At 72.3% G+C, this 55527-nt stretch carries 56 protein-coding genes and 1 tRNA gene (2 of these 57 running past the window's edge); 26 read left to right on the top strand and 31 right to left on the bottom strand.

Annotated elements, in window-relative coordinates; all coding sequences use genetic code 11:
• From RH861_RS03795 to RH861_RS03780, 4 genes are all read left to right on the top strand, one after another.
• Positions 1-236, top strand: partial view of an ROK family transcriptional regulator gene (locus RH861_RS03795; protein ID WP_067950682.1) — the 3' portion only. The gene continues 943 nt to the left of window position 1, outside the view; only the last 236 of its 1179 coding nucleotides appear in the window; its start codon lies beyond the left edge, outside the window; it ends in the stop codon at positions 234-236.
• Positions 237-427: 191 nt separating this feature from the next.
• Positions 428-2494 carry a cell wall-binding repeat-containing protein gene (locus tag RH861_RS03790; protein WP_310519820.1) on the top strand — a complete coding sequence of 689 codons (2067 nt, stop codon included), beginning with the start codon at positions 428-430 and terminating at the stop codon, positions 2492-2494.
• 97 nt (positions 2495-2591) lie between these two features.
• Positions 2592-3269 (top strand): YqaJ viral recombinase family protein, encoded by a 678-nt coding sequence (locus tag RH861_RS03785; RefSeq protein WP_082847358.1) that lies wholly within the window; start codon positions 2592-2594, stop codon positions 3267-3269.
• A complete protein-coding gene (locus RH861_RS03780) occupies positions 3266-4039 on the top strand; it encodes an alpha/beta fold hydrolase (protein WP_310519819.1) in 774 nt (257 codons plus the stop codon). Before RH861_RS03785 ends, RH861_RS03780 begins: the two co-directional genes overlap by 4 nt.
• Here RH861_RS03780 and RH861_RS03775 read toward each other — a convergent pair.
• On the bottom strand, positions 4026-4718 hold the full coding sequence (locus RH861_RS03775) for a Pr6Pr family membrane protein (RefSeq protein ID WP_310519818.1): 693 nt from the start codon (positions 4716-4718) through the stop codon (positions 4026-4028). The two genes, RH861_RS03780 and RH861_RS03775, sit on opposite strands and share 14 nt — an antisense overlap.
• A 197-nt stretch (positions 4719-4915) precedes the next feature.
• On the opposite strand from RH861_RS03775, the gene RH861_RS03770 reads away from it, so the two are divergent.
• Positions 4916-6301, top strand: a complete 1386-nt coding sequence (locus tag RH861_RS03770; protein ID WP_310519817.1) for a cryptochrome/photolyase family protein — start codon at positions 4916-4918, stop codon at positions 6299-6301.
• On the opposite strand, the gene RH861_RS03765 is transcribed toward RH861_RS03770, so the two are convergent.
• Positions 6285-6920 carry a GNAT family N-acetyltransferase gene (locus RH861_RS03765; RefSeq protein WP_310519816.1) on the bottom strand — a complete coding sequence of 212 codons (636 nt, stop codon included), beginning with the start codon at positions 6918-6920 and terminating at the stop codon, positions 6285-6287. The genes RH861_RS03770 and RH861_RS03765 overlap by 17 nt on opposite strands.
• Before the next feature lie 146 nt (positions 6921-7066).
• Here RH861_RS03765 and RH861_RS03760 point away from each other — a divergent pair, with 146 nt between their 5' ends.
• The gene (locus RH861_RS03760; RefSeq protein WP_310519815.1) at positions 7067-8416 is read left to right on the top strand and encodes an ATP-binding protein; all 1350 of its coding nucleotides are present in this window, start codon (positions 7067-7069) and stop codon (positions 8414-8416) included.
• A 12-nt stretch (positions 8417-8428) separates the two neighbouring features.
• On the opposite strand, the gene RH861_RS03755 is transcribed toward RH861_RS03760, so the two are convergent.
• From RH861_RS03755 to RH861_RS03740, 4 genes are all read right to left on the bottom strand, one after another.
• Positions 8429-8947: a DUF421 domain-containing protein gene (locus tag RH861_RS03755; protein ID WP_310519814.1), complete on the bottom strand. Its 519-nt coding sequence runs from the start codon at positions 8945-8947 to the stop codon at positions 8429-8431.
• 159 nt (positions 8948-9106) lie between these two features.
• Positions 9107-10774: a malate synthase A gene (gene aceB, locus RH861_RS03750; RefSeq protein WP_310519813.1), complete on the bottom strand. Its 1668-nt coding sequence runs from the start codon at positions 10772-10774 to the stop codon at positions 9107-9109.
• A 35-nt stretch (positions 10775-10809) separates the two neighbouring features.
• Positions 10810-12132 (bottom strand): isocitrate lyase, encoded by a 1323-nt coding sequence (aceA, locus tag RH861_RS03745; protein WP_310519812.1) that lies wholly within the window; start codon positions 12130-12132, stop codon positions 10810-10812.
• A gap of 288 nt (positions 12133-12420) precedes the next feature.
• Positions 12421-13128 carry a putative endonuclease domain-containing protein gene (locus tag RH861_RS03740; protein ID WP_310519811.1) on the bottom strand — a complete coding sequence of 236 codons (708 nt, stop codon included), beginning with the start codon at positions 13126-13128 and terminating at the stop codon, positions 12421-12423.
• 680 nt (positions 13129-13808) lie between these two features.
• Here RH861_RS03740 and RH861_RS03735 point away from each other — a divergent pair.
• The 5 genes from RH861_RS03735 to RH861_RS03715 are packed head-to-tail and all read left to right on the top strand — an operon-like array spanning position 13809 to position 19752.
• On the top strand, positions 13809-14990 hold the full coding sequence (locus tag RH861_RS03735; protein WP_310519810.1) for an ABC transporter ATP-binding protein: 1182 nt from the start codon (positions 13809-13811) through the stop codon (positions 14988-14990).
• Between the two features lie 41 nt (positions 14991-15031).
• On the top strand, positions 15032-16216 hold the full coding sequence (locus tag RH861_RS03730; protein WP_310519809.1) for a polyamine ABC transporter substrate-binding protein: 1185 nt from the start codon (positions 15032-15034) through the stop codon (positions 16214-16216).
• 14 nt (positions 16217-16230) lie between these two features.
• Positions 16231-17196 (top strand): ABC transporter permease, encoded by a 966-nt coding sequence (locus tag RH861_RS03725; RefSeq protein ID WP_310519808.1) that lies wholly within the window; start codon positions 16231-16233, stop codon positions 17194-17196.
• Entirely contained in the window at positions 17193-18035 is an 843-nt protein-coding gene (locus RH861_RS03720; protein WP_310519807.1) for an ABC transporter permease, read from the top strand. Before RH861_RS03725 ends, RH861_RS03720 begins: the two co-directional genes overlap by 4 nt.
• Before the next feature lie 58 nt (positions 18036-18093).
• Entirely contained in the window at positions 18094-19752 is a 1659-nt protein-coding gene (locus RH861_RS03715) for an amidohydrolase (RefSeq protein ID WP_310519806.1), read from the top strand.
• Positions 19753-19843: 91 nt separating this feature from the next.
• On the opposite strand, the gene RH861_RS03710 is transcribed toward RH861_RS03715, so the two are convergent.
• Genes RH861_RS03710 through RH861_RS03700 form a run of 3 tightly spaced genes read right to left on the bottom strand, consistent with a single transcriptional unit; the run spans position 19844 to position 21632 of the window.
• The gene (locus tag RH861_RS03710) at positions 19844-20434 is read right to left on the bottom strand and encodes a DUF3618 domain-containing protein (protein ID WP_310519805.1); all 591 of its coding nucleotides are present in this window, start codon (positions 20432-20434) and stop codon (positions 19844-19846) included.
• Complete coding sequence (locus tag RH861_RS03705; protein ID WP_310519804.1) at positions 20431-20916, bottom strand: phage holin family protein; 486 nt, start codon at positions 20914-20916, stop codon at positions 20431-20433. The genes RH861_RS03710 and RH861_RS03705 overlap by 4 nt, the downstream gene beginning before the upstream one ends.
• On the bottom strand, positions 20916-21632 hold the full coding sequence (locus RH861_RS03700; RefSeq protein WP_310519803.1) for a hypothetical protein: 717 nt from the start codon (positions 21630-21632) through the stop codon (positions 20916-20918). Before RH861_RS03700 ends, RH861_RS03705 begins: the two co-directional genes overlap by 1 nt.
• A 306-nt stretch (positions 21633-21938) precedes the next feature.
• On the opposite strand from RH861_RS03700, the gene RH861_RS03695 reads away from it, so the two are divergent.
• Positions 21939-22898 (top strand): TIGR03557 family F420-dependent LLM class oxidoreductase, encoded by a 960-nt coding sequence (locus tag RH861_RS03695; RefSeq protein WP_310519802.1) that lies wholly within the window; start codon positions 21939-21941, stop codon positions 22896-22898.
• A gap of 58 nt (positions 22899-22956) precedes the next feature.
• On the opposite strand, the gene RH861_RS03690 is transcribed toward RH861_RS03695, so the two are convergent.
• On the bottom strand, positions 22957-23427 hold the full coding sequence (locus RH861_RS03690; RefSeq protein WP_310519801.1) for a hypothetical protein: 471 nt from the start codon (positions 23425-23427) through the stop codon (positions 22957-22959).
• A gap of 226 nt (positions 23428-23653) precedes the next feature.
• On the opposite strand from RH861_RS03690, the gene RH861_RS03685 reads away from it, so the two are divergent.
• Positions 23654-25171: a helix-turn-helix domain-containing protein gene (locus RH861_RS03685; protein WP_310519800.1), complete on the top strand. Its 1518-nt coding sequence runs from the start codon at positions 23654-23656 to the stop codon at positions 25169-25171.
• A gap of 96 nt (positions 25172-25267) precedes the next feature.
• Here the strand turns inward: RH861_RS03685 and RH861_RS03680 are convergent, their stop codons facing one another.
• Positions 25268-25819, bottom strand: coding sequence for a helix-turn-helix transcriptional regulator (locus RH861_RS03680; RefSeq protein ID WP_310519799.1), 552 nt, complete (start codon positions 25817-25819; stop codon positions 25268-25270).
• Between the two features lie 71 nt (positions 25820-25890).
• Between RH861_RS03680 and RH861_RS03675 the strand changes: the two genes are divergently transcribed.
• The gene (locus RH861_RS03675; RefSeq protein WP_310519798.1) at positions 25891-26976 is read left to right on the top strand and encodes a serine hydrolase domain-containing protein; all 1086 of its coding nucleotides are present in this window, start codon (positions 25891-25893) and stop codon (positions 26974-26976) included.
• A gap of 49 nt (positions 26977-27025) precedes the next feature.
• Here RH861_RS03675 and RH861_RS03670 read toward each other — a convergent pair whose 3' ends face one another.
• Positions 27026-27832 (bottom strand): glycoside hydrolase family 16 protein, encoded by an 807-nt coding sequence (locus tag RH861_RS03670; RefSeq protein WP_310519797.1) that lies wholly within the window; start codon positions 27830-27832, stop codon positions 27026-27028.
• Between the two features lie 118 nt (positions 27833-27950).
• Here RH861_RS03670 and RH861_RS03665 point away from each other — a divergent pair, with 118 nt between their 5' ends.
• From RH861_RS03665 to RH861_RS03655, 3 genes are all read left to right on the top strand, one after another.
• Positions 27951-29399: an NAD(P)/FAD-dependent oxidoreductase gene (locus RH861_RS03665; protein ID WP_310519796.1), complete on the top strand. Its 1449-nt coding sequence runs from the start codon at positions 27951-27953 to the stop codon at positions 29397-29399.
• Positions 29396-29785, top strand: a complete 390-nt coding sequence (locus RH861_RS03660) for a cupin domain-containing protein (protein ID WP_310519795.1) — start codon at positions 29396-29398, stop codon at positions 29783-29785. The genes RH861_RS03665 and RH861_RS03660 overlap by 4 nt, the downstream gene beginning before the upstream one ends.
• A 96-nt stretch (positions 29786-29881) precedes the next feature.
• Entirely contained in the window at positions 29882-30436 is a 555-nt protein-coding gene (locus RH861_RS03655; protein ID WP_310519794.1) for an MOSC domain-containing protein, read from the top strand.
• Positions 30437-30452: 16 nt separating this feature from the next.
• Here RH861_RS03655 and RH861_RS03650 read toward each other — a convergent pair whose 3' ends face one another.
• The 3 genes from RH861_RS03650 to RH861_RS03640 form a co-directional block, all read right to left on the bottom strand.
• On the bottom strand, positions 30453-31181 hold the full coding sequence (locus RH861_RS03650; protein ID WP_310519793.1) for a winged helix-turn-helix transcriptional regulator: 729 nt from the start codon (positions 31179-31181) through the stop codon (positions 30453-30455).
• 7 nt (positions 31182-31188) lie between these two features.
• The gene (locus RH861_RS03645; RefSeq protein WP_310519792.1) at positions 31189-31644 is read right to left on the bottom strand and encodes a VOC family protein; all 456 of its coding nucleotides are present in this window, start codon (positions 31642-31644) and stop codon (positions 31189-31191) included.
• Between the two features lie 90 nt (positions 31645-31734).
• Positions 31735-33411, bottom strand: a complete 1677-nt coding sequence (locus RH861_RS03640) for a PucR family transcriptional regulator (protein ID WP_310519791.1) — start codon at positions 33409-33411, stop codon at positions 31735-31737.
• A 112-nt stretch (positions 33412-33523) separates the two neighbouring features.
• Between RH861_RS03640 and RH861_RS03635 the strand changes: the two genes are divergently transcribed.
• The 3 genes from RH861_RS03635 to RH861_RS03625 all read left to right on the top strand — a co-directional run bounded on the left by RH861_RS03635 (position 33524) and on the right by RH861_RS03625 (position 38157).
• On the top strand, positions 33524-35077 hold the full coding sequence (locus tag RH861_RS03635) for a CoA-acylating methylmalonate-semialdehyde dehydrogenase (RefSeq protein ID WP_310519790.1): 1554 nt from the start codon (positions 33524-33526) through the stop codon (positions 35075-35077).
• Between the two features lie 96 nt (positions 35078-35173).
• Positions 35174-36604: an aspartate aminotransferase family protein gene (locus RH861_RS03630; protein WP_310519789.1), complete on the top strand. Its 1431-nt coding sequence runs from the start codon at positions 35174-35176 to the stop codon at positions 36602-36604.
• Positions 36605-36669: 65 nt separating this feature from the next.
• Positions 36670-38157, top strand: coding sequence for a flavin monoamine oxidase family protein (locus tag RH861_RS03625; protein ID WP_310519788.1), 1488 nt, complete (start codon positions 36670-36672; stop codon positions 38155-38157).
• Between the two features lie 16 nt (positions 38158-38173).
• Here the strand turns inward: RH861_RS03625 and RH861_RS03620 are convergent, their stop codons facing one another.
• From RH861_RS03620 to RH861_RS03605, 4 genes are all read right to left on the bottom strand, one after another.
• Positions 38174-38965: a Pr6Pr family membrane protein gene (locus tag RH861_RS03620; RefSeq protein ID WP_310519787.1), complete on the bottom strand. Its 792-nt coding sequence runs from the start codon at positions 38963-38965 to the stop codon at positions 38174-38176.
• A gap of 56 nt (positions 38966-39021) precedes the next feature.
• Positions 39022-39810 carry an amino acid ABC transporter ATP-binding protein gene (locus RH861_RS03615; RefSeq protein ID WP_310519786.1) on the bottom strand — a complete coding sequence of 263 codons (789 nt, stop codon included), beginning with the start codon at positions 39808-39810 and terminating at the stop codon, positions 39022-39024.
• Positions 39797-40462, bottom strand: coding sequence for an amino acid ABC transporter permease (locus RH861_RS03610; RefSeq protein WP_310519785.1), 666 nt, complete (start codon positions 40460-40462; stop codon positions 39797-39799). Before RH861_RS03610 ends, RH861_RS03615 begins: the two co-directional genes overlap by 14 nt.
• Positions 40463-40589: 127 nt before the next feature.
• The gene (locus RH861_RS03605) at positions 40590-41408 is read right to left on the bottom strand and encodes an amino acid ABC transporter substrate-binding protein (protein WP_248598118.1); all 819 of its coding nucleotides are present in this window, start codon (positions 41406-41408) and stop codon (positions 40590-40592) included.
• Positions 41409-41726: 318 nt separating this feature from the next.
• Here RH861_RS03605 and RH861_RS03600 point away from each other — a divergent pair, with 318 nt between their 5' ends.
• Positions 41727-42062: a hypothetical protein gene (locus RH861_RS03600; protein ID WP_310519784.1), complete on the top strand. Its 336-nt coding sequence runs from the start codon at positions 41727-41729 to the stop codon at positions 42060-42062.
• Between the two features lie 290 nt (positions 42063-42352).
• On the opposite strand, the gene RH861_RS03595 is transcribed toward RH861_RS03600, so the two are convergent.
• On the bottom strand, positions 42353-43561 hold the full coding sequence (locus RH861_RS03595; protein WP_310519783.1) for an acyl-CoA dehydrogenase family protein: 1209 nt from the start codon (positions 43559-43561) through the stop codon (positions 42353-42355).
• A gap of 42 nt (positions 43562-43603) precedes the next feature.
• Positions 43604-44764 carry a CaiB/BaiF CoA transferase family protein gene (locus RH861_RS03590; RefSeq protein WP_310519782.1) on the bottom strand — a complete coding sequence of 387 codons (1161 nt, stop codon included), beginning with the start codon at positions 44762-44764 and terminating at the stop codon, positions 43604-43606.
• 217 nt (positions 44765-44981) lie between these two features.
• Here RH861_RS03590 and RH861_RS03585 point away from each other — a divergent pair, with 217 nt between their 5' ends.
• A complete protein-coding gene (locus RH861_RS03585) occupies positions 44982-46349 on the top strand; it encodes an NAD-dependent succinate-semialdehyde dehydrogenase (RefSeq protein WP_310519781.1) in 1368 nt (455 codons plus the stop codon).
• 81 nt (positions 46350-46430) lie between these two features.
• Here the strand turns inward: RH861_RS03585 and glsA are convergent, their stop codons facing one another.
• Entirely contained in the window at positions 46431-47678 is a 1248-nt protein-coding gene (gene glsA, locus RH861_RS03580) for a glutaminase A (RefSeq protein ID WP_310519780.1), read from the bottom strand.
• A complete protein-coding gene (locus RH861_RS03575) occupies positions 47675-48037 on the bottom strand; it encodes an iron chaperone (RefSeq protein ID WP_310519779.1) in 363 nt (120 codons plus the stop codon). Before RH861_RS03575 ends, glsA begins: the two co-directional genes overlap by 4 nt.
• Positions 48038-48120: 83 nt before the next feature.
• Between RH861_RS03575 and RH861_RS03570 the strand changes: the two genes are divergently transcribed.
• Both RH861_RS03570 and RH861_RS03565 read left to right on the top strand, forming a co-directional pair.
• Positions 48121-48390, top strand: coding sequence for an acylphosphatase (locus RH861_RS03570; protein WP_310519778.1), 270 nt, complete (start codon positions 48121-48123; stop codon positions 48388-48390).
• Positions 48391-48520: 130 nt separating this feature from the next.
• A complete protein-coding gene (locus tag RH861_RS03565) occupies positions 48521-48751 on the top strand; it encodes a hypothetical protein (RefSeq protein WP_310519777.1) in 231 nt (76 codons plus the stop codon).
• Positions 48752-48789: 38 nt separating this feature from the next.
• Here the strand turns inward: RH861_RS03565 and RH861_RS03560 are convergent, their stop codons facing one another.
• The 8 genes from RH861_RS03560 to RH861_RS03525 form a co-directional block, all read right to left on the bottom strand.
• On the bottom strand, positions 48790-50412 hold the full coding sequence (locus tag RH861_RS03560; protein ID WP_310519776.1) for a LuxR C-terminal-related transcriptional regulator: 1623 nt from the start codon (positions 50410-50412) through the stop codon (positions 48790-48792).
• 104 nt (positions 50413-50516) lie between these two features.
• Positions 50517-50720, bottom strand: a complete 204-nt coding sequence (locus tag RH861_RS03555) for a hypothetical protein (RefSeq protein WP_310519775.1) — start codon at positions 50718-50720, stop codon at positions 50517-50519.
• A complete protein-coding gene (locus tag RH861_RS03550) occupies positions 50717-50959 on the bottom strand; it encodes a DUF2188 domain-containing protein (RefSeq protein WP_310519774.1) in 243 nt (80 codons plus the stop codon). Before RH861_RS03550 ends, RH861_RS03555 begins: the two co-directional genes overlap by 4 nt.
• A gap of 164 nt (positions 50960-51123) precedes the next feature.
• Positions 51124-51813 carry a 50S ribosomal protein L1 gene (gene rplA, locus RH861_RS03545; protein ID WP_067950751.1) on the bottom strand — a complete coding sequence of 230 codons (690 nt, stop codon included), beginning with the start codon at positions 51811-51813 and terminating at the stop codon, positions 51124-51126.
• A 146-nt stretch (positions 51814-51959) separates the two neighbouring features.
• A complete protein-coding gene (rplK, locus tag RH861_RS03540; RefSeq protein ID WP_067950753.1) occupies positions 51960-52388 on the bottom strand; it encodes a 50S ribosomal protein L11 in 429 nt (142 codons plus the stop codon).
• Between the two features lie 154 nt (positions 52389-52542).
• On the bottom strand, positions 52543-53466 hold the full coding sequence (gene nusG, locus RH861_RS03535; RefSeq protein ID WP_067950755.1) for a transcription termination/antitermination protein NusG: 924 nt from the start codon (positions 53464-53466) through the stop codon (positions 52543-52545).
• A gap of 68 nt (positions 53467-53534) precedes the next feature.
• The gene (gene secE / locus RH861_RS03530) at positions 53535-53810 is read right to left on the bottom strand and encodes a preprotein translocase subunit SecE (RefSeq protein ID WP_067950757.1); all 276 of its coding nucleotides are present in this window, start codon (positions 53808-53810) and stop codon (positions 53535-53537) included.
• A gap of 40 nt (positions 53811-53850) precedes the next feature.
• Positions 53851-53923, bottom strand: a tRNA-Trp gene (locus RH861_RS03525).
• Positions 53924-54187: 264 nt separating this feature from the next.
• On the opposite strand from RH861_RS03525, the gene RH861_RS03520 reads away from it, so the two are divergent.
• Both RH861_RS03520 and RH861_RS03515 read left to right on the top strand, forming a co-directional pair.
• The gene (locus RH861_RS03520) at positions 54188-54619 is read left to right on the top strand and encodes a DUF7144 family membrane protein (protein ID WP_310519773.1); all 432 of its coding nucleotides are present in this window, start codon (positions 54188-54190) and stop codon (positions 54617-54619) included.
• A gap of 122 nt (positions 54620-54741) precedes the next feature.
• Positions 54742-55527, top strand: partial view of a pyridoxal phosphate-dependent aminotransferase gene (locus tag RH861_RS03515; RefSeq protein ID WP_310519772.1) — the 5' portion only. The gene runs 432 nt beyond the window's last position; the window shows 786 of its 1218 coding nt (coding positions 1-786); its start codon is at positions 54742-54744; its stop codon lies off the right edge, out of view.

The following is a 55527-nucleotide window of genomic DNA, read 5'->3' as shown; positions in this document are numbered from 1 at the left end:
GCGGCGCGATGGCCGAGGCCGGCGAGCACCTCATCGCCGGCGTGCGCGAAGTCGTGTATCGCCGCTCGATGCCGCTCGCCACCGAGGCGCTGCACATCACGCTCTCCCAGACGGGCGCCGACGCGGCCGTCCACGGCGCGACGATGCTCGCCATCCACCACTCCCTCTCCCCCGCCAACATCGAGGCGATGATCGCCCAGTCCGCGGGCGGCGCCGGCCTCCGCGCCGTCAAGTAGCGACGCGCACGTCGTCGTCGCGGCACGGCGAACGCCGCACATACCCCGCGACTTGGGGACTGCCCCCGCCCGTCGGCGGCGAGTAGCGTCGCAGGACCGCGCCCGGCCGGAGCGACCCGAGCCCCGGACCCACGGGAGCGGCGGAGGCGCACCCCGTCGACGCTCCCGCCCGTGCGGTGGAGGGCGGAACCATGAGGCGCTGGATCGCCACGATCGCCGCGGCGACGTTCATCACGGCGGGCCTCGCCGCAGCCCCGGCAGCGGCCACCCCGAAGCCCGAACCGGATCCGCGGGCCACCTCGGTGCCACGGCCCCCCGAGCCGCCCGGCCGGCCCGACGACCCGCCGCGCGACCAGGGCCCGCCCGAGGAGCCGAGCGAGGTGCTCGAGGAACTCCGGGCTCCGACCGACGTCGACCGGTCACTCGAGGCCGGGATCCAGGCGGCCCCCGTCACCAACCGCATCGTCGGCACGGCGCTCGCCGCCGGCGGCACCGGCTCGGTGCGCGCGGCCACGCTGAACACGACGGCGTCGGTCACCGATCGCACGGCGCAGCGGGCGGGCGGCGCCGACCGCTACGCCACGGCGATCGCCCTCAGTTCGCTGCACTTCACCGCCGGCGCGTCCGACGTGTTCATCGCCGGCGGCGAGACCTTCCCGGACGGCCTCTCGGCGGCCACCGTCGCGGGTGACCGTGGCGGCCCGGTGCTGCTGACGAGAGCCACCGCGCTGCCCGCGGGCGTCGCCGGCGAACTGGCCCGGCTCGCGCCGAAGAACATCTGGATCGTGGGCGGCACCGGTGCCGTCAGCGCGGGCGTCGCGTCGGCCGTGCAGCAGGCCGTGCCGGCCGCCGCGGTCGAGCGCCTCGCGGGCGCCGACCGGTACGCCACCGCGGCGGCGCTCTCGAAGCGCTTCTTCCCCAGCCGTCCGCCGGCCGCGTTCGTCGTCAGCGGCAACGACTTCCCCGACGCCCTCGGTGCCGGTCCGGCCGCCGCCCAGCAGGACGCCCCGACGCTCCTCGTCTCCGCCAACTCCGTGCCCAAGGCCACCGAGACCGAGCTCGCGCGCCTGCGACCGCCCGTCGTGTACATCGCCGGCGGCACGGGCGTCGTGAGCGACACGGTGGCCTCCCGCATCCGCTCGCTCACCGGCGGCCAGGTGGTGCGCGTGGCCGGCGCCGACCGGTACGCGACGGCCGCGGCCATCGCGGATCGCTTCTTCACGCCGACGACCAGCCGGGTGGTGCTCGCCTCCGGCCTGGCATTCCCCGACGGCCTCGGCGCGGGCGCCGTCGCGGGCGCCTCGGCGAGTCCGCTGCTCCTCGTCGACGGGGTCGACGTGCCGCCGCGCGCGACGCTGGACGCCGCCCGGCGGGTGTCCTGGTGGCTGCCCGACGACGGCCGCGTCATCCGCTACACCGTCGTGGCCCACCCCGACGACGACTTCGCGGCGTGGTCGCTCCTCGGCCAGCCCGATCCTCGCCGGTACGACGTGGTGATCGTCCTGACGACGGGCGAATCGAGCGGCTTCTGCACGGGCCAGCCGGTGAACAACCAGTGGATGAACCAGCAGTACCTGCCGCAGCCGCAGCCGACCGGGGTGCAGTACTCCGACCGGTGCATCAAGCACCGCATGGACAGCTGGCGGGTCTTCATGGACGGCACGGACGTCGGACCGGTCGGTTCGTGGCAGCGGTTGACCGGCGGCCCCGTCTCGCTCGGCGGACGCGAGCTGCCGATCCCGCAGCGACGGTCGTCGTCCGGTGCGGTCGAACCGGCCGACTACTTCGACCTCTCGGTGGGGGCGGATGCCGCGTTCGTGTCCTTCGACATGGGAGCGCTGCTGCCCGACGAGGTGCTGTGGGCGATCCAGACCACGCGCGGACTGGTCGACCGCTTCCCGACCGAGGTCGAGGGCGACGTCGTCGGCGCCGCGTTCTACAACGACGCGGGCACGGGCTACGCCAACACGAGCGCCGACCACAAGGCGGTGTACGACGCACTGGGCCGCAACGACCTCGGGATGCCGGGCAGCCAGTACTCGTCGGTCGGCCACGCGCAGTCCGGGCGGGCGTTCGGCGCCATGGTCACCGGGTACTGCGGCTACATGTGCCACCCGGCCGCGTCCGCGCCGTGGAAGGGGTCGATGGGGCACTTCCAGTACTCGTACGGCTGGTTGTCGCACGGCTACTGGACCCCGGGCACCGTCGACGCGCATGCGGGCTTCTCGCAGTACCAGTCCTTCGCGAAGTGGTACTGACCGGCGCGCGGTCCTCGCGACGCCGGACGACGGCGGCCGGGGGTACCGTGGTGGGGTGACCCAGCCGTTCGCCCTCTTCGACCTCGAGGGCGGTGAGATGCGCGCCGCGACGCTCGCGCCGCAGCGGCATCCGCACGAGCAGCGCGTGGTCGCCGATGCGGGCGACCGGGTGGCCTGGCTGCGGGCCCGCTCGCGAGGCGTGACGGCGACGGATGCCGCGAAGCTCGCGTCTGCGGCATCCGTGCGCGCTGCGGCGAACGAGAAGCTGTACGGCACGCGCGGCCGCGGATTCGGCGGCAGCCGCTTCACCGATCACGGGCGCGAGCGCGAACCGGTGATCGCCTCGTGGGTGCTGCGCGAGCACGGGCTGGCTCCGTCGGCGCTGCTGTTCCACGCCGAGGCCGAGCGTCGTCACCTCGCGACGCCCGACGGACTGCGCGTGGCGCCGAACGGCGCGCTCGAGCTGTGCGAGATCAAGACCACGTCGAAGCCGTGGCGCGGGATCCCCCGCAGCTACCTGCGCCAGGTGTGGTGGCAGCAGTACGTGCTCGGCGCGGAGCGCACGCTCGTGGTGTGGGAGCAGCACGACGGGTTCGTGCCGATCGGCGACCCGCAATGCCGCTGGGTCGATCGCGACGAGAACCAGGTCGCGATGCTCGTGCGCCTCGCGAACCTGCTCCTCGAGGCGATCCGGCCGCAGCCGGGTGCCGTCGAGGCGGGCGGCTTCCGCGAATCGCCCGACCGCTCCTTCTACCGTCCGGGGCCGCTCGCGTGAGGTTCGTGCTCCTGCACGGGCTCGGCGCCGACCGCACCCAGCCGCTCGACCTGGTCGGGCCGGTGCTCGACGGGCTCGGCGTGCCCGCGAGCGACGTCGTCGCGCCCGACGTCCGTGCGCACGGCGCGTCGGCGGTCGTCGGCGAACCGGCCGACTTCGCGCTCGACCGGCTGGCCGACGAGGTCGCCGCCGTCGCGCGCCACGCGGTCGGGGCCGACGAGCCGGCGACCATCGTCGGCATCTCGATGGGCGCCGCCATCGGGCTGCGGATCTGCCTGCGCGGACTGCTCCCGGTCGAGCGCGTGGTGTTCGTGCGCCCCGCGTTCGACGACCGGTCTCTCCCCGAGCACCTGCGCGCCTTCCCCGTGATCGGCGAGCTGCTGCGCGAGTCCGGACCCCGCGACGGCGCCGAGCGGTTCCGCCGGACCGAGCCCTACCTGCGGGTCGCACGCGAGTCGCCCGCGGGCGGGCGCGGCCTCCTGTCGCAGTTCACGTCGACGGATGCCGCCCGCCGGGCCATCCGCCTCGTCGAGATCCCGCGCAACCGCGCCTTCGGCGCCGAGTCCGAGCTCGACGGGCTCGCCGGCCGCGGCATCCGTTCGCTCGTGGTCGGCGCGCCGCGCGACCCGGTGCACCCGTTCGCGCTCGCCGAGCGGTGGGCGGGCGCACTGGGCTCGCCGCTCGTGCGGGTGCCGGCGCGCGACGACGGACCGGCGGCGCAGACCGCCGCCCTGCGCGACGCGGTCGGCCGGTGGCTCAGCGGGTCGTGACCGGCTCGGACCGGTCGTCGCCGACCGCCCCGCGGGGTCCCCGCGGAGCGACCGCGCGCGGCCAGGGCGTGCGACTCAGCGCGAGTATGCCGGCCCCGACGAGCAGGATGAACGCGGCGATGGCGATGACGTACACCGCGACCCCGCCGTACCCCGCCTCCTGCGCCGGGTTGAGGAACGGGTACGGGTACCAGCCGGCGATCGGACCGCGGACCAGGGTGTAGACGACCCAGACGAGCGGGAACAGCGCGATCGTCCAGAGCCGCTGCCACGGGATGGGATGCCGCCCCGGCGCGAGCACCCAGTCGAGCAGCACGTACAGCGGCGCCCACACGTGCAGGATCTCGTTCGACCACGGCACCGTGGTGGCCTGGTCGAGGGAGATCTGGCGGAGCAGCAGGTTGTAGACGACGAACGTGGTGGTCATGTAGGTCACCGCGCAGGCGCGCACGAGGTTGAACCACCCCGGATCCTCCGGGCGGGTGAACGCGATCCACGCGCCGACCGCCAGGAGCACCGCCGCGAGGACGTTCGAGAGGATGGTGAAGAAGCTGAAGAAGTTCACGACGAACGCCGCTCGGTCGGGAACCATGCCCCACGACACGACGAACTGGCCGACGACGGCCACCACGATCGCGGCCGCGACCAGCAGCCTCAGGACCCCGAACAGCGCGCGCATGCGTTCCCTCCCGACTCCCCCGGTGGTCGCAGCCTAGGGCGGCACGCGCGGCGTTCGGCTGGGGAAATCCCCTGAAACCCGGGTTCCGCGGCGGACGCGATCGGTCGGAATGCGCCCGGCGAAGCGACCATCCACGTCCGGCGTATCTCCAGTGAACGCCCAGCGAGCAGGCGGGGCGGCTCGGCTAGCGTCGAGCCATGAGCGCCGCGCCGTCCATCGTCTGGTTCCGCGACGACCTGCGGGTGGCCGACCACCCGGCGCTGCACGCGGCGGTCGAGCGCGGCGAACCCGTCGTGGCGGTGTACGTGCTCGACGAGGAGTCGTCCGGGATCCGTCCGCTCGGCGGCGCGGCGCGCTGGTGGCTGCACCACTCGCTCGCGTCCCTCGCCGACGACCTGCGCGAGCTGGACGTGAAGCTCGTGCTGCGGCGCGGGCCGGCGGGACGCGTCATCCGCTCGCTCGTCGACGAGACCGGGGCGGGCGCCGCGTTCTGGAACCGTCGCTACGGCGGCGCCGAGCGCGAGATCGACACCGACCTGAAGTCGTCCCTCGCCGAAGCGGGCCTCGAGGTACGCAGCTTCGCCGGGTCGCTGCTGTTCGAGCCGTGGACGATCCGCACCGGCTCGGACACCCCGTTCTCGGTGTTCACCCCGTTCTGGAAGGCGTGCCTCGCGGCCGACGAGCCGCGGCATCCGCTGCCCGCCCCGTCGCCCGGCGACCTCACCGGCGTCGGCGGCGCGCACGGACGCGGCGGCCCGGCGAGCGACGACCTCGACGAGTGGGCACTGCTGCCCACGAAACCCGACTGGGCGGGCGGCATCCGCGACACCTGGGAGCCCGGCGAGGCCGCCGCGCACGCGCGACTGCAGGAGTTCCTCGACGACGACCTCGGCGACTACGCGAAGGGTCGCGACCGGCTCGACCGGCAGGTGACGAGCCGACTGTCGCCGCGGCTGCGCTGGGGCGAACTGAGCCCGCACCAGGTCTGGCACGCCACCCGCGAGCGCGCCGCCGGCACCGAGGGCGCCCGCAAGTTCCTCTCCGAGGTCGGCTGGCGGGAGTTCGCGTGGCACATCCTGTTCCACTTCCCCGACCTGGCCACCAAGAGCTGGCGCAGCGAGTTCGACGCGTTCCCGTGGCCGCGGCTGAAGCCGTCCGCGCTCACCGCGTGGGAACGGGGACGCACCGGAGTGCCGGTCGTCGACGCCGCCATGCGCGAGCTCTGGCACACGGGCGTCATGCACAACCGCGCCCGCATGATCTCGGCGTCGTTCCTCATCAAGAACCTGCTCATCGACTGGCGCCGCGGCGAGGAGTGGTTCTGGGACACCCTCGTCGACGCCGACCACGCCAACAACCCGTTCGGCTGGCAGTGGGTCGCGGGCTCCGGGGCGGATGCCGCACCGTACTTCCGCATCTTCAACCCCGAGCTGCAGCGCGAGAAATTCGACCCCGACGGCGCCTACGTGGGCCGGTGGGTGCCCGAGTACGGCACCGACGACTACCCGGAGCCGATCGTCGACCTCAAGGCCACCCGCGACGCGGCCCTCGCCGCGTACGAGCAGGTCAAGGCAGCACGCTGATCGGTCCGGTCGCGGGCGGCGCGTCCTCGGCGAGGGGTCGCTCGAGCACGTAGTCGTGCTCCAGTCGATCGCCCACCCGGAACCGCTTCGTGCCGACGACCTCGAACCCCTGCTTCTCGTAGAAGCGGATGGCGCGCCGGTTCTCCTGGTTCACGCCGAGCCAGACGACGGATGCCGCGGCGCGGGCGGCGGCGTCGAGGGTGGTCTCCATGAGGGCGCCGGCGACGCCCGCGCCGTGCACCGCGGGGTGCACGTACATCTTGCTGAGCTCGATCGCGGGTCGCGCGGTGACGGATGCCGCGGCATCCGCATCGGCCGGGACGCCGCCCGGCGTCGACACCAGCATCGACCAGCCGATGAGCCCGCCGGTCGCGACCACCGCCTCGGACGCGGCGAGCGCGACCCCCGCCGGCGAGTCGTCGGGTTCGGCGACGTACAGGGTGCGGTCGGGATCGGCGAGGTACTCGGCGAAGTGCGGTTCGGTCAGGTGCCCGGCGATGAAGTCGGCGATCGACTCGGCCGTGGTCGAGGGCGGACAGGCGAGCGGGAACGTCACGGCGGCGAGCCGCGCGAGCGCCTCGGCGTCTGCGGGCGCCGCGCGGCGGGTGCGTACGTTCACGCCTGCGACGCTACCGGGCGGCGGGCGCGAACGGCAGGGCCGCGCGGCAGCGGGCGCGAGAATCGCCCTCGACGCCCGGCGACTCGCGTGAGAAGGTGTCGTCATCCGGCGGTCGACGGGGCACCGCCCGAGCGGAGGGGGTTCGGATGTCGGAAGTGCTGGCGGCGTCGGTCGATGGTCGGTCGTTCACGACGAGCGCGGGTGAGGGCGCGCCCACGGGCACGCTCGTCCGGCTCGAGACGACGGATGGCGCGTGGCTCGGCCTCGTCGAGGCGGCGTCGCCCGACGGCGCCGAGGTGGGACGCGTGCTCGGCGTGCTCGGCGACGACGGCGAGCTCGACCAGCGGTCGGATGCGCCGTTCCGCAACGCGCACGTGAAGCCCGCGGATGCGGCATCCGTCGACGCCCTGCACCGCGCCTCGCACGCGGCGCTCGAGATCGGCTCGATGCTGGCCTCGCCGGGGCCGGCGAAGCTCATCGGCACGCGCTTCAACCGGCACACGTTCTGGTGCGGGCAGTCCGGCTCGGGCAAGACCTACGCGCTCGGCGTGGTGCTCGAGCAGCTGCTCGCCCACACGGCCCTGCCGATCGTCGTGTTCGACCCGAACTCCGACTTCGTGCGGCTCGGCGAGCTGCGCGAGGGCGTGAGCGGGCCGGATGCCGCGGCGCTCGCCTCGCGCAACGTGCGCGTGCTGCGCCCCAACGGGCCCGACCCGCTCCTCGTGCACTTCCGCTCGCTGCCGATCGAGGCGAAGGCCGCGATCCTGCGGCTCGACCCCGTGGCGGACGCGCGCGAGTTCAACACGCTGCTGCACTCCGACGAGGTGGCGACCGCGCTCGACAAGGACGCGCTGCTCGGCGAGCTGCGCGCCTCCGACGACCCGGGCCGGCAGGCGCTCGCGACGCGCATCGAGAACCTCGGCATGCTCGACTGGGAGGTGTGGGCGGGGCCGCGCACGCCCGTGAACGAGATCGTCGCCGAGCGGCCGGATGCCACGGTGCTCGACCTCGGCGGCTTCTCGACGCCCGACCAGCACCTGTCGGTCGCGATCTCGGTGCTCGACGACCTGTGGGCGCGGCGCGCGGAGCGCCGCCCCGTGCTGCTCGTGATCGACGAGGCGCACAACCTCTGCTCACCCGACCTCGTGACGCCGCTCGCCGTCGCGGTGCGCGAGCGGATCATCCAGATCGCGGCGGAGGGCCGCAAGTACGGGCTGTGGCTGCTGCTGTCGACGCAGCGCCCGTCGAAGATCCACCCGGGGATCATCTCGCAGTGCGACAACCTCGCCGTGATGAAGATGAGCTCGCCCGGCGACCTCGCCCAGCTCGGGTCGTACTTCGGCGTCGCACCGGCCGGGCTGCTGGCGATGTCCCCGTGGTTCCGCCAGGGCGAGGCGCTGTTCGCCGGCGGGTTCGTCCCCGCGCCCACGCTCGTGAAGATGGGTTCGCGCCTCACCCCCGAGGGGGGAAGCGACGTCGGCGTCCCGCTGCGGTGACGTCGACCCCGCTCACGCGGAGGATTCCGGCCGCAGGCTGCCGAGCGCCGACGCATCGCCGAGCTTCGATCGGCTGATCACGCTGAGCGTCCCGTTGGTCTCGAGCACCACCGCGGCGATCTCGTCCAATCCGCCCGATCCCGACCCACGGACCGCCTGCAGGATCTCCGACTCCGCCAGTCGGTTGCGCTCGAGCGCGCGACGATCGAGCTCGCCGTCCCACACCACGAGCGTCGGCGAGGCGGTCACCGTCTCCCTGAGCCGCTCGGATCGAGATGAGGCGAACGCCACGACGAGCTGGAGCAGGGCGAGCAGCGCGAGGGCGGCGGCCCCCTCGATGAACGACACGTCCGACGACAGCAGGATCGTCGCCAATGTCGACCCGAGCGCGACGGTGACGATGAAATCGAACGCGTTGAGCTGGCCGAGCGTCCGCTTCCCCGATATCCGCAGCACGATCACGAGCGTCACGTACGCCGCCGCTCCCACCAGCAGCACCCGGGCGACATCTCCCCACGAGTCGAACCACATGTCCTGCTCCCTCCGTCACGGCGTGCGAGCACGCTACGCCCGTGGGCGAGGCGCGGCCATCGGGTGGTGGTCCCCCGTCCGGGCGCCTATGCTCCGCCCCGGCGCAGCGAAGCGGATGCCGCGGGGGCAGGGCCCCGCGGCATCCGCTCGTCTCGACCGTCAGAAGAACCGGGCGTACGCCCCGACCGTCAGGAACGTCGGGAACTCCGGCTCGAGCGCGACCGACCGGAACACCGAGATCGCGTCGTCGAACCGGTCGCCCTCGAAGCGGGGCAGGTCGGCCACGGCCTTCGCCATGATCCGCACGATCGACGTCTGGTCGATGCGCGTGCCCTCGGCGGTGACCGTGTTGTCGTGCAGCCACTGCCACACCTGCGAACGCGAGATCTCCGCGGTCGCGGCGTCCTCCATCAGGTTGTCGATCGCCGCGGCGCCGGTCCCTCGGAGCCACGACTCGATGTACCGGATGGTGATCGAGATGTTGTCGTACACACCCGCCTCGGTGACCTCGCCGCCGCCCGACGGGATGTCGAGCAGCTGCGCCGCCGTCACCTCGACGTCGTCGCGGAGGCGGTCGACCTGGTTCGGCCGCTCCCCCAGCACCGCGTCGAACTCGGCGCGAGCCGTGGGGATGAGGTCGGGGTGCGCGACCCACGTGCCGTCGAAGCCGTCGGTCGCCTCGCGGCGCTTGTCGGCCGACACCGCGGCGAGCGCGCGCTCGGTGACCTCGGGGTCGCGGCGGTTCGGGATGAACGCGCTCATGCCGCCGATCGCGTGCGCGCCCCGCTTGTGGCAGGTCTGCACGAGCAGTTCGGTGTACGCCCGCATGAACGGCACCGTCATGGTGATCGACTTGCGATCGGGCATCACCCAGCGGCGACCGCGCGAGCGGAACGTCTTCACGATCGAGAAGATGTAGTCCCAGCGGCCGGCGTTGAGGCCCGCGCAGTGGTCTCGCAGCTCGTAGAGGATCTCGTCCATCTGGAACGCGGCCTGGATCGTCTCGATGAGCACGGTCGCGCGGACGGTGCCCTGCGGGATGCCGAGCTCGTCCTGCGCGAAGACGAAGATGTCGTTCCAGAGCTTCGCCTCGCGGTGCGACTCGAGCTTCGGCAGGTAGAAGTACGGGCCGCGACCCTGCTCGATGAGCTTCCGGGCGTTGTGGAAGAAGTACAGCCCGAAGTCGACGAGCGAGCCCGACGCGTGCATCGCCCGGCCGGCGCGGTCGTGGAACCGCAGGTGCTTCTCGACGAGGTGCCAGCCGCGCGGACGGAACACGATGGTCGGCGTCTCGGTCGCCGTGATCCGGTACTCCTTGCCCTCCGGGCTCGTGTACTCGAGGTCGCCGCGCAGGAAGTCGAACAGGCTGAGCTGGCCCTCGATGACGTTCGCCCAGGTCGGGCTCGTGGCATCCTCGTGGTCGGCGAGCCACACCTTGGCGCCGGAGTTCAGCGCGTTGATCGCCATCTTGCGGTCGGTGGGGCCGGTGATCTCGACGCGACGGTCCTCGAGGCCGGGGCCGGCACCCGCGACGCGCCAGGAGGCGTCGTCGCGGATCCACTCGGTCTCGGGGAGGAACTTCGGGTCGCGGCCGTTGGCGGCGTCGACCCGGGTCTGGAGGCGCTCGGCGAGCAGCTCGTGCCGCGTGCCGGCGAACCGGTCGTGCAGCCGGGCGAGGAACTGCAGCGCCTCGGGCGTGAGGATCTCGTCGTACCGCTCGCCGAACGGCGCGGTCACCTCGAGGTGCGGCTGCACCGTCTGGAAGGCGGGCGCCGTGCGCGCCGGCTTCGGCTCATGCGTGGTCGGTCGATCGATGGTGATGGTCATGGTCTCGTCTCCTTCGCGGGCGGGACGCCCGTCGATCAGTGCTGGAACTGCTCTTCCTCGGTCGATCCGACGAGGGCGAGGGTCGCGCTGTTGGGGTTCAGCGCCGTGGCGATCTGGTCGAAGTAGCCGGTGCCGACCTCGCGCTGGTGGCGCGTGGCGGTGTAGCCGTCGGCCTCGGAGGCGAACTCGGCCTCCTGCAGCTCGACGTACGCGGACATGTGGCGCTCGTTGTAGTCCTTGGCGAGCGTGAACATGCCGTGGTTCAGGGAGTGGAAGCCCGCCAGGGTGATGAACTGGAACGCGTACCCCATGGCGGCGAGCTCGCGCTGGAACTTCGCGATCTGGTCGTCGTCGAGGTGGCGCTTCCAGTTGAACGACGGCGAGCAGTTGTAGCTCAGGCGCTTGCCGGGGAACTTCGCGTGCACCGCCTCGGCGAAGCGGCGCGCGAGCTCGAGGTCGGGCTCGGCCGACTCGACCCACAGCAGGTCGGCGTACTCGGCGTACGCGAGGCCGCGGGCGATGACCGGCTCGATGCCGTTCTGCACCTGGTAGAAGCCCTCGGCGGTGCGCTCGCCGGTGACGAACGGCTGGTCGCGCTCGTCGTGGTCGCTCGTGAGCAGGGTCGCGGCGAGCGCGTCGGTGCGGGCGATGATGATGCTCGGCACGCCCGCGACATCCGCCGCCATGCGGGCCGCGTTGATGGTGCGGATGTGCTGGCCGGTCGGAATGAGCACCTTGCCGCCCATGTGGCCGCACTTCTTCTCGCTCGCGAGCTGGTCCTCCCAGTGCACGCCCGCCGCGCCCGCCTCGATCATCTGGTGCATGAGCTCGTAGGCGTTCAGCGGTCCGCCGAAGCCGGCCTCGGCGTCGGCGACGATCGGAGCCATCCAGTCGCGGTCGTCGGTGCCCTGCTCGACCTGGCCGGCGCGGAGCAGCGCGTTGTTGATGCGGCGCACGACCGCCGGGACCGAGTTCGCCGGGTAGAGCGACTGGTCGGGGTAGGTCTGGCCGGAGAGGTTCGCGTCGGCGGCGACCTGCCAGCCGGAGAGGTAGATGGCCTTCAATCCCGCGCGGACCTGCTGCACGGCCTGGTTGCCGGTGAGGGCGCCGAGCGCCGCCGACCACTCGGGGTTTTCCATCGGCTCGAATGCGGTGCCGGTGTTCTTCCGGATGTTCTCCCACAGCTTCTCGGCACCGCGACGGGCGAGCGTGCGCTCCTCGCGGACCGGGCCGCGGAGGGCGATGACGTCCTCGGCGGTGTAGTCGCGCTTGACGCCCTCCCAGCGGGGGTCGGCGTCCCACTCGAGCTGCAGCTCGGCGGCGGTCTGCGTCTGGTCTCCGGGGCGGTGCGTGCTCATCGTGGTGCTCCTTCGGTGCAGCGGTGCGGATGTCTCGGTGTGTCCGTCCGGCGTCTCCTCCGACGTCGTCCGGGGGTCTGTGGCATCCACTCTGCGGGCGCCGCACCCACCCCGACCGCCGATCCGGGGGGTGAACTTTCCGCGTTCTTCCGCGCCGCGGAACAACCTCGCGCTGCGCGCCCTTCCCCTCCCGCCGAAGGGTCGCAACACGCCGCGCCCCGCTTTGTCCGCCCGGCGTGCTGCGTCCCCTCGGCGGTCGGTGCACGGGCGTGGCGGGCCGGGCATGCCTCACCGCCGGTAACGAAGTGCTGCGGCCACCCGCCTGACGATCTCGTCGTCGCGCATCTTCCTCGAGAGGCGGATGACGAGCCAGCCCGAGAGGGCCAAGTCGTTGTACCGCTCGAGGTCATGAGCCCACTGGACCGGATCGGTCAGGTGGTGCTCGCCTTCGTACTCCACGACCACCGACTCGCGCCGGAACACGAGATCGCCTCTGGTCCTCCCGCCGTGATGCAAGGTGATCTCGCCGTTCGGCTCCGGCTCGGAGCAGGGTAGGCCGGATCGCATGATGAGCAGACGAGTGCGAGTCTCCCGGGGAGAGAAGACGTCGGGGCGGATCAGCGCTGCCGCCTCGCGAAGCTGCCGGACGCCGCGACGTGCGGCCCAGTCCTCGACGACGGCATCGATGTCGGCTGCCTCGGCGAGCGGCACCGGGAGCCCGAGCAGGCGGTCCCCGGCGGCGACCAGGTCGTCCAGCGACATCATCCCGGCGAGACTCGCCCAGGTCGAGGCGGCTCCCAGCACTCGCAGCCCATGCAACATCGTCGTGTCGACGGGCCGGCTCGTGCGAGAGCCCGTGACCAGCCGTCCGCGCGGCGCGCGGCGGCCCGCGAGGTCGATCACGTGCAGCGACGGATCGTCGCGCAGGCGGATCGGGATCGGTAGTGCCCAGAGGAGCGCCGCCGTCGGTCCGGTGAAGGCCTGCGTCCGCGGCATCCTCGACGCATATGCGCGGCACCGGTCGATGAGGGTCGGATGCGGCGCAGCCGGCATCCTGACGCCGTGGAAGGGCGCCGCCAGGTCCGCGCGGCGAAGTCGCTGGCGGGCGACTCCGCTGCGGACCGCGTCCGCGGTGCTGAACGGAAGGCCGCGGAACGCGGGCGGAAGCGGGGTCGGCTGCATTCCCACAGGCTGCTCCGGCGGGAGCGGCGCGTCGCGGCATCCGGTCGGTCACTCGGTCGGATGGCGGCCGGCGGCGACTGTGGAGGAGTGGCCGACCCGCGCCGTCCTCCGAGGAGACGCAACACGCCGCATGTGATCGCGCGCCGGCGGCGTGTTGCGTCCCCTCGGCGAGATGGTCGACGGGGCTGGTGGACCCCGGTCTGGGCTGGGCGACGTCGAGGGGACGCGAAACGCTGTGCGACCGCGGGCGCGCGCGGCGTGTTGCGTCCCCTGGGGTGGGTGAACACACGGGAATGCGTCCCACGCGCAGGCGGGGGTGGGCGCCGCGCGTTTCGGGCGCGTGAACGCGCCCCGGACGGAGTGTCGCGCGGCCGCGCGCGGGGCGATGGATCGTCCGGTTGTCCACGCGCCCATTGCACAACTGTGCAACAAGGGGGTTGAATGGCGGCACGCGACGAGGCGAGCAGACGAGGCTGACCGGGAGGTGCCCACAGGTGACAGCGGCGACCGAGGCGACGACGACCTCCGCATCAGGCGAGCGCGACGCGCGGGCGGGCTCCGTCGAGCTCGACCGGGTGACCAAGCGGTACGGCGACGCGACGGCCGTCGACGGCGTCTCCCTCTCGGTCGAGCCGGGCGAGTTCATCTCGCTGCTCGGCCCGTCGGGCTGCGGCAAGACCACCACGCTGCGCATGATCGCCGGGTTCGAGCAGCCCGACGACGGCGACATCCGCATCTCCGGACGATCCGTCCTGGGCGCTGCCCCGTACCGCCGCGACGTCAACACGGTGTTCCAGGCGTACGCGCTCTTCCCCCACATGTCGGTCGCCGAGAACGTGGCGTACGGCCTCCAGCAGCGCCGCACGCCGAAGTCGGAGGTGCGCGAGCGGGTCTCCGAGGCGCTCGAGCTCGTGCAGATGCGCCGCTTCGCCGATCGCAGGCCGACGCAGCTCTCCGGCGGGCAGCAGCAGCGCGTCGCACTCGCCCGCGCGCTCGTCAACCGCCCGGCGGTGCTCCTCCTCGACGAGCCGCTCGGCGCGCTCGACCGGCAGCTGCGCGAGGAGATGCAGCTCGAGCTGAAGCTGCTCCAGTCGCGGCTCGGCATCACGTTCGTCTTCGTCACCCACGACCAGGGCGAGGCGCTGTCGATGAGCGACCGCATCGCCATCATGCGCGAGGGCCGCATCGAGCAGCTCGCCGACGCCGACACGATCTACGCCCGGCCCGCTTCCGCGTACGTGGCGGCGTTCGTCGGCCAGCAGAACTTCTTCCGCGGCGTCGCGGCCGAGGGCGGCACGGCGGTCGAGTCCGCGCACGGGCTCATCCGCGGCATCCGCTCGGCGGCGGCAGCCGGCCTCGTCGACGGCGCCGCCGCGCAGGCGGCCGTGCGCCCCGAGTTCGTGTCGATCGAAGCGGATGCCGCGGGCGGCGCGCCCTCCGCCCCGAACTCCGTGCACGGCACCCTGCTCGGCGTCTCGCACCTCGGCGAGACGATGCAGTACCTCGTGCGCCTCGGCGACGACCAGAGCCTCATCGTGCGACGGCCGACGCCGGACGCGCCCGACCTGGCCGTCGACGCCCGCGTCCGCTGCTCGTGGAACCCCGACCACGTGCAGGTGTTCCCCGCCGACGACGCCGCCGTGGCGGGCGGGTACGTCGCGCCGCCCACCCACTGACCCCGCACCGATCCCGACCGGCACCATCACAGGAGGTCCCCATGAGCGAGTCCCGACCCCCCGTCCGCATCCTCGCGTCGACGGCCGCCGTCAAGGCGATCAGCGCCGAGCTCAGCCGTCGCCGCTTCCTGAGCTTCGCGGCCGCCGCGGGCGCCACCGGCCTGCTGGCGGCGTGCTCGCCGGGCGGGCAGAGCTCGAACGCGCCGCAGGCGACCGGCGGCGAACTCGAGAACAGCCTGTCGATCTACACGTGGGGCGACTACGACGCCCCGGAGGTGCTCGAGGCGTTCACGGCCGAGCTCGGTCCGACCATCCAGCTGGACTCGTTCGGCTCGAACGAGGAGCTCATCTCGAAGCTCGTGGCGGCGAAGGGCACGTCCGGGTACGACATCGTCGTGCCGACCGGCATCTTCATCCCGCAGATGATCGAGAACGGCCTGCTCACCAAGCTGAACCGCGACCTGATCCCGAACATCGAGTACGTCGACGACGCGTACCTGGGCCGGGCGTGGGATCCCGAGAACGAGTACTCGATCTGCAAGGCCTGGGGCACGACAGGCTACGTGTACGACAAGACCGTCATCACGCGCGAGCTGGCGACGTGGGCGGACTTCCTCGACGCGGCGCAGAACGAGGCGAGCGGGCGCACGAGCGTGCTCGACGACCCGGGCGACCTGACAGGCATGTACTTCTGGGCGAACGGCATCGACTGGAACACCACGGACCAGGCCGAACTCGCCGCCGCGGAGGAGTTCATCGTGAACACGCTCGCGCCGAACATCTCGGCGTTCGACTCCTACCCCGGAGGCGCGGCGATCCCGCAGGCGACGCACGCGCTCATGCAGGCGTGGAACGGCGACGCCCGCATCGGCATCCTCGAGAGCCCGGACCCCGACCGCTGGCAGTGGGTGCTGCCCGGCCCGGAGACGGAGATCTGGATGGACAACTGGGCGATCGCCGCCGGGGCTCCCAACCCGGAGGCCGCGCACGCCTTCATCGACTACGTGCTGACGCCCGAGAACTCGCTGCTCGAGCTCGACTACATCGGGTACCACACGGGCGGCAAGGACATCGAGCAGGCGGCGGAGGAGGCCGGGATCGAGATGCTCGACCTCGTGTTCTTCAGCGACGAGCAGCTCGCGACCATGCGCGAGGGCGAGATCAACGAGGCGCAGCAGACGCGGGTCGACATCTGGAACAAGGCGAAGGCCGCAGCGGGGGCGTAGTGCGAGGCATCCGCTTGCCGCGCTTCGCCCTCGCGCTTCCCGCGTGGGCGTGGCTCGTGGTCTTCTTCGTCGCGCCCGTCGCGATGGTCGTCTACTTCAGCTTCGGGTACAAGCCGGGCATCTTCGGCACGCACGCGACCGACGTGCTGTCGTTCGACCGCTACGGCGAGGCGCTGTCGCCGACGTTCTTCCAGACGTTCACGAACACCCTGTGGGTGGGACTCGCGGGCACCGCGCTGTGCCTGCTGATCGGGCTGCCGGCGGCGTACTGGATGGCGGTCAAGGTGCCGCCGTCGCGCCGCGGGCTGCTGCTCGCGCTCGTCATGGTGCCGTTCTGGACGAACTTCCTGGTGCGGACGATCGGCTGGCAGGTCATCCTCGCTCCGGAGGGCTGGCTGTCGTCGCTGTTGCAGGGCATCGGGCTGACGGATGGTCCGCTCGACATCCTGTACACCCGCACGGCGGTGCTCATCGGCGTGGTCTACAACTACCTGCCGCTCATGATCCTGCCGTTGTTCGTCGCGTTCGACCGCGTCGGCGGACCGCTGCGCGAGGCGTCGAAGGATCTCGGCGCGGGCCGCTGGCGCACCTTCACCCGGGTGACGCTGCCGCTGGCCCGGCCGGGGGTCATCGCCGGAGTGCTGCTCGTCTTCATCCCGCTGATGGGCGACTACATCACGGCCACCGTGCTCGGCGGTGCGCGCGGCAACATGGTCGGCCAGCTCGTGGCGAGCCAGTTCCAGACGGCGCAGAACTGGGCGCTCGGCTCGGCGATGGCGGTGATGCTGATCCTCGTCATCATGGCGACGGTCGCGGTGGGCGGCCTGATCGTGTGGCTCGCGACGATGCCGTTCCGGCTGCGCAATCGGCTGGTGCTGGGCGACGAGCCGGCGGCGGCGCCCGCGGGTCGCTCCGGCGACGACGGGTCCGCTGCCGGCGAGGCCGAACCCGTCCGCACCGAACAGGGGGTGTCCGCGTGAAGCAGCGGTCGTGGTCGGATGTCGCGCTCAACGTGTGGGGCGTGGCCGTGCTGGTGTTCCTCTTCCTGCCGATCCTCGTCATCATCGTCTCGTCGTTCAACACGGGGCGCCTCCTCGTCGCGTGGGACGCGTTCGGGTTCGACGCGTTCGGGGCGCTCGTGACCAAGCCGGCCATCCAGGACGCGGTGATGGTGTCGATCCAGACCGGACTCATCGCGGCCCTGCTGGCCACGCTGCTCGGCACCCTCGCGGGCATCGCCATGGCGCGGCATCCGGGGCGGTGGGCGTTCTGGTTCATCGGCCTGCTGCTGCTCGTGTCGGTCACGCCCGAGATCGTCGACGCCGTCGCGCTGCTGCCGTGGCTGGTGTTCCTCGGGCAGGACCTCGGCATCGGTCTGTTCAACGACGGCATCGTCCGCCTGGTCATCGGCCACTCGCTCTTCTCGGTGGCGGTCGTGTCGTACATCGTGCGGGCGCGGCTCATCGGCCTCGAGGGGCAGCTCGAGGAGGCCTCCGCGGACCTCTACGCACGGCCGCTCACCACGTTCCGGCGCGTGACGCTGCCGCTCGCGATGCCGGCCGTGCTCGCAGGGTTCCTGCTGTCGTTCACGCTCAGCCTCGACAACACCGTCATCGCCGCGTTCGTGCAGGTGTCGGGAACGACGCCGTGGCCGGTGTACGTGCTGAGCGCGCTGCGCTCGGGTCTCCGGCCCGAGATCGCCGCGGTGTCCACGATCATGCTGCTGCTCACGCTCGTGGCCCTCGCGCTCGTGGCCGTCGTGCTGCGGCGGGCGGGCGACTCGGCGACGCAGATCGCCCGCACGATGACGGGCAACTGAGCGGATGCCGCGCCCCGCGGCATCCGTCGCGCACCACCGACCGAAGGAGCACCGCGCCATGACCGACGCCGACCTCGTCTTCACCGGCGGCCCCGTCTTCACCGCGAACACCGTGCGGTCGCGCGCGAGCGCGGTCGCCGTCCGCGGCGGCCGGATCGTCGCGGTGGGCTCGGAGCACGACGTGCGCGACCTCGTCGGCGCGTCCACCGAGGTCGTCGACCTGCGCGGGCGGCTGCTCGTGCCGGGCTTCCAGGACGCGCACGTGCACCCCGTGTGGGGCGGCCTCGACCTCATGCGCTGCGACCTGTCGGAGCTGTCGACCGAGGGCGAGTACCTCGACCGCATCGCCGCGTACGCGGCCGACCACGCCGACGACGAGTGGGTGCTGGGCGGCGGATGGTCGATGTCGGCGTTCCCGGGCGGCACGCCGACCGCGGCGGCCCTCGACCGGGTCGTGCCCGACCGTCCGGCGTTCCTGCCGAACCGCGACGGGCACGGCGCGTGGGTGAACTCGGCCGCGCTGCGGCTCGCGGGCATCGACCGCGACACCCCGGACCCGGCCGACGGCCGGATCGAGCGCGACGCCGACGGCACCCCGACGGGCACCCTGCACGAGGGCGCGATGTCGCTCGTGAACCGGCTGCTCCCCGAGACGAGCCTCGAGACGCTCACCGAGGCGCTCCTCCTCGGCCAGCGGTACCTGCACTCGTTCGGCGTGACCGGGTGGCAGGACGCGATCGTCGGAAGCTACGGCGATGCCGGCGACCCGGGCCCGGCGTACGTCGCGGCCGCGGCATCCGGTCGCCTCACCGCCCGGGTGGTCGGTGCGATCTGGTGGGACCGCACGCGCGGCCTCGAGCAGGTCCCCGAGCTCTTCGAGAAGCGCGAACGCTACCGCGGGGGCCGCTTCGCGGCCACGAGCATCAAGATCATGCAGGACGGCGTGGCCGAGAACTTCACCGCGTCGATGCTCGAACCGTACTGCGACGGGCACGGGCACTTCACCGACAACTCCGGCATCTCGTTCGTCGATCCGGCGGTGCTGAACCCCGCCGCCGCCGAGCTCGACGGGCTCGGCTTCCAGCTGCACTTCCACGCGATCGGCGACCGGGCGGTGCGCGAGTGCCTCGACGCGGTCGAGCACGCGATCGCCGTGAACGGCCGCAACGACCACCGACACCACATCGCGCACATCCAGGTCGTGCACCCGGAGGACGTGCCACGGTTCCGCGAACTCGGGGTGGCGGCGAACATGCAGTCGCTGTGGGCGGCGCTCGAGCCGCAGATGGTGGACCTCACGCTGCCGTTCCTCGGCGAGCCGCGGAGCGCCTGGCAGTACCCGTTCGGCGACCTCCTCCGCGCGGGGGCGGTGCTCGCGGCCGGCAGCGACTGGTCGGTGTCGACGCCGGACCCGCTCGCGGCGATCCACACCGCCGTGAACCGGACGGCGGCCCCGGCCTACGCGGAGGGCGAGTACGAGGCGTTCCTGCCCGAGCAGGCGATCGACCTCGCGACCTCCCTCACCGCCTACACGGCCGGGTCGGCGTGGGTGAACCACCTCGACCACGTGACCGGCACGATCGAGACCGGCAAGTTCGCCGACCTCGTCGTGCTCGACCGCGACCCCTTCGCGGGCCCCGCCGACGAGATCGGCGAGACGCGCGTGCTCCAGACGTTCGTCGAGGGCGAGCGGGTGCACGCGGCATCCGACGCCTGATCCGAGCGGATGCCGCGGCCTCGCCGCCCGGCGGACACTGCGAGACCCGCCGGCCCGAGGTCCGGGCCGGCGGGTCGTCGTCGTTCGCGAATCAGTACGTGCTGGTCGTCGAGGTCGCGCCCGACGAGGAGCCCTGCTGCGCGGCGCCCTTCACGTCGTCCGCGGCGGACTTGCCCTCGTCCTTGACGTGCTCGGCGGCTTCGCCCGCGCGGTCCTTGACGGACTGCACGGCCTCCTGCGCGTCGGACTTGAGGTGCTCCGCGGCATCCTGAGCCACGCCCTTCACCTCGTCCACGAGCGGTGCCGCCGCGTCCTTCGCCTTCTGCGCCACCTGCCGCTCCTGGCGCGAGGCCGGGATCAGCGACGAGACGAGCCAGGCGGCGCCGAAGACGATGAGGCCCGCCGCGACCGGGTTGCCCCGCGTCGCCGAGGCGAGGCGCTGCGGCGCCTCGCCGACGGTCTCGCCGGCGGAGTGCATCGCACCCTGCGTGGAGTCGGCGGCGTCGTGAGCGCTGCCCATCACGCGGTCCTTGGCACGCCGGAACGCGCCCTTCACCTTCTCGGTCTGGCGGTGCACCGCCTTGCCGGGGTTCACCTTGTCGGCGAGGGCGTCGACGTCCTGGCCGAGCTCTGCCCTGGTCCGCTCGATGTCGGAACGGATGGCGTTCGGATCGGTAGTCATCGGTTCTCCTCATTCCTCTTGATCGCGTCCGGGATCCGCTTCAGGCTGTCCGCGGTGCGCGGCATGCCCTGGACCCGCTCGAACTCCTTCTTGCCGGTGAAATAGAGCACGGCCGCGACGATGCCCCAGATGACCGCGACGATGACGGCGGACCAGCCGAGGCTGTCGATCAGGTCCCCGAGTCCCCACCACAGCGCGATCGACAGGAACAGCAGCACGAACCAGCCGGCGACGCCGGCCCCGCCGTACATGCCCGCTCCCTTGCCCGCGCGCTTCGCGGACTGGGTCGCCTCGGCCTTGGCGAGCTCCACTTCCTGACGCATGAGCGTCGAGAAGTCACGGCTCACCTCGGCGACGAGGTCGCCGAGCGACGTGTTCGCCGCCTGCTGCTCGGACGGCGTCGGGGTGTCGGACGCCGTGGCGCCTGCCACGTGCGCGCCGCCGGTCCGGGGATCGACGCCTCCGGTGTATGCGCCGCTCATCACGGGGCTCCGGTCACGTCGCCCCGGCGCGTCTCGTCACCGGGGAGCGGCTCGACGTACGGGTCGGTGCCCGTGACGCCGGTCGTCGGTTCGGCGCCCCACGTCGTCTGCGGGTCGGCCACGTGCTGGCCGCCACCCGTCGCGCCGGCGCCCGTTCCGTAGGTCCCAGTGGTGCCGGTGTACGCGGGCGTGGTCGCCGGGTACGCGGCGGTGTAGCCGTCGCCCGTGGCCAGCTGCTGGGATCCCCCGGCCGAGCTCGACGAGTCGCCCGACGACGCGATCGAACGCGTCAGCCGACCGATGACGACGCCGGCTCCTGCGGCGATCGCGAGGAAGACGCCCGGCCGGCGACGGGCGAAGCCCTTGACCTCCTCGAGGAGGTCCTGCGGCTCGCGCTGGTCGAGCCAGGACGCGATGGAGTCGGCTCGCGAGCCGACCTGCTCGACGAGGTCCCGTGCGACGCCGGACTCGGAGTTCGCGGCCATGTCGGAGAACTGCGTCCCGACCTGGCGGATGCCCCCGGCAGCGCGGTGCTGCTGGGTCGAGGCCTGCGAGCGGACCTCGTCGCCGACCCGGCTCGCGAGGTTCCTGACCTGATACTTCGCCTCGGACGCGACGCCGCGCGCCTCCTGCTTGGCGGTGTCGGCGACCCGGTGGCCGGCCGCACCTGCTTCCTGCTTGAGATCCGGGTTCCCGGTCCCTGCGGTGTTCACCATGTTCGCCCCTTTCCTCTCCGAGGGCGGCGATCGGCCGCGCCTCGATGGCGGATGTGCAGAGGCCACGCTAGGAGCGGTGAATTCGGCCCAGAAGGGACTTGCGGTGCGAGAAGCGGGCGCGTATAACCCTGCGCGCGAGACCCGTTCCGGGGAGCCGTCGGCACTCGCTACACGGCGTTCGTCCGGGACGCAACCGCTATCCGCAGGGGCGGCGTCTCGGTAGCGTCGCCGCACACGCGCTCGCATCCGCCCGGCCTCGTGCCGGGCCGACACCGGTCTCGGCCGCGGCGCGGGAAGGGGGATCTCATGGCCGTGCAGTTCGGCTACAAGCTCGCCGCGGAGGCGTTCGGCCCGAAGGAGCTGGTCCGCCAGGCTCGGCTCGCCGAGGAGGCGGGATTCGACTTCGTCGAGATCAGCGACCACTACCACCCGTGGCTCGACGTGCAGGGGCATTCGCCCTTCGCCTGGTCGGTGCTCGGCGCGATCGCGGCATCCACCGAGCGCATCGGGCTCGCGACCGGCGTGACCTGCCCCACCGTCCGCTACCACCCGGCGATCATCGCCCAGGCGGCGGCCACGCTCGCGCTGCTGAGCGACGGCCGGTTCACCCTGGGCCTCGGTTCGGGCGAGCGGCTCAACGAGCACGTCGTCGCGCACGGCTATCCGTCGGTGTCGGATCGGCAGGCGATGCTGCGCGAGGCGATCGAGATCATCCGGCTGCTGTGGTCGGGCGGCTACCAGTCGTTCGACGGCGAGTACCTGGCGCTCGAGGACGCTCGCGTCTTCGACCTGCCCGACGAACTGCCGCTCATCGCCGTCGCCGCGGGCGGTCCGCAGGCCGCGGAACTGGCCGCAGAGGCGGGCGACGCGATGTTCGGCACCGATCCCGATGCATCGCTCATCGAGGCGTACCGCGCGTCCGGCGGCACCGGGCCCCGGTACGGCGAGGTGGGCGTGGCGTGGGCCACCGACGCGGATGCCGCGGCGCAGGCCGCGCACGAGACCTCCCGCTGGTCGCTGCTCGGCTGGAAGGTCATGAGCGAGCTGCCGAACCCGGCGAACTTCGAGGCGGCCTCCGAGTTCATCCGCCTCGACGACGTGCGCGAGCAGGTGCCGTGCGGTCCCGACCTCGACGGGCATGTCGCGGCGGTGCGGTCGTACGAGGACGCCGGGTACGACCGCATCGCGATCATGAACCTGGGACCCGACCCCGACGGGTTCATCGAGTTCTTCGCGAACGAGCTGCGGCCCGCGCTCACCGGCTGAGCCGGAAGGGTGTGCCATGGCCGAGGAGCAGGCGCTCCTCGGCCCGGGCTGACCGGCCTCAGGAGCAGACGTCGCCGATCGCGTTGAAGTCGGCCATGAGCGTCTCGACCTGGTCCCCCATGGCACCGAAGTCGGCGTTCGCGGGATCGGCGACCATCTCGCCGATGAAGGCGACGTAGTCCGCCATCGAGGCGGCGGCCTGCTCGGCGACCGGCTGCACCTCGGCGTTGGTGACCTCCGAGACGGCGGCGGCGAACGTCGAGTTGGCCGCTTCGAGCTTGGTCACGGCGCCCTCCGGGTCGGCCATGCCCTCCGCGAACGCGTCCTCGCCGGACAGCGACGCGAACTCCGTCGAGCCTTCGGCGAGCTGCAGGCACGCCTCGGCGACGGTCTGCTCGCCGGTCGCCTCGGCTTCGGCGCTCGGCGTGGCCGGCTTCTGGGTCGCGGCGGGGCTCGCGGCAGTGCAGCCGGCGAGGAGCAGGGCGCCCGCGACGGCAGGGACGATGAGGATGGCGCGCGCGAGCGTCATGTCGGTTCCTTCGGGGGTTCGGGTCGAACTGCGGCGAGCGCCGCGCGGGCCAGTCAACCACACGCGCATCACGGATGGGTCTCGGCCACCGAACGCGGAACTTCGCGAATTCTTTCCCCATGAATCGACTGCCCGGCGCCCGCGACGCCGCTCCTGTGGCGGGGTAGCGCAGAAGATCGCGCAGAGTTCGGTTTGCAGGAGCCGCTTGCTCATGTGAGCATGAGGCATGGTCACCGCCGATCGCCTCCGCCCCGCCACCTCCGCGACGCCCGTCGCGGGCGTCGTCGGTGCGCCGCCCGAGCCGTCGCCCGACGAGGTCGACGCCCTGACGCTCGGCCGCCGCATCCGTGATCGCCGTCTCGCGGCCGGGATGACGCTCGGCGCACTCGCCGCCGCGATCGACCGCGCGCCGTCGCAGGTGAGCGCCATCGAGAACGGCAAGCGCGAGCCGCGGCTGTCGATGCTGCGCACGATCGCCCTCGCCCTCGGCACCACGGCCGACGAGCTGCTCCGACCCGACGCGCCCTCCGAGCGCGCCGCGCTCGAGATCGCCGTCGAGCGCGCCCAGCGGGGGCCGGTGTTCTCGGCGCTCGGCCTCGAGCCGTTCCGCGTCGCGAAGACGATGAGCGACCAGACCCTGCAGACGATCCTCGCCCTCCACAACGAGATCGACCGCCTGCACCGCGAGCGCGCGGCGACGCCCGAGGAGGCGCGCCGCGCGAACGCGCAGCTGCGCGCCGAGATGCGGGCCCGCGACAACTTCTACCCCGAACTCGAGGCGAAGGCCGCCGAGCTGCTCGAGGCCGTCGGCCACAGCGGCGGGCCCGTCTCCCACCAGCTCGTCGCCGACATGGCGAGCCACCTCGGGTACTCGCTGCATTACGTCGGCGACCTGCCGCACTCCACCAGGTCGCTGACCGACAAGCGCAACGGCCGCATCTACCTGCCCACCCAGCAGTCGCCGTCGCGCGACTCGCGCTCCCCCATCCTGCAGGCGCTCGCGTCGCACCTGCTCGGCCACGAGGAGCCCGGTAACTACGGCGACTTCCTGCGCCAGCGCATCGAGACGAACTACCTCACGGCCGCCATCCTGCTGCCCGAGCAGGCGGCCGTGCGCTACCTCACCGAGGCGAAGAACCTGCGCCGCATCTCGATGGAGGAGCTCCGCGATCACTTCGCGGTCTCGTACGAGACCGCCGCGCACCGGTTCACGAACCTCGCGACGGCCCGTCTCGACATCCCGGTGCACTTCATGAAGGTGCACGAGTCGGGCACGATCATCAAGGCGTACGAGAACGACGCCGTGCGGTTCCCGTCCGATGCGCTCGGCGCGGTCGAGGGCACGACGGTGTGCCGGCAGTGGACGGCGCGGACGGTGTTCGACGCCGAGGACCGCTTCACCCCGTACTCGCAGTACACCGACACGTCGACGGGCACGTTCTGGTGCACCTCGCGCATCGAGAAGGCCAAGGAGGGCGAGTACTCCGTCTCGGTGGGCGTGCCGTTCGAGCACGTGAAGTGGTTCCGCGGTCGCGAGACGCCCCGGCGTTCGGTGTCGCGCTGCCCTGACGAGTCGTGCTGCCGCCGGGCGCCGTCCGAGCTCTCCGAGAAGTGGGCGGATGCCTCGTGGCCGGCCGCGCGCACCCCGACCTCGCTGCTCGCGGCCCTGCCGACCGGCACCTTCCCCGGTGTGGACCAGACCGAGGTGTACCAGTTCCTCGAGGCGCACGCGCCCCGCGGCTGAGCCGCGCTGCTCCCGGCCCACTCCGCGTGCGTCGAGGGGACGCAACACGCCGCGTGCGCCAGGGGCCGCGCGGCGTGTTGCGTCCCCTCGACGCCGTCAGGCGTCTCGGGCCGCGAGCTCGCGGAACCAGGCCAGCCCCGCGCGGTGCGCCATGAGGCCGTAGTCGAGCGTCGCCCGCTGGTACTGGAACACCGCACGGTACTCCTCGGGGACGGCGCCCGCCTGTTCGTCGAGCGCGGCGGCGAAGTCCTCGAGGCGTCCGAGCTCGCGCTCGACCTCGGCGACGATGTGGTCGAGGATGTCGCGCCGCTCAGCGGGGTCCTCCACGAGTCCGAGGAGGAACAGGCGCGAGAGTGCGGCGACCTCGAGGTCGCCCCCGGCGAGCGGCGAGCGGATCCAGGCGTGGAAGGCCGCGGCGCCGGCGTCCGTCACCGCGTAGTTCTTCTTGTTGCGGCCGCCCTCGGTGCTCTCGTGCACGGTCACGTGACCGGCGGCGAGCAGTGACCGCAGGGCGGACTGCAGGCTGCCGAAGCTCGCGCGGTAGAAGAGCGAGGGCCCGCGCTCGAACTGCTTGTTCAGCGAGTACAGGGTCTGGGGCCCGAGCAGCATGAGCAGCCCGAGGATCACGTGGCCCATCGTCGTCGGCACCTTTCGCCATATTACTGATCGTGATATACCTAACCGTGATATCACGTTTCGAGACGAGAGGATTCTCGCAGATGACCGCCGCCGTCGACTTCGCCACGCGCCTCGATCGCCACCTCGCGCGGGTCGCCGCGCGGCGCGGGGCCCTCGCCCCGCCCCAGGTCGCCGTGCACGCCCCCGGGCTCGGCATCACGTACCGATCCGGCGAACTCGCCCTCCCGTTCCACGGCGCGAGCGTCGGCAAGCTGTTCACGGCGACGCTCACCATGCAGGCCGTCGAGGCGGGCGCCTTCACGACCGACACGCCCGTGAGCCGCCTCCTTCCGGGCGACGAGCTCGCCGGCCTGTTCGACGCCGACGGGTCGACGGATGCCGCGGGCGGCGCGACCGTCCACCAGCTCCTCGCGCACACGGCCGGGGTCGCCGACTACTTCGAGGGCCCCGTGACGAGCGGGCGGCGCATGGTCGAGCTGGTGCACGACGAGCCCGACCGGTTCTGGACCCCGCGCGACCTGCTCGACTTCAGCCGCGAACGCCAGCGCCCCGTCGGCCGGCCCGGCGAGCGCTTCCGGTACTCCGACACCGGCTACGTCCTCCTCGGCCGCCTGCTCGAGGAGTCGACCGCCTCCACCTTCCACGACCTGCTGCACGAGCGCATCTTCGAGCCCGTCGGCATGATCGACAGCTCGCTGTGGCTCCGCTCGCGGCCCGCCCGGGAGGGCGGCTCGGTCCGGACGCGCATCGCGCCGGTCCGGATCGGGCGACGCGCCGTGACGGAGGCCCGCAGCGTGAGCTGCGACTGGGCGGGCGGCGGCGTGGCGAGCACGCTCGACGACCTCGTCGCGTTCAGCGACGCGCTGCACCACGGGCGGCTGATCGGCGAGGCGCACCTCCGGTACCTGGCCGAGCCGCGGCATCGGTTCCGTCCCGGCATCCGCTACGGCGCCGGCATGATGCAGGTGCGCTTCGAGGGGTTCAGCCCGTTCCTGCGCGGCCTGCCACGGCCGGTCGGGCACATCGGCGTGCTCGCCACGCACGTGTTCCACGACCCGGTGCACGACGCCGAGATCGTCCTGAACTTCGGCGGCACGCGCGAGATGGTCCCGAGCTTCCGCACCCTCATCGAGATCGAGCGGGCCCTCCAGCGCGTCTCGCGATGACGGATGCCGCGGCCCACTCGAAGTCGGGCACGCCGCGCTCGCGGCCCCGTCAGCCGGCCCGGTACCCCCGCACCGCGTGCACGGCGAACGACTGCGGGTACGACGCCGTCGCGGGCGGCTCGGGCGGGAAGGCGAACACGTCGAGCATGAGCTGCATCGGGTACTGCGGCGACTGCGCGACGCGCTTGCGCACGAGTCCGTCGATCGAGAAGACGACCTCCTCCGGGCGCCAGTCCACCGTGTAGGTGTGCGGCTCGCGCACGTCGTCGTGGAACGCGACCTGCTCGAAGTCGTCGGTGATCGTCGGATCGTTGAAGGGGTGCATCCCCATACCGACGAGCGCGCTGCCGTCGTCGGCGATGTCGCGGCCGAAGACCTCGAACACGCAGATCTCGGCGGACTGCTCGGGCTCCTCCTCGAGCCCGATCAGCCACAGCGCGGCCATGGCGTGCTCGTCGATGCCGTCGATCGCCGCGACGATCTCGATGCGGCCGAAGTGCGGGGTGTACAGGCGCCGGTCGCCCTGCGCCTCGCGGACGACGAGACCCTCGCGGAAGGGGTGCTGCCCGATGGAGGACCCGACCGCGCCGGACCGCACGGCGGTCTGGAGGTTGGACACCTGGGTCGTGCCGTCGTACTCGGCGGACCACGCGGGCTGGTCGGCGTCGACCCGCAGCCGCAGGATGCCGTCGGCCACGTCGTAGCGCGCGCGGGTGCGTTCACGACTGGACCACTGCGGCAGGTAGTGCGGGATCCACTGCTCGAGGTCGAGCTCGGGGCCGGAGAGGTCGGCATCGAACTCGAGCATGTCGGGCGGGGGCGGCGGCACGGGCGGAGCGGGCGGCACTGCAGGCATGCGTTCGATACTCCCCCACTCCGCCGACACTCGCTGGAGTCATCCACAGGCCGCTATTGTCCACGCGTGCAATATGCGTCATGATGGAGCCATCCGCACCGACTTGGAGTGATCCCGCATGGGAACGACCGTCTACGAACGCCGCCGGCCCGCGGCATCCGTCATCGACCGCAGCCTCGCCGACAGCCGCCGCTCGGTCTTCTGGATCGACGACCTGCCCGACTCGGCGAAGCCCGAGCGACCCCGGCTCGAGGGTGCGCGCACGGCCGACCTCGCGATCGTCGGCGGCGGCTACACCGGCCTCTGGACGGCCGTGCTCGCCAAGCACGCGAATCCCGACCAGCGCGTCGTGCTCCTCGAGGGGCGGCGCATCGGCTGGGCGGCATCCGGTCGCAACGGCGGCTTCTGCGAGGCGAGCCTCACCCACGGCCGCGAGAACGGCCTCAGCCGCTGGCCCGACGAGATCGACGAGCTCGACCGCCAGGGACTCGCGAACCTCGACGCGATCGAGGCCGCCGAGGCCGAGTTCGGCATGGACTTCGAGTTCGAGCGCAACGGCTCGCTCGACGTCGCCGTCGAACCGCACCAGGTCGAGTGGCTGCACGAGGCCGCAGCGGATGCCGCGCACCGGGGCGACGACTCCGTCCGCCTGCTCGACGAGCACCAGGTTCGCGCCGAGGTGGACTCGCCCACGTACCTCGCGGGGGTGTGGAACACGCGCACGAGCGCCATCCTGCACCCGGCGAAGCTCGCCGCCGAACTCGCCCGCGTCGCCGAGGAGGCCGGCGTCGAGATCCTCGAGCGCTCCCCGGTGCGGCGCCTCGAGGGCTCAGGCTCGTCCGGGCCCGTCACGCTGCGCACCGAGCACGGCCGCGTCGACGCCGCGCGCGTGGTCCTCGCGACCAACGTGTTCCCGTCGCTGCTCAAGCGCAACCGGCTCATGACCGTGCCCGTCTACGACTACGTGCTCATGACCGAACCGCTGTCCGCCGAGCAGCAGCGGTCGATCGGCTGGGCGAACCGGCAGGGCATCGGCGACCTGGCCAACCAGTTCCACTACTCGCGGATGTCGCGCGACGGCCGCATCCTGTACGGCGGCTACGACGCGATCTACCACGCCGGAGGCCGCATCCGCGAGCGCTACGAGGACCGCCCCGAGAGCTACGCGAAGCTCGCGAGCCACTTCTTCACGACCTACCCGCAGCTCGAGGGGCTGCGGTTCACGCACCGGTGGGCGGGCGCGATCGACACGTCGACGCAGTTCACCGCGTTCACGGGGCTCGCGCGCAGCGGCCGGGTGGCGTACGCGTCCGGGTTCACCGGGCTCGGCGTCGCCTCGACGCGGTTCATGGCCCGGACCATGCTCGACCTCCTCGACGGACGCGACACCGAGCGCACGCGACTCGAGATGGTGCGCACGCGGCCGCTGCCGTTCCCGCCCGAGCCCGCGGCATCCGTCGGCATCAACCTGACCCGCTGGTCGCTCGACCGCGCCGACCACGACCTCGGCCGGCGCAACCTGCTGCTGAAGACCCTCGACGCGGTCGGCCTGGGGTTCGACTCGTGAGCGGCGCCGACGGCGGGCTCGCCCGCCTGGTCGCCGGCGCGGTGACGGATGCCGCGACCCTGCCGCTCGCGCACGAACCCGTGCCCGCCGACCAGGTGGTGGCCGGCGCGCCGACCACGGGGTACGCGCCGCTCGACGAGCCGTCGGCCGACGAGGCCGCCGGGGTCGGCGAGCTCGGCGTCTGGGAGATGACGCCCGGCGCGATGCGCGACACCGAGGTCGACGAGGTCTTCCTCGTGATCGGCGGGGCGGCGACCGTGGAGTTCGTCGATCCGGCGCTGCCGCCCGTCGAGCTGCGGCCCGGGTCGATCGTGCGGCTCGACGCGGGCATGCAGACGGTCTGGACGGTCACGGAGACGCTGCGGAAGCTCTTCATCGCGCGCTGAGCCCGCCGCGCCGGGGCGCGCTGCGCCGGAATGCCGGACATCCGCCTCCGCGCCGGCACCGCCGAGCGCGTCGGCCGTGCGGCGCATACTTGAGCGATGGACCCCGACTCGCGCGCGCCCGCCGTGGTCGCCGTCGCGCGCGACGACCGGCACCGGTTCTCCAAGCCGGTGCGCGACGAGATCGTGCTCGTCGCCGGTCACGGCATCGAGGGCGACGCGCACGCGGGCCCGACGGTGACACGCCGCTCCCGGTTCCGCGGCACCTGGACCGAGCCGAACCGCCGGCAGGTGCACCTCATCCAGGCCGAGCTCTTCGACGAGCTGGCCGTCGAGGGCCACGAGATCGCGCCGGGCGAACTCGGCGAGAACGTGACGACGACGGACCTCGACCTGCTCGCGCTGCCCCTCGGCACCCGCCTGCGGCTCGGGGCGTCGGCCGAGGTCGAGGTCACCGGGCTCCGCACGCCGTGCGTGCAGATCGACCGCTTCCAGCCGGGGCTCATGCGGCGGATGGTCCGCCGGGAGCGCGGCGCGACCCGGCTGCGCGCCGGCATCATGGCCGTCGTCGTCGAGGGCGGCGTCGTCCGTGCCGGCGACCCGATCGCGGTCGAACTCCCGGCCGAGCCGCACGAGCCGCTCCCCCGGCTCTGACCGGGCTGCGCGGCGATCAGGCGACGGATGCCGCGGCGTCCGCGGCATCCGCGGGTCCGACCGGCTCGACCGGTTCGATGCGGAACGTCGCGCGGAAGCGCTCGACCGACTCGAGGTCGCCGGCGAGGATGCGGACCTCGCTCGCGGGCAGCCGTCCGGCGAGCAGCTCGCCGAACTCGGCGGGTTCGAGCGCGGCCTCGAGGCTCGCCTCGAACGAGGGCTCGGCGCCCGGCCGCTGCGGTTGCGGCACAGCCCCCGGCCCGATCGGCGCGACGTCGAGGGTGCCGCCGACGACCGCCGCCGCGACCGAGGCGTCGCCGACGTGGAGCACGTACTCGGTCGGCGGCGCTCCCGCCGCGGCATCCGCTCGGAAGGCCGCCCGCAACGCGGTCGCGAGCGCCTCGCGCGTGAGCTGCTCGCCCTCGGCGGGTTCGCCGAGCAGCGACCAGCCCCACCGCTCGAGGGCGGCGACCACGGGCGCGAGCTCGCGCCCGAGCGGGGTGAGCTCGTACCCGCCGCGCACCATCGGCACGCGGCGGATGACGCCGGCCTCCTGCAGCTCCTTCAGCCGGTCGGCCAGGATGTTCGTCGGGATCCGCGCCAGTCCGGCCTTCAGGTCGCCGTACCGGCGCGGGCCGACGAGCAGGTCGCGGACGATGAGGAGCGCCCACCGTTCCCCGACCCGCTCGAGGGCCCGCGGCACGCCGCCGTACTGGCCGAAGCCGCGGGGTGCGCGTGTGGCCACCGGCCGCTCAGGCCGAGCCCGTCGGCGCGGCGCCCTGCTCGGCCAGGTACGCCTCGGGCCCCATCTCGGCGGCGGCCGGCTCCATGTAGAGGTAGCCGAGGATGTTGCCGTCCGGGTCCTCGAGGTCGCGCGAGTACATGAACCCGTAGTCCTGCGCCGGGCGCGGCTCGGTGCCGCCGGCGGCGAGCGCCTTGGCCAGCATCTCGTCGACGGCCTCGCGCGACTGGCAGGTGAGCGAGACGGCCATCTGCGCGTGGGTCTTCGGGTCGATGATCTGCTTGTCGGTGAACGTGCCGAGGAACTCGCGCGTGAGCACCATGAAGTACAGGTTGTCGTCGAGCACGACGCACGCGGCGTTCTCATCGGTGAAGTTCGGGTTGATGCGGTACCCCAGCGCCTCGTAGAACGCCTTGGAGCGGTCGAGGTCGGTCGTGGGGAAGTTCACGAAGATGCTGGCGGTCATGGTGTCCTCCGGTCGTGCGGATAGGTGGGTGACCCGGGTTCTGACCACAGCTTGCTCTTCGCAAGTGCACTTGTCAAGAGCAAGTAACGATCACCGCATGGCGCCGCCCCGCCGCACGAGCAGCGCGAGGTGCAGCGCCGTCAGCGTCTCGCCGTCGTCGAGGTCGGCACCCAGCAGGTCGCCGATGAGCGCGAGCCGCTGGTAGAACACCGACCGCGAGAGGTGGCTCGCCTGCGCCGCCGCCGTGCGGTTGCCGGGATGCGCGAGCATCGCGCCCAGCACGTCGAGCAGGTCGCCGCCCCGGGCGAGGTCATACTCGACGATCGGCGCGAGCATGCGTTCACCGAGCTCCTGCAGCCGGTGGTCGTCGCGGAGCGAGGTCACGAGTCGCACGAGCGGGCGGTCCTCCGCGCGGCGCACCACGAGCCCGCGCGCGGGCCTCGGCGGCGGCGTCGCGGCGAGGTCGAGCGCCTCCTGCACCGAGACCAGCAGCCCGTCGAGGTCGTCGGCCCGGGAGCCGATCGCGAGCGAGGTAGGGACCCCGTCCGCCGGCGACCCGGCGTCCAGGGCGAGCCCGAGCGCCCTGGCCGCCGCGTCGTAGAACGGCGTCCCGGCCGGCAGCGACAGCAGCACCACGCGAACGGATGCCGCTGCGCCTCCACCCGGCGCCCGGCCCTCGATCGCCCGCCCGCCGAGCGTCCGCGCTGCGGCATCCGCGTCGCCGTCACCGCCGCGACCGGCGAGGACGAGCCCGTACAGGTCGGACCCGGTGACCGGCAGGCCGGCCGCCTCGAGCCGTGCGGTCGCCCCGCCCGGTGCGGCGAAGCGCCCGGAGAGCAGGTGCTCGACGAGACGGCGGCGGCCGACGCGACCCCACGTGTCGTCGTCGCCGTCCGCGAGCCGGCCGAGGGCGAGCGCGATGGCGCCCTGCTCGAGGACGCTCGTGCGGCCGGCCGGGTGCGCCGGTCCGGGCAGCGCGACCAGGTGCCCCCAACGGATGCCGCGCGCCTCGACCGGCACGATGAGCCAGGGGTCCGGCCCGCCCGCCGGCGCCCCCGCGCGACGGTGGGCGTCGCGCGAACGCAGCTGCCACCCGCCGAGCAGCGCCTCCTCGGCGTCGGGCGGCACGTCGGCCGCCACCACCTCGTGTGCGAGGTTCTCGAGCACCACCGGCGCGTCGAGGGTCTGGGCGAGCTGCTGCACGACGTAGTCCGCGGGGGCGCCGCGGAGGGCCAGGGCCGTGAACCGCTCGCGGACCTCGTCGCGGGCATGCAGTGCAGTCGTCTGCTCGGAGATGATGCGGCGGTGCACCGCCTCGGTGAGGGCGACGAACTTCACCTCGCGGTGCAGGGCGACGAGCGCGAGCCCGTGGTCGGCCGCCGCCTGCACGACGACGGCCGGCACGTACCGGTAGTGCACGCCGAGCTCGAGGACGAGCCCGGCGATGCCGACGTCGACGAGCTCGGCGACGAAGGCGCGGAGCTCACCCGGTTCGGCGGGCCAGCCCGATCCCGTGGAGAGGAGCAGCTCGCCGCCGACGAGCAGCCGGGCCACGCCCGCGCTGTCGGAGACGTGCACCCAGCGGACCCGCGCGTCGAGGGCGGCGTCGCCGACGAGCACCTCGGGCACCCCGTCCGCGACCGCCGGAAGCGCGAGGATCTCGGCGACCGTCGGGAGCGCGTCGTCGACGGCGAACCCGGGAGCGGCGCGCTCGGACCGTTCCGGACGATCCGTTCGACCAAGCGGATCTTCGCGACGCTCTGGCACCGTCCACCTCGGTTCTTGGCTGTCAGACTGGGACCACATCAGCGTACCGACCTGCCGGTCGTTCTGTCCGATTCGCGACATCCGGCAGCACCGCACCCACCGAAGGACCACCATGAGCCTCACCGAGACCGCCGCCACCTCGCCCGCCGCGACCGCCGATGTGCCCCACCTCGGGCACTGGATCGACGGCGCGCTGCGCCCCTCCACCTCGGGCCGGACCGCGCCCGTGTACAACCCCGCCACCGGCGCCGTGCAGGCGGAGGTCGCGCTCGCCGACCGGGCCGAGATCGACGAGGCGATCGCCTCCGCGCAGCGCGGCTACGAGGTCTGGAGCCGCTACTCGATCGCGAAGCGCCAGAGCGTGCTGTTCGCGTTCCGGGAGCTGCTCAACGCGCGGAAGGGCGAGCTCGCCGCGATCATCACCGCCGAGCACGGCAAGGTGCGCTCCGACGCGATGGGCGAGATCCTCCGCGGCCAGGAGGTCGTCGAGCTCGCCACCGGCTTCCCGCACCTCATCAAGGGCGCCTTCTCCGAGAACGCCTCGTCGGGCATCGACGTCTACTCGCTGAAGCAGCCGCTCGGCGTGGTCGGGGTCATCAGCCCGTTCAACTTCCCGGCCATGGTGCCCATGTGGTTCTTCCCGATCGCGATCGCGGCGGGCAACGCCGTCGTGCTGAAGCCGAGCGAGAAGGACCCGTCGGCGGCGCTCTGGCTGGCGGAGCTCTGGAAGGAGGCGGGCCTGCCCGACGGCGTGTTCACAGTCCTCCAGGGCGACAAGCTCGCCGTCGACGGCCTGCTGACCTCGCCGGTCGTCCAGTCCATCTCGTTCGTCGGCTCGACGCCGATCGCCCAGTACATCTACGAGACCGCCGCCAAGCACGGCAAGCGCGTCCAGGCCCTGGGCGGCGCCAAGAACCACATGCTCGTGCTGCCCGACGCCGACCTCGACCTGGTCGCCGACTCGGCCGTCAACGCGGGCTACGGCGCCGCGGGCGAGCGCTGCATGGCCATCTCGGTCGTGCTCGCCGTCGAACCCGTCGCCGACGAGCTCGTCGCGAAGATCGCCGAGCGCATCGCGAAGCTGAAGATCGGCAACGGCGCCGGCACGGACGGCGTCGAGCCCGACATGGGCCCGCTCATCACCGACGTGCACCGCGACAAGGTCGCCTCCTACGTCGACATCGCCGAAGCCGACGGTGCGTCCGTCGTGGTCGACGGCCGCGGCTTCTCGGTCGACGGCCACGAGGACGGCTTCTTCTTCGGCCCGACCCTGCTCGACCACGTCCCGACGTCGTCGCGCGCCTACACCGAGGAGATCTTCGGCCCGGTGCTCTCGGTCGTGCGCGTCGCGTCGTACGACGAGGGCCTCGAGCTCATCAACTCGGGCCGGTTCGGCAACGGCACGGCGATCTTCACCAACGACGGCGGTGCGGCCCGCCGCTTCCAGAACGAGGTGGAGGTCGGCATGGTCGGCATCAACGTCCCGATCCCGGTGCCGGTCGCCTACCACTCGTTCGGCGGATGGAAGCAGTCGCTGTTCGGCGACAGCAAGGCCTACGGCGTGCACGGCTTCGACTTCTTCACGCGCGAGAAGGCCGTCACCAGCCGGTGGCTCGACCCGGCCACCCACGGCGGCATCAACCTCGGCTTCCCGCAGAACCACTGACCCTTCCCATCTCCCCGCGAGGGGACGCAACACGCCGCGTGGCGGAGCGCGCACACGGCGTGTCGCGACCCCTCGGAACACCTCAGGAGCCATGACATGACCGACACGCTCGTTCCCGAAGCGACGACGGATGCCGCGGACGCGGCCTCGTACGTCGACCGCCGTGGCACGCGGCATCCGCTGCCCGACGCCGCCGCCGACGCGCAGGTGCGCGCCGACGACCGCGCCCACGTGTTCCACTCCTGGAGCGCGCAGGCCCTCATCGACCCGCTGCCCGTCGCGGCGGGCGAGGGGTCGACGTTCTGGGACTACCGGGGCAACGCCTACCTCGACTTCTCGAGCCAGCTCGTGAACCTCAACCTCGGTCACCAGCACCCGGATCTCGTCGCGGCGATCCAGGAGCAGGCGGGCCGGCTCGCCACGATCCAGCCCGCGCTCGCCAACGACGTGCGCGGCGAGCTCGCCCGGCGCATCGCCGAGGTCGCGCCCGGCGACCTCGACACGGTGTTCTTCACGAACGGCGGCGCCGACGCCAACGAGCACGCGGTGCGGATGGCACGCGCCGTGACCGGTCGCCGCAAGGTGCTGTCGATGTACCGCAGCTACCACGGCGGCACGGCCACGGCGATCTCGCTGACCGGCGACCCGCGCCGCTGGGCGAACGAGCCGAGCGACGGCAGCGTCGTGCACTTCCTCGGGCCGTACCCGTACCGTTCGTCGTTCCACGCGTCGAGCGAGGCCGAGGAGACCGAGCGCGCGCTCGCGCACCTCGAGCAGGTCATCACGCTCGAGGGCGCAAACACGGTCGCGGCGATCATCATCGAGACCGTCGTCGGCACGAACGGCGTGCTCGTGCCGCCGCCCGGCTACCTGCAGGGCGTGCGCGAGCTCTGCGAGCGGTTCGGCATCGTCTACATCGCCGACGAGGTCATGGTCGGCTTCGGCCGCGTGGGCGAGTGGTTCGCGGTGAACCACTTCGGCGTGACGCCCGACCTCATCACCTTCGCGAAGGGCGTGAACTCGGGCTACGTGCCGCTCGGCGGCGTCGTGATCTCGCAGCGCATCGCGTCGCACTTCGACACCGTGCCGTTCGCCGGCGGGCTCACCTACTCGGGACACCCGCTCGCGTGCGCGGCGGGCGTCGCGACGTTCGAGGTGTTCGAGCGCGACGGCATCCTCGAGCGCGTGCGCGACCTCGGCGAGCGCGTCGTCGGTCCGCGCCTGCGCGAGATCGCGGAGCGGCATCCGTCGGTCGGCGAGGTGCGCGGACTCGGGCTGTTCTGGGCGATCGAGCTGGTCCGCGACCGGGAGACGCGCGAGCCGCTCGTGCCGTTCAACGCCTCGGGGGCGGATGCCGCGCCGATGGCGAAGGTCGCGGCCGCGTGCAAGCAGGCCGGGCTGTGGCCGTTCATCCACTTCAACCGCATGCACGTCGCGCCGCCGCTCGTCATCACCGAGGAGGAACTCGTGCGCGGGCTCGACATCATCGACGCCGCGCTCGACCTGGCCGACGCCGAGCTCGACTGACGCACGGGCGACCAGGAGTCGCGTGGCGGGAGGTCGGTCCGCCGGGAGCGGCTAGCCTGAGGCACATGGACGCTCGGGGGCCCGCCGGTGGGATGCCGCGGCGCGCGTTCCTCGCGGCCGCGCTCTCGGGCGCGGCCCTCACGCTCGCCGCGTGCACCGACGGTCGCCCCGATCCCACCGGGTCTCCGGGGCCGACGGGCACGCGCACGCCGACCCCGACGTCGACGCCGGGCGGGGTGCCGCAGCCCGTCGCGTTCCGCCGTTCCCGCTGGACCGCCGACCCGTTCGTCCGCGGCGCCTACAGCTTCGACGGCGTGGGAACCACGGACGACCTGCGCTCCGCCCTCGGCGAGCCCGTCGAGGGTCGCCTGGTGATCGCGGGCGAGGCGACCTCGGCCACGGCACCCGGCACGGTCCACGGCGCCTACAACGAGGGGCTCCGCGCCGGGCGCGTGATCGCGGAGCTCGCCGAGGAGGGCGATCGCGTCGCCGTGATCGGCGCGGGCATCGCGGGGCTCGCCGCCGCCCGCACGCTCGCCGACCGCGGCATCGACGTGGTCGTCATCGAGGCATCCGACCGGCTCGGCGGCCGCCTCCACTCGATCGATGACGACGACTTCGCCGGGCCGGTCGAACTGGGCAGTCCGTTCGTGTCCGACCTGGCCACGATGCGATCGGTGCTGCGGAGGGCGGCGGTACCGACCCGGCGGTTCACTCCCGTGCTGGAGGCGCGCACTCCGAACGGCGCCAACCTGGGCACGCCTCCGCCGACCGGCACCGCCGCGATCGCCGCGGCACACGAGTGGGCGCTCGCGCAGCCGTCGGACGTGTCCCTCACCACCGCACTCGTCGACTCCGGGGTCGTGCCGCTCCCCGGCGAAGCCGACGACTTCGGGCTCACGCCGACGGACTGGCTCCGCCACGCCCTGTCGACCGGCATCGAGCCGGCCACCGGGGCGACGGCGACGCGCCTGTCCGCGAAACGCCTCGACCTGGGACGCGTGTGGCGCCCGACGGGTCAGGTCACGGGCGGGTGGTCGGGGCTCCTCGAGACGCTCGCCGACGGCGTCGACATCGCCGGCGCCAGCGTCGTCACCGAGGTGGCCCTCGACGACCGCGGGGTCGGCCTCCGACTCGACTCTGGGGAGTCGATCCGCGTGCAGCGTGCCATCGTGACCGCCTCGGTCGGCGTGCTGCGGACCGACACGATCGCCTTCGACCCGCCGCTGCCGCTCCGCCACCAGCGGGCCGTCTCGCTGCTCGGAATGGGCGCGGTCGACCTCGTCTGGCTCCGGTTCGACACGCCCTTCTGGCGGTCCGAGACGGATGCCACGCCGGGCCCCCTCCCCGGGCGCGGCACGCCGAACGTGCTCACGGTCGTCGGCGAGACTCCGACCGTCGCGGCGTGGCTCGACCTCGGCGACGACCCGCGGCGGCCGATGCTCGTCGGGGTCCTCGCCGCCGAGCACGCGCGTCGCGTCGCCGCGATCGACGACGACGACGAGGCGCTCGACGTCGTGCTCGACGCGCTCGCGCCGTTCGTCGCGACCTAGCGGACGCCCCCCGGTCCTATCGTCGGTCCGCCCCGACGAGCCATTCGGCGGGCGAACCGGGCGATGCGGCATCCGCTCGCGTCGCGGCATCCGCAGCCTCGGCCTCGAACCGCCGCCGGTGGATGCGCTGCCGGAGCCCGCGCCGTTCGAGGCGCCGGTGGACGGCGACCAGCACCGAGGTCAGCGCGACGAAGATGAGCAGCACCATCGCGCAGTACGCGGCCACGCCGCCGTAGCCGCCGACCTGCGTCTCGTCGAGGAAGAAGTACGGGTACCAGCCGATCTGCGCGCCGCGCAGGAGCGTGTACACGAGCCACACCGAGGGGAAGAGCAGCACGAACCCGATGGTCGACCACGGGACGGGCGGATTCACCGCGAGGATCGCATCCATGGTCCATGCGATGAGGGCGAGCAGGGGCACCACGAAGTGCAGCAGCGTGTCGGACCAGGGGATGTCGAGTCGGTAGTCGCGGCTCGACGCCTGCGCCGCGATCAGCGCGAACACCACCCCCGAGACGAGGAGGTAGACCGTGACCATCGTGCGGAAAGCGCCGAGCCACACGGGGTCCCGCGGACGGAACCAGGCGAACCAGGCCGCGACCAGCAGCGTGACCACCGCGAGCATCGCCGACTGGATGGTGAAGTAGCTGAAGAAGTTCACCGACGCGAACAGCGGGAAGCGCAGGACGTACTCGTAGTTGCCGACGAGCGCCACGATCTCGAGCACGGCGATGCCGAGCCGGAAGGCGCCCAACCCGCGCCTCGCGGTCGTCACCCCTGCGGCGGAGCCGGTGACGGTCGCGGGCATGCCCTCACGTTACGCGCCTCGCACCCGCACTCGCTGGGCGCCCCGCGCCGGTGCCGTCAGTCGAGCGGCCGCAGGATCCGGTCGAGGAACCGCCGGGTGCGCTCCTCGCGCGGGTTCGTGAAGATGTCCCGCGGTGCCCCGCGCTCGACGATGACCCCGCCGTCCATGAACAGCACCTCGTCGGCCGCCTGCCGCGCGAAGGCGAGCTCGTGCGTGACGACGACCATCGTCCACCCCTCGTCGGCGAGCTCCTTGATCACGTGCAGCACCTCGCCCACGAGTTCGGGGTCGAGCGCGCTCGTCGGCTCGTCGAACAGCAGCAGGTCGGGCTTCAGGGCGAGGGCGCGCACGATGCCGACGCGCTGCTGCTGCCCGCCCGAGAGCTGGAACGGGTACTGGTCGCGCTTCTCGGCGAGCCCCACCCGGTCGAGCAGCGCCTCGGCGGCCGCGATCGCCTCCGCCTTCGGCACGCGCTGCACCCGGATCGGCCCCTCGACGACGTTCTCGAGCACGGTCATGTGGGGGAACAGGTTGTGGTGCTGGAACACCATCGCCGAGCGGTCCCGCATCGCGATCCGGTCGCCCTTCGAGACCGGACGCGAGAAGTCGATCGTGGGCCCGCCGTCGAACTCGAGCTCGCCGCCATCCGGGGTCTCGAGGCCGTTGAGCGCACGCAGCACCGTCGTCTTGCCCGACCCGCTCGGGCCGATGAGCGTCACGACCTCGCCGCGGCGCACCGAGAAGTCGACGCCGCGCAGCACCTCGTTGGCCCCGAACGACTTGCGGATGCCGCGCGCGGACAGGAGCACTGCGGCATCCGTCGGCCGGCGATCAATGGGCGACATAGCGGTCCAACCTCTTCTCGATTCTCGCCTGCCCGCCCGCCAGGGCGAGGCAGAACAGCCAGTAGATCAGCGCCGCCTCGAGGTAGAGGAGCATGAACTCCTGGCTGAATGCGGCGATCTGCTGGGCGACGCGGAACAGCTCGGTCACGAGGATGAGCGACGCGAGCGACGTGTCCTTCACGAGCGAGATGAACGTGTTCGACAGCGGCGGCACCGAGACGCGCGCGGCCTGAGGCAGGATGACGCGGCGCAGCGTCGTCGCGGGCGACATCCCGATCGTGTACGCCGCCTCCCACTGCCCCTTCGGCACGGACAGGATGGCCGCGCGGATCACCTCGGCGGCGTACCCGCCGACGTTGAGCGAGAACGCGACGATGGCGCTCGGCCACGGGTCGATGACGACGCCGATCGCGGGCAGGCCGTAGAAGATCACGAACAGCTGCACGAGCAGCGGCGTGCCGCGGATCACCGAGATGTAGAACCGGGCGATGTTCGACAGGATCGGGTTCTTGGAGAGGCGCATGAGCGCCACCGCGAGGGCGAGCACGAGCCCGATCGCGAATGAGGCGAGGGTGAGCGGGATGGTCCCGCTGATGCCTCCCCAGACGATCGGCCAGAACGACTCGACGAAGAGCTGCAGGCTCTCGTTCACTCGGTCACGTCCTTCCGGGCGTCGACGGATGCCGCGGGCGCGGCCTTCCGCCCAATGTTGCCATCCACGACGAGGGTCGCCGTCCCCGCGGCATCAGGCGGCGGGAACGGCGACACTCGGATACGGACTACTCGGAGACGTCGGCGCCGAAGTACTTCTCGCCGAGCTCGGCGAGCACGCCCTCCTCGCGGAGCTCCGCGAGCGCCTCGTCGATCGCTTCGACGAGCGCCTCCTTGTCCTGGGTGAGGGCGAACGCGCTCTCCGAGGTCTCGTCGGTCTCGGCGGCGACCTCGATCGCGGCATCCGGGGTCGTGTTCAGGTAGTCGAGGAAGGTGAGCTGGTCGTTGATGGTCGCGTCGACGCGGCCCTGCTGCAGCAGCGACACGGCCTGAGCCCAGCCCTCGACGGCCTCGACGTTCGCGCCCGACTCCGTCGCGAGCTCGTACCAGTTGCTCGTGAGCGACTGGGCGGTGGTCTTGCCCTCGAGGTCGTCGAACGAGGAGATCGACGTGTCGCCCTCGTTCACGACGACGACGCCGCGCGAGACCGTGTACGGCTCGCTGAAGAGGTACTGCTCCTCGCGCTCGGGGGTGATCGAGACCTGGTTCGCGATCACGTCGAAGCGACCCGCGTCGAGGCCCGCGAAGATCGCGTCCCACTGCGTCTCCTGGAACTGGACCTCGAGGCCGAGCTTCTCGGCGACGGCCTCGGCCACCTCGACGTCGTAGCCGACGAGGTCGCCCGAGCCGTCCTCGTGGAAGCTGAAGGGGCGGTAGGTGCCCTCGGTGGCGACGGTCAGCGTGCCGGCCTGCACGAGGCCGTAGTCGTCGCCCGCGGCATCCGTCGACCCGGAGCCGGAGCCGCTGTCGCCGCTCGAGCAGGCGGCGAGCGCGACGACGGCGGCGGATGCGGCGGCGAGGCCGAGGATCGTGCGGGTGCGGGTCATGGATGGTGCTCCGTTCGTGACGTGTGGTGGCGGTTCGGCGTGGTGAGCCGGATGCCGCGGGTCGTGGCGCGGCTGCCGGTTCGAGTCCAGCAGGCCGCGGCCACGGGATGAAACCGGATGACGCCGCGTTTCCATTCCCGATCCGCGCGATTCACGGACGATCGGCGGGCAGGCCCGCGATCCCGGCTTGCCCCCGGCTTACACCGGCCCGCGGCGGGCGCGCAACCGGCGGCGCCTCGCCCTCCGCCGTGGCTAGGCTGGCCGCCGTCGAGGGGCGGATCCCCTCGACGAGGTGCCCCCACACCGAAGGAGACCCCCATGCTCACCCTGTCCTGGCTGCTCGTCATCGCCCTCGCCGGCGGCATCGCCGCGCTCGTCGACGGCATCATGCGCGCCCGCGGTCGTGGGACGAACGTCGTCGCGATCATCGAGATCGTCGTCGCCGTGCTGTTCCTGCTCTCGCTGTTCGTCACGGGCATCCCGTTCGGGTCGCTCGTGCTCGGCATCGTCCTCGCGATCGTGCTCGCCGTGCTGCTCTTCCTGCGCGGCAGCGCCCGCCGCGGCGGCATCGCCCTCACGGTGGTCGCGCTCGTGCTCGTGGTGCTGTGGATCGTGCTCTCGCAGGGCTGGATCGTCATCCCCGGCGTCAACTGACCCGCGCCCCGCGCCGCCGAGGCCGGCATCCCCGCGGGGTGCCGGCCTCGGCCGTCGGTCCCGGGTCCCGGGTCCCGGGTCCCGGGTCCCGGGCTCGCCGAGAGTATGCCGAACGACGCTTCCGCGGGCCGCATGCCGATGTTCGGCATACCCTCGTCACCCCGTGCGCGGACTCGAGGGCGGCGAGTCGATGCCGAGTGCACCGTCGGCGGGCGCCGGCGGTGCGGATGGCATCGACTCGCCGGGCCGCGGAAGAGCACGCCGGGCGCGACGAGGAAGCCCGGCCCGCCTCAGAACGCGTTGAGACCCGTGAGCGCCCGGCCGATGACGAGCTGGTGCACCTCGTCGGTGCCCTCGTAGGTGCGCACCGACTCGAGGTTCGCCGCGTGCCGCATGACCGGGAACTCCGACGTGATGCCGTCCCCGCCGAGGATGGCCCGCGCGTCGTGCGCGATCCGCAGCGCCTCGCGCACCGAGTTGAGCTTGCCGACCGAGATCTGCGCGGGCGTGAGCGCGCCGCGCTCCTTGAGCCGTCCGAGGTGCAGCGCGAGCAGCACGCCCTTCTCGACCTCGACGAGCATGTCGGCGAGCTTGGCCTGGATGAGCTGGTTCGCCCCGATCGGCTTGCCGAACGCCTCGCGCGACGTGGACCGCGCGAGCGCCGCCTCGAGGCACGACCGCGCCGCGCCCATCGCGCCCCACACGATGCCGTAGCGCGCCTCGTTGAGGCAGCCGAACGGCCCCGACAGCCCGCGGGCGCCGGGCAGCATCGCGTCGGCCGGCAGCCGCACGCCGTCGAACGTCACGTCGCACTGCACCGAGGCGCGCATCGAGAGCTTGCCGGTGATGGGCGTCGCCGTGAAGCCCGGCGTCGAGGTCGGCACGAGGAACCCGCGCACGACGCCGGCGTCCTCCCCCGCGTCATCCGCCACCTTCGCCCAGACGACCGCGACGTCGGCGAGCGAGGCGAGCCCGATCCACCGCTTGGCGCCGTCGAGCACCCACTCGTCGCCCTCGCGGCGCGCGACGGTCGTCATCGCCGCGGGGTCGCTGCCGCCCTGCGGCTCGGTGAGGGCGAAGCAGCCGATGAGCTCGCCCTTGGTCATGCCGGGCAGCCACCGCTGCTTCTGCTCCTCCGAGCCGTACTTGTGGATGGCGCTCATCGCGAGCGATCCCTGCACCGAGACGAAGGTGCGCCATCCGGAGTCGGCCGCCTCGAGCTCGAGGCACACCAGCCCGTACGCGACGGCGCCCGCCCCGGCGCATCCGTAGCCGCTCAGGTGCATGCCGAGGAACCCGAGCTCGCCGGCCTCGCGCACGAGCTCGCGGCGGAAGACCCGGTCCTCGAAGTCCTGCTCGATGATCGGCGCGATCCGCTCCTGCGCGAAGCGACGGGCGCGGTCGCGCCACTCGAGCTCCTCGTCGGTGAGCAGGGCGTCGAGGTCGAACACGGCGTCGATGCGCGGCGCGGTGACGGTCGGGGCGGCGGTGTCGGTCATGGTGGTCCTTTCGCGGTTCGAGGTCTCGATTCGCGCTGCGCGCTACTCGTCCAGCGGGTTCGTGCGACGCCAGTCGGCGCCGCGGTGGGCGTCGAGACGCGGGGGCGGCGCGTGGTAGCCGGGCGGTGCGGCGGCGAGGCCGATCGGGTTGGCCACCGACCGCACGCCGTCGAGGTCGACGACGGGGGCGAGCCCGAGCCGGTCGGCGAACGCGAGCGCCTCCGCCACGTCGTTCACGAGGCCCGACGGCACGCCCGCGTCCGTCAGCACCTCGACCCAGTGGGCAGCGGATGCCGCGGCGAGCGCGCGCCCGAGCTCCTCGTGCAGCTCGTCCCGGTGCCCGACCCGGGCGGCGTTCGTCGTGAACCGCTCGTCGTCGGCGAGCGCCGGAGCCCCGAGCAGCCGCGCGAGCGTGCGGAACTGCCGGTCGTTGCCGACCGCGATGACGAGCTCGCGGTCGGCGGCGCGGAACACGGCGTACGGGGCGATGCTCGGGTGCGCGTTCCCGAGCCGTCCGGGCGCGCGACCCGTGGCGAGGGTCGACCCGGCCTGGTTGGTGAGCGCGGAGAGCAGGCTCTGCAGGAGGTTCACCTCGACGTGCGCGCCCTCGCCCGTGGCATCCCGCCGCCGCAGGGCCAGCAGGATGCCGGCGACCGCGTTCTGGCCGGTGAGCACGTCGACCAGCGCGACGCCCGCCTTGGTGGGGTCGCCGTCGGGCGCGCCGGTGATGCTCATGAGCCCGCCGACGGCCTGCACGAGGAGGTCGTACCCGGCGAGCGCGGCGCCCTCGCCGGCGCCGAATCCGGTGATCGAGCAGTACACGACGCCCGGGTTCGCGGCGCGCACGTCGTCGTACGCGAGTCCGAACCGCGCCATGACCCCGGGGCGGAAGTTCTCGACGACCACGTCGGCGCTCGCGGCGAGCCGTCGCGCCTCGGCGAGCCCCGCGGCATCCGTGAGGTCGAGCGCCACCGAGCGCTTGTTGCGGTTCACGCTCGCGAAGTACGTGGCCTGCCCGTCGGGCCCGACCGGCGGATGCCACTGGCGGGTGTCGTCGCCCGCGGGCGGCTCGATCTTGAGGACGTCGGCGCCGAAGTCGGCGAGCAGCATCGTCGCGTACGGTCCGGCGAGCACGCGCGAGAAGTCGGCGACGCGGATGCCGGCGAGCACGCCGCCGCCCGCACGCTGCTCCGTGTGCGCCATCCGCCCTCCTCGGCCGATCCGGACCGCTCGAGCCGATCCGCTCGCCACGATACCCACGCCCCCGGGGACCCCTCCTGTACAGGATGTCCAACGCCGGTCGCGGATCCGCCACCGCGTCGATCGCGCGGGCGGGATCTCCGCCTAGGCTTGGGAGTGGCGTGCACCGTCGTCGCCGACCGGGTGGCGAGTCACGTGCACCATCATCCAGAGGAGTCCCATGACGAACTACGCCGTCGTCAACCCGGCCACCGGAGAGACGGTCAAGACGTACCCGACCATCACCGACGCCGAGCTGGAGGCCGCGATCGCCGCCGCCGACGAGGCGCACCGCACCTGGTCGAAGTCGACCACGGTCGAGGAGCGCGCCGCCCTGATCCGCCGCGTCGGCGAGCTGCACGTGGAGCGCCGCCAGGAGCTCGCGGAGATCATCGTGCGCGAGATGGGCAAGCCCATCGAGCAGGCGCTCGCCGAGGCCGACTTCGCGGGCGACATCTACACGTACTACGCCGACAACGCGGCCGAGTTCCTGAAGGACGAGCCCATCGAGCTGCAGGGCGGCGAGGGCTCCGCGGTCGTGCGGCGCTCGTCGCTGGGCGTGCTGCTCGGCGTGATGCCGTGGAACTTCCCGTACTACCAGGTGGCGCGCTTCGCCGGCCCGAACGTGATCATCGGCAACACGATCCTGCTGAAGCACGCCGAGCAGTGCCCCGAGTCGGCCGAGGCGATCCAGCGGATCTTCCGCGACGCGGGCGCCCCCGAGGGCGTGTACGTGAACATCTACGCCTCGCACGACCAGATCGAGCAGGTCATCGCCGACCCGCGCGTGCAGGGCGTGTCGCTCACCGGCTCCGAGCGCGCGGGCGCCGCGGTCGCCGCGGTCGCGGGCAAGCACCTGAAGAAGGTCGTGCTCGAGCTCGGCGGTTCCGACCCGTTCATCCTGCTGTCGACCGACGACCTCGACGAGGCCGTGCAGAACGCGGTCGACGCGCGTCTCGACAACAGCGGCCAGTCCTGCAACGCGGCCAAGCGCTTCATCGTGATCGACGAGCTGTACGAGCCGTTCCTCGAGAAGTTCACGGCGAAGATCGCCGAGGTCGAGGCCACCGACCCGACCTCGTCGGACTCGGCGCTCGGCCCGCTGTCGTCGCTGCGTGCGGCCGAGGGCCTCGCCGAGCAGGTCGAGCGCGCCGTGCAGCACGGCGCGAAGCTCGTGCACGGCGGCGGCCGCGACGGCGCGTTCTTCCAGACCACGGTGCTGACGGATGTCGCGAGCGACAACCCCGCGTCGAAGGAGGAGTTCTTCGGCCCGGTCGCGCAGGTGTACCGCGCGAAGGACGAGTCCGAGGCGGTCCGCATCGCGAACGACATCCCCTTCGGTCTGGGCTCGTACGTCTACACGACCGACCAGGAGCAGGCGCTTCGCGTCGCCGACCGGATCGAGGCCGGCATGGTCTTCGTGAACGTCGTGCTCGCGGATGGCGCGGAGCTGCCCTTCGGCGGCGTGAAGCGCTCCGGTTCGGGCCGTGAGCTGGGCCGGTTCGGCGCCGACGAGTTCGTGAACAAGAAGCTCATCCGCATCGGCTGATCGCCCCGTCCGACGCGCCCCGCGGCATCCGCTGCGGGGCGCGTCGTCGTCTGCGGGGCGTCGCGTGCACGGCGTCGTCGCTCAGCGGATGCCGGGATCGATGCCCTCGGGCGCACCCGGGAACTGCACGTCGAGGCCGGCCTCCTCGGCCGCGGCGGCCGTCGCGCGCAGCAGCCGTTCGGCCACCTCGCTGACGTAGGTCACGTCGTCGAAGTCGAGCCGGAGGGTGCGCGCGTCCACGTGCTCCACGAGGCGGCCGGCGTCGTGCACGACCTGCTCGGCCGCCAGGAAGTCGAGCTCGCCGCGCAGCTCGAGCGTGACCGAGCGGGTCCCCTCGTCGACCGTCGCCGACCCGACCGGCGACGCCGGGACGCGCAGGTGGTCGAACATGTGGAGGCCGAAGCGGGCCGACAGCTCCTCGAGCATCGCGACCCCGCGGAGGCTGTTGCCGGCCTCGTCCAGGGGCGGGCTGAACACGCCCACGCCGAACTCGCCGGGCCGCACGGCGACGATCCCGCCGCCGACGCCCGACTTGGCCGGCATCCCGACCCGGAACGCCCAGGACCCGGAGCGGTCGTACATGCCGCACGTGGCCATGACCGAGAGCGTGTCGCGGGCGGCCCGCTCGCCCACGACGCGGTCGCGCGTCAGCGGGTGCACACCGCCGTTCGCCAGGGTCGCGCCCATGAGCGCGAGGTCCTCGGTGGTGACGATGAGCGAGCACTGGCGGAAGTACGGGTCGGTCGCGCTGTCGACGTCGTCGGTCGCGAGCGATCCGGCCGCGAGCGCGAGGCCCGCGAGCGCCCGGTTGCGGTGCCCGGTGTCGGCTTCCGAGGTGTACACCTCCTCGTCGACGTCGAGCTCGCGGCCGGCGAATCGCGACAGCGCCTCGTGGATGCGCGAGAACCGCTCCTCGGCGTCGGCCGCCGGCACGAGCGAGGTCGTCACGATCGCGCCGGCGTTGATGAACGGGTTCTCGGGGCGACCGAGCTCGTCGAGGCTGATCGCGTTGAACGGCTCGCCGCTGGGTTCCACGCCGACGCTGCGGTGCACGGCGTCGGTGCCGACCGTCTCGCACGCGAACGCGTACACGAACGGCTTCGAGGCGGACTGGATCGTGAACCCGACCCCGGTGTCGCCCGCGCCGTACACGCGCCCGAGCACGCTCGCGACCGACACCCCGAACCGGTCGGGGTCCACGTCGGCGAGCTCAGGGATGCCGTCGGCGACCTTCCCGCCGTCGACGGATTCCACGACGCGGCCGAGCGCACGGGCGAGCTCCTCGTCGACGGCGGCGCCCAGGAGCCGCGACCGCTCGTTGCCGCTCACCGGCGACCGCCGGCGGACGCATCGATCTCGTCGCGCCGCAGCGACACGAGGCGTTCGACCAGGTCATCGGGCAGCGGATGCTGCGGGGTGAACCGGATGGTGCCCTTGGCCGTGTCGAACCCCGCCAGCTCGTCGGCGAGCGCTGCGATCACGGCGGGACTGAACGGGTACAGCCCGAGGTGCGCCTTCGCCTGCATCACCGAGAGCAGTGCGGCGTCGCGGTAGCGCAGCGCCGGCATGCCGTAGCCCCGGCCCTCGACCGCGTCCGGGACGGTCGCCCGCGCCACCCGGTACACCGCCGCGATGGCGGACCTCGCCGGTTCGTCGAGCCCCGCCACGTACTCGTCGACCTCGCCCATGCGGCTCATGCTACGCGGGGCTCGCGCGGCGGCATCCGTGCGTCGCCGGGTCGGCGGGTCTACCCTCGGGACGAGGGGGTCGCATGATCCGACAGCGCGTCATCGTCCACGGCCGCGTGCAGGCGGTCGGCTTCCGGTTCAGCGCGCGCGTCGAGGCCCAGCGGCTCGGCGTCTCCGGGTGGATCAAGAACCGCTCGGACGGCGCCGTCGAGGCCGAGATCGAGGGCGAGGCCGCCGCGGTCGACGCCATGCTGTCGTGGCTCGACGAGGGCCCGCCCGGTGCCGACGTCACCTCGATGAGCACCGCCGACCTCGCGCCGACGGGCGAGCGGGGCTTCCGCGTCATGAGTTGACGGATGCCGCGGCGGGGCCGTCCCGGCACGCCGCGCCCGCAGGCAGAGCACCAGCATGATCGCGGACGCCACGACGTAGAACGTGTGCAGCACCCAGATCGGTCCGGGCGGCAGGCTGAGGACGTAGGCGGTGTACACGACGTTCGCGGCGTTGATCAGCCCGATGCTCCCGATGCTGTACGACCCGACGTCGTGGGTCCGGAGCGCCTTCCACACCATCGGCAGGTTGCTCGCGGCGAACGCGATCGCCGCGATCATCCCTGCCAGCACCGGTGCATCCATGCCTTCGACGTTATGGAGCGGGCGGCACCGCCGCGTCCGGGAGAGGACCCAAATCCGCGTCGTGATCCCACGTACGTGATTCCACCCATGCCGACGGCTGCGGGCAGCGCGAACCGGTCACACGAGCCCGTTCTCGTAGGCGTAGGCGGTGGCCGCGGCGCGCGAGGAGATCCCGAGCTTGCCGAAGATGTTGCTGAGGTGGCGCTCGACCGTTCGCTCGCTCAACGTCAGCCGCGCGGCGATCGATCGGTTGGTCAGGCCGGTCGAGACCAGTCGGAGCACCTCCACCTCGCGCGCCGTGAGGGTGCCGGTCCGGCGGCTGCCCATGAGCTCCGCGAGGTCGGCCAGCGCGGGCTCGGCGGAGAGCCGCTGGAATACTTCGCGAGCCGCACGGAACTCCGCATCGGCCGACCCGCGATCGCCCAGGCCGAGCAGGGCCCGGCCCGCGATGACCCGGCAGCGCGCCGCGTCGTAGGGCGCCCCGATGGCGTCGAAGCGCGAGGCCGCGTCGGCCGCCGCCTGTCGAGCGCCCGCCACGTCTCCGAACGCGAGGCGCACCCGGGCCTCCGACGCGGCCACCACGGCCTCGAACATGGGCGTGGACCGCGCCGTGCCGGCCCGGTGCAACTCGTCGGCCGCGCGTCGAGCCGCGGAGAGGTCGCCCGCCGCGATCTCCACCTCGACGACCGCGGGCAGCACGGACACGCGCGTGAACCGGTCGTCTCCGGCGGCGTTCCGCCGAACCTCCGCCTGGGCACGCTGGATGCGCCCGGCAACGAGGTGGAGCAGGGCGAGGCCCGGCTGCGGCTCCCACCCCGAGTCCGCGGCGCGACGGTAGGACGCCTCAGCGGAGTGGACGGCGCCTCGCAGCCGCTGGAGTTCGGCCGCCTGGTACGGCGCCCCGTAGGTGGCGCGGAAATCGCCGGCGCGGAGGCCCGACAGCGCCGATTCGATCGATTCCGCTGCGCGGTCCCAGGAGCCGTGCACGAGCTGCAGCGCCGCTCGCAGCGCGTGCCGTTGCCCGCTGAACGTCACGAGGGAGGGCTGCGTCCGGCACCACGCGTCCAGCAGGTCGGTCCACGCCTCGGCCCGCCCCAGGTCGAACGCCGTGAGCGCATCCGAGATCCCCACGCAGCAGATCACCCCGGTCGTGACGGGGCCGGTCCGGCCCGCGATCACCGCGCCGATCGCCCGGTCGTACGCCTCGAAGCCCGCCGCCACGTCGCCGAGTTCGAGGAGCGACTTGGCCAGCCCGAGCGAGGCGTTCGCGTCGAGCTCGTCGTCGCCGTATCGCTCGGCGACGGCCCGCACCTCCTCGAACGTGCGGCGCGACTCCGCGGCGTCTCCGCTCCCGAGCTGAGCGACGCCCGGACCGAGCCGTGCGAAGCCGACGATCGGGCCCGGTTCCTCCACGGATGCCGCGAGGCGCATGGCGCGGGCCGACCAGGTGACCGACCCCGAGAAGTCGCCGAGCTCGACCATCTCGAGCGCGAGCCAGCCCGCGACGCGAGCCGCGGCCGCCACGTCGGACGCCGCGACGTGCGCGGCGTAGGCCCGGGCGCCCGCGTCCTCGGCGAGGTCGGCGAGTCCGCGCAGCAACGCGGCCGTCGACAGCAGTTCCAGGTCGCGGGCCGCGAGGCCGTCGGCCGCATCGACGCGGCCGAGGTATTCGACGGCATCCGACCAGCGCCGTTCCGCGACGGCGACGCGTCCGGCCTCGAGCGTGACCGACGGCGACATCTCGCTCCCCCCGGCGGCCGTCGTGCGCCACCGCGTGGACCGGACGGCCGTCCCGTGGAACGTACCGCCGTCGCGGAACGCGCCGCAAGGACTCCGCGTCGCGGTCAGGACTCGTCGAGCTCGACCTCCTCGTCGGCGAGGTCGTTCTCGGCGTACACGGGCTCCTGCTCTCTCGGGGAGCCGCCCGTGGGCCCGTCGTTGCCGTCGCCCGCGCCGGGCAGCACGGTCTCTCCGGCGACCGCGTCGTTGACCACGGTCTCCTTCGCCTCGCGGTCGGTCTCGATGAAGTCATCCGGTCGGTCGGTCATGCTCCTGCCTCCCCTGCGCTCGTGCGGTCGCCCGCCACGGCCTCGTCCTGGTCGGTGATGACGCCGGTCTCATCGGACTCGATCACGCGATGCTGGGTGCCGAGCCGAGCCGAGAGTTCGCGCCCGGCGTCGATCGCCTCCTCCTTCGAGCGGAAGCTCCGCGATCGCTCCGGGTCGCCGATCACCCGGTTCACCCACTGGCCGCGCTTGGACCTGGTCTCCACATCGCCGTCGGTCATGGGTCGACCTCCTCACCGTCGCGGACCGGCGCGGACCGCCGGCCTCGCGCTCCAGTCAAACGCGTCGGCATGACGACCCGACAGGCGTTGACAGCTCCGCCCGGGGAGGTACGACGAGGGGCCCGCCGGCGAACCGGCGGGCCCCTCGTGACGAGTCAGGCGACTCAGATGGCGTTGACGTCCAGCGGGATGCCGGGGCCGAACGTGGTCGACACGGCGCCCTTCTGGATGTAGCGGCCCTTGGCGCTCGACGGCTTGAGGCGCACGACCTCCTCGAGGGCGGTCTTGATGTTGTCGTTCAGCTGCTCCTGCGTGAACGAGGCCTTGCCGACGACGAAGTGCACGTTGGCGTGCTTGTCGACGCGGAATTCGATCTTGCCGCCCTTGATGTCTTCCACGGCCTTGGCCGGGTTGGGGGTGACGGTGCCGGTCTTCGGGTTCGGCATGAGGCCGCGGGGGCCGAGGACCTTGCCGAGACGACCGACCTGGCCCATGAGCTCCGGGGTGGCGACGGCCGCGTCGAACGCGGTGTAGCCGCCGGCGACCTTCTCGATGAGCTCGGCGCCGCCGACCTCGTCGGCGCCCGCCGCGATGGCGGCCTCGGCGGCCGGGCCGGTCGCGAAGACGATCACGCGGGCGGTCTTGCCGGTGCCGTGCGGGAGGATGACGGTGCCGCGCACCATCTGGTCGGCCTTGCGGGGGTCGACGCCGAGCTTCAGCGCGACCTCGACGGTCGAGTCGAACTTCGCCGAGCCGGTCTCCTTCGCGAGCGCGACGGCGTCGGTCGGGGTGTAGTACTTGCCGGCCTCGATCTTCTCGGCCGCGGCCCGGTAGGCCTTGGACTTCTGTGCCATGTTGGTTCTCCTTGCGAGAGTGTGGTCATCGCGCCTGGCGGGCGCTGCCACGAATGAGAGTTCTGTGGTGACGGATGCCGCGTGGCATCCGTCGGCCCGGTGGTCGAGTCGGCGCGAAGCGCCGTACCGAGACCCGGGCGAGTCGGCTATTCGACCGTGATGCCCATCGAGCGAGCGGTGCCGGCGATGATCTTCGACGCGGCGTCGATGTCGTTGGCGTTGAGGTCGACCATCTTGGCCTCGGCGATCTCGCGGACCTGGTCGGCCGAGATCTTGCCCACCTTGGTGGTGTGCGGGACGCCCGAGCCCTTGGCGACGCCGGCGGCCTTCTTGATGAGCTCCGCGGCGGGCGGGGTCTTCAGGACGAAGGTGAAGGAGCGGTCCTCGTAGACGGTGATCTCGACGGGGATGACGTTGCCGCGCTGCGCCTCGGTGGCGGCGTTGTAAGCCTTGCAGAACTCCATGATGTTGACGCCGTGCTGACCCAGCGCCGGACCGATCGGCGGGGCGGGGTTGGCGGCGCCGGCCTTGATCTGAAGCTTGATCAGACCCGTGACCTTCTTCTTCGGTGCCATGATTTCTCTCTTCCTGTTCGAACGCCCGGCCTGGGCCGGGGCACTCTCCCGCAGGTCCCGGCGGTTCCGGGTTGCGGTGGTCTGTGGTGTGTGCGGAACGCAGCACAACCCTCCGATGATACCGGAGGGTCGCTGCGTGGATGCTGTGTTCGGTTTAGAGCTTGGTGACCTGGTCGAAGCTGAGCTCGACCGGCGTCTCGCGCTCGAACAGCGAGACGAGCACGGTGAGCTTGCCGCTCTCGGGCTTGATCTCGTTGATCGTGCCGGGCAGGCCCGCGAACGAGCCGTCCTTGATGGTGATGGTCTCGCCGATCTCGAAGTCGACCTCGGCCGGGATCTGACGCGCGGCGCCGCCCGCGGCGGCACCCTTCGCACCCTTGGCGGGAGCGACGTCCTTGATGTCGACGAGGCTCTTCAGCATGTTGAAGGCCTCCTCGAAGCGGAGCGGCGTCGGGTTGTGCGCGTTGCCCACGAAGCCGGTGACGCCGGGAGTGTGGCGGATGACCGACCAGCTCTCCTCGTTGAGGTCCATGCGGACGAGCACGTAGCCGGGCACGCGGACGCGCGTGACCATCTTGCGCTGGCCGTTCTTGATCTCGACGACGTCCTCCATCGGGACCTCGACCTGGTGGATGAACTCCGCCATGGCCATCGTCTCGCGACGCTGCTCGATGTTCGCCTTCACGCGACGCTCGAACCCGGCGTAGGAGTGGACGACGTACCACTTGCCCGGGAGGAAGCGCAGCTCGTTGCGGAACGCCTCGTAGGGGTCGTGCTCCTCGTCCTCCTCGGTCACGGCCTCGAATGCGGCCTCGGCCTCGTCGGCGGAGTCGATGTCGAGGGCGTCGTCCACGACGGCGTCGGCCTCGGGGTCGGTCGCCTCGGCCAGCGAGTCGAGCACGGCGTCGAGGTCGACCTCGGTGCCCTCGTCGTCGACGACGTGCACCGCGCGGTGCTCGGCGGGCTCGACCGAGTCCTCGTCGTGCTCCTGCGTGGCGCCCTCCTGGGCCTCCTCGACCTCGGACGACTGCTCAGCGGCCGTGGCCCAGTCGACGTCTTCGCGCTCGTTCCTCGACACTGTTCCTCAATCCTTCTCTTCTGCCGTGCCGCCCGGAGACGGCGGCGGGTATCGGGCCGACGGCCCGATCAGACCCCCGGCTGTCCGAAGACGTACAGAACCAGCCAGCCGAACACCTGGTCCATACCCCAGACGATCGCCATCATGATCACCACGAACACCAGCACGACACCGGTGAAGGTGAACAGCTCCTTGCGCGTCGGGGTGACGACCTTCTTCAGCTCGCCGATGACCTGCCGGATGAACAGGGCGATCCGGGCGAAGGGGTTGCGCCGTGCCGCGCGTTCGCGCTTGGCATCGGCGACGATCTCCTCGCTGGGTTCGTCGATCACTTTCCGGGCCACTCGTACACCTTTCATGGGCCGGCCGACGCCGGCCGGCTCGCAGGGCGGACAGGACTCGAACCTGCAACCTGCGGTTTTGGAGACCGCTGCTCTACCAATTGAGCCACCGCCCTATGCGACCCGCAACCGGCGGATCACATGGATCGAAGCCGCCGATCCCGTTCCCCCCGACGGGCGGTGACCCGGAAGAAGGCGCAGAAGATCTTGGCTGACTTCAACAACCTCACCAAGTGTATGCGACGCCGGGAGCGGCACCAAACCGCCCGGAATCCCGCGGGACGAACGTCCCGCCCGCGGCATCCGCCTCGGGATTACCGTGTCGCGCGTACGGAGGAACGAGCCGACCGGGCCGTCGCCGTACGGGAAGGAGCACGAAGATGAGCAACACCCGTACCGCTGCGCGCACCGAGGTGACGGGGTGGGTCGGCTGGGGATGGTTCGCGGGCACCATCCTGATCATCGCCGGAGCCATCGACGCGATCTACGGCCTCATCGCCGTGCTGAACCCCACGAGCACGTACTTCGTCCGCACCGAGGGGCAGTTGTTCATCTTCGATGTCGCCGGGTGGGGCTGGTGGCACCTGCTCATCGGCGCCCTGCTGATCCTCACGGCGATCGCGCTCTTCGCCGGGCAGACCTGGGCTCGGGTCGTGGCGGTGATCCTCGCCTCGATCAGCGCGATCGGGCACCTGTTCGTCCTCCCGGCCCAGCCGTGGTGGTCGCTCATCGTCATCGCGCTGAACATCTTCGTCATCTACGCGCTCACCGTGCACGGCAGGGAACTGGCCGTCTACAACGATCGAGCCTGAGACGCGCCCGTGGGGGCGGGCGCCGGCGCCGCGGCTGGGGGCACTGCCGCGGCGCCGCTCCGTGCGGGCGGGCTCCCCGCGGCATCCGCTGACACGGACCGGCGCTACCCTAGGCTGGTCGCGTGAACGAACAGCGACGTCTCTCAGCCCGCATCGCCGCCATCGCCGAGTCCGCGACCCTGAAGGTCGATGCGAAGGCGAAAGCCCTGCAGGCCGAGGGCCGCCCGGTCATCTCGTACGCCGCGGGCGAGCCCGACTTCGCCACGCCCGAGCACATCGTCGAGGCCGCGCTCGAGGCGGTCCGCGACCCGCACAACCACCGGTACACGCCCGCGGCGGGCCTGCCCGACCTCCGCGAGGCCATCGCGGCCAAGACCCTCCGCGACTCCGGGCTCGAGGTCGGCATCGGCCAGGTCGTCGTGACCAACGGCGGCAAGCAGGCCGTCTACCAGGCCTTCCAGGTGCTGCTCGACGAGGGCGACGAGGTGCTCGTCCCCACGCCGTACTGGACCACGTATCCCGAGGCGATCAAGCTCGCGGGCGGCACGCAGGTCGACGTGTTCGCCGGCAGCGACCAGGGCTACCTCGTCACGGTCGACCAGCTCGAGGCGGCGCGCACCGAGCGCACCAAGGTGCTGCTGTTCGTCTCGCCCTCGAACCCCACCGGTGCGGTGTACTCGCCCGAGCAGGTCCGCGAGATCGGCGAGTGGGCGCTCGAGCACGGCATCTGGGTCGTCACCGACGAGATCTACCAGAACCTCACGTACGCCGACGACGAGGGTGCGACCGCTCCGCGCGCGGTCTCGATCGTCGAGGCGGTGCCGGAGCTCGCCGACCGCACCATCCTCGTCAACGGCGTCGCCAAGACCTACGCGATGACCGGTTGGCGCCTCGGCTGGATGGTCGGC

Origin of the sequence: Agromyces indicus, assembly GCF_031432295.1 — a bacterium.
In the GTDB taxonomy this organism is placed as follows: domain Bacteria; phylum Actinomycetota; class Actinomycetes; order Actinomycetales; family Microbacteriaceae; genus Agromyces; species Agromyces indicus.
This window is presented reverse-complemented; position numbering and strand designations above follow the sequence as displayed.

Bases quoted from the DNA above. Each gene is read 5' to 3' on its own strand.
- RH861_RS03695 (WP_310519802.1), top strand. From the start codon at position 21,939: ATGGCCGTGCAGTTCGGCTACAAGCTCGCCGCGGAGGCGTTCGGCCCG.
- RH861_RS03775 (WP_310519818.1), bottom strand. From the start codon at position 4,718: ATGCGCGCGCTGTTCGGGGTCCTGAGGCTGCTGGTCGCGGCCGCGATC.
- RH861_RS03770 (WP_310519817.1), top strand. From the start codon at position 4,916: ATGAGCGCCGCGCCGTCCATCGTCTGGTTCCGCGACGACCTGCGGGTG.
- RH861_RS03760 (WP_310519815.1), top strand. From the start codon at position 7,067: ATGTCGGAAGTGCTGGCGGCGTCGGTCGATGGTCGGTCGTTCACGACG.
- RH861_RS03690 (WP_310519801.1), bottom strand. From the start codon at position 23,427: ATGACGCTCGCGCGCGCCATCCTCATCGTCCCTGCCGTCGCGGGCGCC.
- RH861_RS03605 (WP_248598118.1), bottom strand. From the start codon at position 41,408: ATGACCCGCACCCGCACGATCCTCGGCCTCGCCGCCGCATCCGCCGCC.
- RH861_RS03665 (WP_310519796.1), top strand. From the start codon at position 27,951: ATGGGAACGACCGTCTACGAACGCCGCCGGCCCGCGGCATCCGTCATC.
- RH861_RS03790 (WP_310519820.1), top strand. From the start codon at position 428: ATGAGGCGCTGGATCGCCACGATCGCCGCGGCGACGTTCATCACGGCG.
- RH861_RS03655 (WP_310519794.1), top strand. From the start codon at position 29,882: ATGGACCCCGACTCGCGCGCGCCCGCCGTGGTCGCCGTCGCGCGCGAC.
- RH861_RS03705 (WP_310519804.1), bottom strand. From the start codon at position 20,916: ATGAGCGGCGCATACACCGGAGGCGTCGATCCCCGGACCGGCGGCGCG.
- RH861_RS03560 (WP_310519776.1), bottom strand. From the start codon at position 50,412: ATGTCGCCGTCGGTCACGCTCGAGGCCGGACGCGTCGCCGTCGCGGAA.
- RH861_RS03700 (WP_310519803.1), bottom strand. From the start codon at position 21,632: ATGGTGAACACCGCAGGGACCGGGAACCCGGATCTCAAGCAGGAAGCA.
- RH861_RS03675 (WP_310519798.1), top strand. From the start codon at position 25,891: ATGACCGCCGCCGTCGACTTCGCCACGCGCCTCGATCGCCACCTCGCG.
- RH861_RS03625 (WP_310519788.1), top strand. From the start codon at position 36,670: ATGGACGCTCGGGGGCCCGCCGGTGGGATGCCGCGGCGCGCGTTCCTC.
- RH861_RS03630 (WP_310519789.1), top strand. From the start codon at position 35,174: ATGACCGACACGCTCGTTCCCGAAGCGACGACGGATGCCGCGGACGCG.
- RH861_RS03555 (WP_310519775.1), bottom strand. From the start codon at position 50,720: ATGACCGACCGACCGGATGACTTCATCGAGACCGACCGCGAGGCGAAG.
- RH861_RS03585 (WP_310519781.1), top strand. From the start codon at position 44,982: ATGACGAACTACGCCGTCGTCAACCCGGCCACCGGAGAGACGGTCAAG.
- RH861_RS03670 (WP_310519797.1), bottom strand. From the start codon at position 27,832: ATGCCTGCAGTGCCGCCCGCTCCGCCCGTGCCGCCGCCCCCGCCCGAC.
- RH861_RS03520 (WP_310519773.1), top strand. From the start codon at position 54,188: ATGAGCAACACCCGTACCGCTGCGCGCACCGAGGTGACGGGGTGGGTC.
- aceA (WP_310519812.1), bottom strand. From the start codon at position 12,132: ATGAGCACGCACCGCCCCGGAGACCAGACGCAGACCGCCGCCGAGCTG.
- RH861_RS03550 (WP_310519774.1), bottom strand. From the start codon at position 50,959: ATGACCGACGGCGATGTGGAGACCAGGTCCAAGCGCGGCCAGTGGGTG.
- aceB (WP_310519813.1), bottom strand. From the start codon at position 10,774: ATGACCATCACCATCGATCGACCGACCACGCATGAGCCGAAGCCGGCG.
- rplA (WP_067950751.1), bottom strand. From the start codon at position 51,813: ATGGCACAGAAGTCCAAGGCCTACCGGGCCGCGGCCGAGAAGATCGAG.
- RH861_RS03685 (WP_310519800.1), top strand. From the start codon at position 23,654: ATGGTCACCGCCGATCGCCTCCGCCCCGCCACCTCCGCGACGCCCGTC.
- rplK (WP_067950753.1), bottom strand. From the start codon at position 52,388: ATGGCACCGAAGAAGAAGGTCACGGGTCTGATCAAGCTTCAGATCAAG.
- RH861_RS03590 (WP_310519782.1), bottom strand. From the start codon at position 44,764: ATGGCGCACACGGAGCAGCGTGCGGGCGGCGGCGTGCTCGCCGGCATC.
- RH861_RS03595 (WP_310519783.1), bottom strand. From the start codon at position 43,561: ATGACCGACACCGCCGCCCCGACCGTCACCGCGCCGCGCATCGACGCC.
- RH861_RS03715 (WP_310519806.1), top strand. From the start codon at position 18,094: ATGACCGACGCCGACCTCGTCTTCACCGGCGGCCCCGTCTTCACCGCG.
- RH861_RS03600 (WP_310519784.1), top strand. From the start codon at position 41,727: ATGCTCACCCTGTCCTGGCTGCTCGTCATCGCCCTCGCCGGCGGCATC.
- RH861_RS03755 (WP_310519814.1), bottom strand. From the start codon at position 8,947: ATGTGGTTCGACTCGTGGGGAGATGTCGCCCGGGTGCTGCTGGTGGGA.
- RH861_RS03615 (WP_310519786.1), bottom strand. From the start codon at position 39,810: ATGTCGCCCATTGATCGCCGGCCGACGGATGCCGCAGTGCTCCTGTCC.
- RH861_RS03575 (WP_310519779.1), bottom strand. From the start codon at position 48,037: ATGGGCGAGGTCGACGAGTACGTGGCGGGGCTCGACGAACCGGCGAGG.
- RH861_RS03635 (WP_310519790.1), top strand. From the start codon at position 33,524: ATGAGCCTCACCGAGACCGCCGCCACCTCGCCCGCCGCGACCGCCGAT.
- RH861_RS03785 (WP_082847358.1), top strand. From the start codon at position 2,592: ATGCGCGCCGCGACGCTCGCGCCGCAGCGGCATCCGCACGAGCAGCGC.
- RH861_RS03730 (WP_310519809.1), top strand. From the start codon at position 15,032: ATGAGCGAGTCCCGACCCCCCGTCCGCATCCTCGCGTCGACGGCCGCC.
- RH861_RS03645 (WP_310519792.1), bottom strand. From the start codon at position 31,644: ATGACCGCCAGCATCTTCGTGAACTTCCCCACGACCGACCTCGACCGC.
- RH861_RS03570 (WP_310519778.1), top strand. From the start codon at position 48,121: ATGATCCGACAGCGCGTCATCGTCCACGGCCGCGTGCAGGCGGTCGGC.
- RH861_RS03710 (WP_310519805.1), bottom strand. From the start codon at position 20,434: ATGACTACCGATCCGAACGCCATCCGTTCCGACATCGAGCGGACCAGG.
- RH861_RS03620 (WP_310519787.1), bottom strand. From the start codon at position 38,965: ATGCCCGCGACCGTCACCGGCTCCGCCGCAGGGGTGACGACCGCGAGG.
- RH861_RS03740 (WP_310519811.1), bottom strand. From the start codon at position 13,128: ATGCCGCGGACGCAGGCCTTCACCGGACCGACGGCGGCGCTCCTCTGG.